At 45.1% G+C, this 57,671-nt stretch carries 53 protein-coding genes, 1 tRNA gene and 1 other RNA gene (2 of these 55 running past the window's edge); 40 read left to right on the top strand and 15 right to left on the bottom strand.

Features of this window, described 5'->3' with window-relative positions:
• From zapE to sspB, 8 genes are all read left to right on the top strand, one after another.
• A protein-coding gene (gene zapE / locus HC752_RS00560; protein WP_190333140.1) for a cell division protein ZapE crosses the window boundary here: on the top strand, positions 1 to 831 show its 3' portion. The gene continues 273 nt to the left of window position 1, outside the view; only the last 831 of its 1,104 coding nucleotides appear in the window; its start codon lies off the left edge, out of view; it ends in the stop codon at positions 829 to 831.
• 258 nt (positions 832 to 1,089) lie between these two features.
• Positions 1,090 to 1,518, top strand: a complete 429-nt coding sequence (gene rplM, locus HC752_RS00565) for a 50S ribosomal protein L13 (RefSeq protein ID WP_190333141.1) — start codon at positions 1,090 to 1,092, stop codon at positions 1,516 to 1,518.
• Between the two features lie 15 nt (positions 1,519 to 1,533).
• Positions 1,534 to 1,926, top strand: a complete 393-nt coding sequence (gene rpsI, locus HC752_RS00570) for a 30S ribosomal protein S9 (protein WP_101112439.1) — start codon at positions 1,534 to 1,536, stop codon at positions 1,924 to 1,926.
• A 334-nt stretch (positions 1,927 to 2,260) separates the two neighbouring features.
• Complete coding sequence (gene petA / locus HC752_RS00575; RefSeq protein WP_190333142.1) at positions 2,261 to 2,854, top strand: ubiquinol-cytochrome c reductase iron-sulfur subunit; 594 nt, start codon at positions 2,261 to 2,263, stop codon at positions 2,852 to 2,854.
• Positions 2,854 to 4,119 carry a cytochrome b gene (locus HC752_RS00580; protein WP_190333143.1) on the top strand — a complete coding sequence of 422 codons (1,266 nt, stop codon included), beginning with the start codon at positions 2,854 to 2,856 and terminating at the stop codon, positions 4,117 to 4,119. Before petA ends, HC752_RS00580 begins: the two co-directional genes overlap by 1 nt.
• Complete coding sequence (locus HC752_RS00585; protein ID WP_190333144.1) at positions 4,116 to 4,853, top strand: cytochrome c1; 738 nt, start codon at positions 4,116 to 4,118, stop codon at positions 4,851 to 4,853. The genes HC752_RS00580 and HC752_RS00585 overlap by 4 nt, the downstream gene beginning before the upstream one ends.
• A gap of 87 nt (positions 4,854 to 4,940) precedes the next feature.
• Positions 4,941 to 5,576 (top strand): stringent starvation protein SspA, encoded by a 636-nt coding sequence (gene sspA / locus HC752_RS00590; RefSeq protein ID WP_101112435.1) that lies wholly within the window; start codon positions 4,941 to 4,943, stop codon positions 5,574 to 5,576.
• On the top strand, positions 5,576 to 6,058 hold the full coding sequence (gene sspB / locus HC752_RS00595; RefSeq protein ID WP_190333145.1) for a ClpXP protease specificity-enhancing factor: 483 nt from the start codon (positions 5,576 to 5,578) through the stop codon (positions 6,056 to 6,058). Before sspA ends, sspB begins: the two co-directional genes overlap by 1 nt.
• Positions 6,059 to 6,170: 112 nt before the next feature.
• On the opposite strand, the gene HC752_RS00600 is transcribed toward sspB, so the two are convergent.
• Genes HC752_RS00600 through HC752_RS00615 form a run of 4 tightly spaced genes read right to left on the bottom strand, consistent with a single transcriptional unit; the run spans position 6,171 to position 9,522 of the window.
• The gene (locus tag HC752_RS00600) at positions 6,171 to 6,734 is read right to left on the bottom strand and encodes a BON domain-containing protein (RefSeq protein ID WP_190333146.1); all 564 of its coding nucleotides are present in this window, start codon (positions 6,732 to 6,734) and stop codon (positions 6,171 to 6,173) included.
• A 39-nt stretch (positions 6,735 to 6,773) separates the two neighbouring features.
• Positions 6,774 to 7,364 (bottom strand): phosphoheptose isomerase, encoded by a 591-nt coding sequence (locus HC752_RS00605; RefSeq protein WP_190333147.1) that lies wholly within the window; start codon positions 7,362 to 7,364, stop codon positions 6,774 to 6,776.
• 3 nt (positions 7,365 to 7,367) lie between these two features.
• A complete protein-coding gene (locus HC752_RS00610; RefSeq protein ID WP_190333148.1) occupies positions 7,368 to 7,736 on the bottom strand; it encodes a YraN family protein in 369 nt (122 codons plus the stop codon).
• Positions 7,723 to 9,522 carry a penicillin-binding protein activator gene (locus HC752_RS00615; RefSeq protein ID WP_190333149.1) on the bottom strand — a complete coding sequence of 600 codons (1,800 nt, stop codon included), beginning with the start codon at positions 9,520 to 9,522 and terminating at the stop codon, positions 7,723 to 7,725. The genes HC752_RS00610 and HC752_RS00615 overlap by 14 nt, the downstream gene beginning before the upstream one ends.
• A 62-nt stretch (positions 9,523 to 9,584) precedes the next feature.
• On the opposite strand from HC752_RS00615, the gene rsmI reads away from it, so the two are divergent.
• The 20 genes from rsmI (at position 9,585) to carB (ending at position 36,830) form a co-directional block, all read left to right on the top strand.
• Positions 9,585 to 10,448 (top strand): 16S rRNA (cytidine(1402)-2'-O)-methyltransferase, encoded by an 864-nt coding sequence (gene rsmI / locus HC752_RS00620; protein WP_190333150.1) that lies wholly within the window; start codon positions 9,585 to 9,587, stop codon positions 10,446 to 10,448.
• A 106-nt stretch (positions 10,449 to 10,554) separates the two neighbouring features.
• Positions 10,555 to 10,946: RNase P RNA component class A (rnpB, locus tag HC752_RS00625), an RNA gene on the top strand.
• Positions 10,947 to 11,143: 197 nt separating this feature from the next.
• Positions 11,144 to 12,094: a 16S rRNA (cytosine(1402)-N(4))-methyltransferase RsmH gene (gene rsmH, locus HC752_RS00630; RefSeq protein ID WP_190333151.1), complete on the top strand. Its 951-nt coding sequence runs from the start codon at positions 11,144 to 11,146 to the stop codon at positions 12,092 to 12,094.
• Positions 12,094 to 12,420 (top strand): cell division protein FtsL, encoded by a 327-nt coding sequence (ftsL, locus tag HC752_RS00635; RefSeq protein WP_190333152.1) that lies wholly within the window; start codon positions 12,094 to 12,096, stop codon positions 12,418 to 12,420. The genes rsmH and ftsL overlap by 1 nt, the downstream gene beginning before the upstream one ends.
• Positions 12,417 to 14,144: a penicillin-binding transpeptidase domain-containing protein gene (locus HC752_RS00640; protein ID WP_190333153.1), complete on the top strand. Its 1,728-nt coding sequence runs from the start codon at positions 12,417 to 12,419 to the stop codon at positions 14,142 to 14,144. Before ftsL ends, HC752_RS00640 begins: the two co-directional genes overlap by 4 nt.
• Before the next feature lie 34 nt (positions 14,145 to 14,178).
• Positions 14,179 to 15,657, top strand: coding sequence for a UDP-N-acetylmuramoyl-L-alanyl-D-glutamate--2,6-diaminopimelate ligase (gene murE / locus HC752_RS00645; RefSeq protein WP_190333154.1), 1,479 nt, complete (start codon positions 14,179 to 14,181; stop codon positions 15,655 to 15,657).
• On the top strand, positions 15,654 to 17,012 hold the full coding sequence (gene murF, locus HC752_RS00650; protein ID WP_190333155.1) for a UDP-N-acetylmuramoyl-tripeptide--D-alanyl-D-alanine ligase: 1,359 nt from the start codon (positions 15,654 to 15,656) through the stop codon (positions 17,010 to 17,012). Before murE ends, murF begins: the two co-directional genes overlap by 4 nt.
• A complete protein-coding gene (mraY, locus tag HC752_RS00655; RefSeq protein ID WP_190333156.1) occupies positions 17,012 to 18,094 on the top strand; it encodes a phospho-N-acetylmuramoyl-pentapeptide-transferase in 1,083 nt (360 codons plus the stop codon). The genes murF and mraY overlap by 1 nt, the downstream gene beginning before the upstream one ends.
• 3 nt (positions 18,095 to 18,097) lie before the next feature.
• Positions 18,098 to 19,441, top strand: a complete 1,344-nt coding sequence (gene murD / locus HC752_RS00660; RefSeq protein ID WP_190333157.1) for a UDP-N-acetylmuramoyl-L-alanine--D-glutamate ligase — start codon at positions 18,098 to 18,100, stop codon at positions 19,439 to 19,441.
• 27 nt (positions 19,442 to 19,468) lie between these two features.
• Positions 19,469 to 20,662, top strand: a complete 1,194-nt coding sequence (gene ftsW / locus HC752_RS00665; RefSeq protein WP_190333429.1) for a cell division protein FtsW — start codon at positions 19,469 to 19,471, stop codon at positions 20,660 to 20,662.
• The gene (gene murG / locus HC752_RS00670) at positions 20,649 to 21,722 is read left to right on the top strand and encodes an undecaprenyldiphospho-muramoylpentapeptide beta-N-acetylglucosaminyltransferase (RefSeq protein ID WP_190333158.1); all 1,074 of its coding nucleotides are present in this window, start codon (positions 20,649 to 20,651) and stop codon (positions 21,720 to 21,722) included. Before ftsW ends, murG begins: the two co-directional genes overlap by 14 nt.
• Before the next feature lie 15 nt (positions 21,723 to 21,737).
• The gene (gene murC / locus HC752_RS00675) at positions 21,738 to 23,201 is read left to right on the top strand and encodes a UDP-N-acetylmuramate--L-alanine ligase (protein WP_190333159.1); all 1,464 of its coding nucleotides are present in this window, start codon (positions 21,738 to 21,740) and stop codon (positions 23,199 to 23,201) included.
• Positions 23,202 to 23,393: 192 nt separating this feature from the next.
• Positions 23,394 to 24,179, top strand: coding sequence for a cell division protein FtsQ/DivIB (locus tag HC752_RS00680; RefSeq protein ID WP_190333160.1), 786 nt, complete (start codon positions 23,394 to 23,396; stop codon positions 24,177 to 24,179).
• Positions 24,172 to 25,437, top strand: coding sequence for a cell division protein FtsA (gene ftsA, locus HC752_RS00685; RefSeq protein ID WP_190333161.1), 1,266 nt, complete (start codon positions 24,172 to 24,174; stop codon positions 25,435 to 25,437). The genes HC752_RS00680 and ftsA overlap by 8 nt, the downstream gene beginning before the upstream one ends.
• Positions 25,438 to 25,467: 30 nt before the next feature.
• A complete protein-coding gene (gene ftsZ, locus HC752_RS00690; RefSeq protein ID WP_190333162.1) occupies positions 25,468 to 26,700 on the top strand; it encodes a cell division protein FtsZ in 1,233 nt (410 codons plus the stop codon).
• 96 nt (positions 26,701 to 26,796) lie between these two features.
• On the top strand, positions 26,797 to 27,714 hold the full coding sequence (lpxC, locus tag HC752_RS00695; RefSeq protein WP_190333163.1) for a UDP-3-O-acyl-N-acetylglucosamine deacetylase: 918 nt from the start codon (positions 26,797 to 26,799) through the stop codon (positions 27,712 to 27,714).
• Between the two features lie 554 nt (positions 27,715 to 28,268).
• Positions 28,269 to 30,995: a preprotein translocase subunit SecA gene (gene secA / locus HC752_RS00700; protein ID WP_190333164.1), complete on the top strand. Its 2,727-nt coding sequence runs from the start codon at positions 28,269 to 28,271 to the stop codon at positions 30,993 to 30,995.
• A gap of 153 nt (positions 30,996 to 31,148) precedes the next feature.
• Entirely contained in the window at positions 31,149 to 31,958 is an 810-nt protein-coding gene (gene dapB, locus HC752_RS00705) for a 4-hydroxy-tetrahydrodipicolinate reductase (protein WP_190333165.1), read from the top strand.
• Positions 31,959 to 32,439: 481 nt separating this feature from the next.
• Entirely contained in the window at positions 32,440 to 33,579 is a 1,140-nt protein-coding gene (gene carA, locus HC752_RS00710) for a glutamine-hydrolyzing carbamoyl-phosphate synthase small subunit (protein WP_190333166.1), read from the top strand.
• A 17-nt stretch (positions 33,580 to 33,596) separates the two neighbouring features.
• The gene (gene carB / locus HC752_RS00715) at positions 33,597 to 36,830 is read left to right on the top strand and encodes a carbamoyl-phosphate synthase large subunit (protein ID WP_190333167.1); all 3,234 of its coding nucleotides are present in this window, start codon (positions 33,597 to 33,599) and stop codon (positions 36,828 to 36,830) included.
• A gap of 635 nt (positions 36,831 to 37,465) precedes the next feature.
• Here carB and HC752_RS00720 read toward each other — a convergent pair.
• Positions 37,466 to 37,550, bottom strand: a tRNA-Leu gene (locus HC752_RS00720).
• Positions 37,551 to 37,743: 193 nt separating this feature from the next.
• Between HC752_RS00720 and HC752_RS00725 the strand changes: the two genes are divergently transcribed.
• Entirely contained in the window at positions 37,744 to 38,214 is a 471-nt protein-coding gene (locus HC752_RS00725; protein ID WP_190333168.1) for an RDD family protein, read from the top strand.
• A 76-nt stretch (positions 38,215 to 38,290) separates the two neighbouring features.
• Here HC752_RS00725 and lptG read toward each other — a convergent pair whose 3' ends face one another.
• On the bottom strand, positions 38,291 to 39,361 hold the full coding sequence (gene lptG, locus HC752_RS00730) for an LPS export ABC transporter permease LptG (RefSeq protein WP_190333169.1): 1,071 nt from the start codon (positions 39,359 to 39,361) through the stop codon (positions 38,291 to 38,293).
• A 3-nt stretch (positions 39,362 to 39,364) separates the two neighbouring features.
• Positions 39,365 to 40,462, bottom strand: coding sequence for an LPS export ABC transporter permease LptF (lptF, locus tag HC752_RS00735; RefSeq protein ID WP_190333170.1), 1,098 nt, complete (start codon positions 40,460 to 40,462; stop codon positions 39,365 to 39,367).
• A gap of 191 nt (positions 40,463 to 40,653) precedes the next feature.
• On the opposite strand from lptF, the gene pepA reads away from it, so the two are divergent.
• The 3 genes from pepA (at position 40,654) to HC752_RS00750 (ending at position 45,690) form a co-directional block, all read left to right on the top strand.
• Entirely contained in the window at positions 40,654 to 42,165 is a 1,512-nt protein-coding gene (gene pepA, locus HC752_RS00740) for a leucyl aminopeptidase (protein WP_190333171.1), read from the top strand.
• Positions 42,166 to 42,260: 95 nt separating this feature from the next.
• Positions 42,261 to 42,710, top strand: coding sequence for a DNA polymerase III subunit chi (locus HC752_RS00745; RefSeq protein WP_190333172.1), 450 nt, complete (start codon positions 42,261 to 42,263; stop codon positions 42,708 to 42,710).
• A 106-nt stretch (positions 42,711 to 42,816) separates the two neighbouring features.
• The gene (locus HC752_RS00750; protein ID WP_190333173.1) at positions 42,817 to 45,690 is read left to right on the top strand and encodes a valine--tRNA ligase; all 2,874 of its coding nucleotides are present in this window, start codon (positions 42,817 to 42,819) and stop codon (positions 45,688 to 45,690) included.
• A gap of 131 nt (positions 45,691 to 45,821) precedes the next feature.
• On the opposite strand, the gene HC752_RS00755 is transcribed toward HC752_RS00750, so the two are convergent.
• From HC752_RS00755 to mlaF, 8 genes are all read right to left on the bottom strand, one after another.
• A complete protein-coding gene (locus HC752_RS00755) occupies positions 45,822 to 46,553 on the bottom strand; it encodes a 1-acylglycerol-3-phosphate O-acyltransferase (RefSeq protein ID WP_190333174.1) in 732 nt (243 codons plus the stop codon).
• Positions 46,554 to 46,703: 150 nt separating this feature from the next.
• Complete coding sequence (gene murA / locus HC752_RS00760) at positions 46,704 to 47,966, bottom strand: UDP-N-acetylglucosamine 1-carboxyvinyltransferase (RefSeq protein WP_190333175.1); 1,263 nt, start codon at positions 47,964 to 47,966, stop codon at positions 46,704 to 46,706.
• A 9-nt stretch (positions 47,967 to 47,975) separates the two neighbouring features.
• The gene (ibaG, locus tag HC752_RS00765; RefSeq protein ID WP_101113377.1) at positions 47,976 to 48,230 is read right to left on the bottom strand and encodes a BolA family iron metabolism protein IbaG; all 255 of its coding nucleotides are present in this window, start codon (positions 48,228 to 48,230) and stop codon (positions 47,976 to 47,978) included.
• Positions 48,231 to 48,242: 12 nt separating this feature from the next.
• Positions 48,243 to 48,602 carry an STAS domain-containing protein gene (locus tag HC752_RS00770; RefSeq protein WP_190333176.1) on the bottom strand — a complete coding sequence of 120 codons (360 nt, stop codon included), beginning with the start codon at positions 48,600 to 48,602 and terminating at the stop codon, positions 48,243 to 48,245.
• Positions 48,602 to 49,261: a phospholipid-binding protein MlaC gene (gene mlaC, locus HC752_RS00775; RefSeq protein WP_190333177.1), complete on the bottom strand. Its 660-nt coding sequence runs from the start codon at positions 49,259 to 49,261 to the stop codon at positions 48,602 to 48,604. The genes HC752_RS00770 and mlaC overlap by 1 nt, the downstream gene beginning before the upstream one ends.
• Positions 49,261 to 49,752: an outer membrane lipid asymmetry maintenance protein MlaD gene (gene mlaD / locus HC752_RS00780; protein ID WP_190333178.1), complete on the bottom strand. Its 492-nt coding sequence runs from the start codon at positions 49,750 to 49,752 to the stop codon at positions 49,261 to 49,263. Before mlaD ends, mlaC begins: the two co-directional genes overlap by 1 nt.
• A gap of 2 nt (positions 49,753 to 49,754) precedes the next feature.
• Entirely contained in the window at positions 49,755 to 50,543 is a 789-nt protein-coding gene (gene mlaE, locus HC752_RS00785) for a lipid asymmetry maintenance ABC transporter permease subunit MlaE (RefSeq protein WP_190333179.1), read from the bottom strand.
• Positions 50,540 to 51,355: a phospholipid ABC transporter ATP-binding protein MlaF gene (gene mlaF / locus HC752_RS00790; protein WP_190333180.1), complete on the bottom strand. Its 816-nt coding sequence runs from the start codon at positions 51,353 to 51,355 to the stop codon at positions 50,540 to 50,542. The genes mlaE and mlaF overlap by 4 nt, the downstream gene beginning before the upstream one ends.
• Before the next feature lie 256 nt (positions 51,356 to 51,611).
• Here mlaF and HC752_RS00795 point away from each other — a divergent pair, with 256 nt between their 5' ends.
• From HC752_RS00795 to hpf, 8 genes are all read left to right on the top strand, one after another.
• Positions 51,612 to 52,577, top strand: coding sequence for a calcium/sodium antiporter (locus HC752_RS00795; protein ID WP_190333181.1), 966 nt, complete (start codon positions 51,612 to 51,614; stop codon positions 52,575 to 52,577).
• 23 nt (positions 52,578 to 52,600) lie between these two features.
• A complete protein-coding gene (kdsD, locus tag HC752_RS00800) occupies positions 52,601 to 53,572 on the top strand; it encodes an arabinose-5-phosphate isomerase KdsD (protein WP_190333182.1) in 972 nt (323 codons plus the stop codon).
• 8 nt (positions 53,573 to 53,580) lie between these two features.
• Complete coding sequence (gene kdsC / locus HC752_RS00805; protein ID WP_194717258.1) at positions 53,581 to 54,129, top strand: 3-deoxy-manno-octulosonate-8-phosphatase KdsC; 549 nt, start codon at positions 53,581 to 53,583, stop codon at positions 54,127 to 54,129.
• Positions 54,126 to 54,689: an LPS export ABC transporter periplasmic protein LptC gene (lptC, locus tag HC752_RS00810; RefSeq protein ID WP_190333184.1), complete on the top strand. Its 564-nt coding sequence runs from the start codon at positions 54,126 to 54,128 to the stop codon at positions 54,687 to 54,689. The genes kdsC and lptC overlap by 4 nt, the downstream gene beginning before the upstream one ends.
• Positions 54,670 to 55,167, top strand: coding sequence for a lipopolysaccharide transport periplasmic protein LptA (gene lptA / locus HC752_RS00815; protein ID WP_190333185.1), 498 nt, complete (start codon positions 54,670 to 54,672; stop codon positions 55,165 to 55,167). The genes lptC and lptA overlap by 20 nt, the downstream gene beginning before the upstream one ends.
• 6 nt (positions 55,168 to 55,173) lie before the next feature.
• On the top strand, positions 55,174 to 55,899 hold the full coding sequence (gene lptB / locus HC752_RS00820) for an LPS export ABC transporter ATP-binding protein (RefSeq protein ID WP_190333186.1): 726 nt from the start codon (positions 55,174 to 55,176) through the stop codon (positions 55,897 to 55,899).
• Between the two features lie 62 nt (positions 55,900 to 55,961).
• The gene (locus HC752_RS00825) at positions 55,962 to 57,434 is read left to right on the top strand and encodes an RNA polymerase factor sigma-54 (RefSeq protein WP_190333187.1); all 1,473 of its coding nucleotides are present in this window, start codon (positions 55,962 to 55,964) and stop codon (positions 57,432 to 57,434) included.
• A gap of 24 nt (positions 57,435 to 57,458) precedes the next feature.
• Positions 57,459 to 57,671: the 5' portion of a ribosome hibernation promoting factor gene (hpf, locus tag HC752_RS00830; protein WP_190333188.1), read on the top strand. Its footprint extends 75 nt past the window's final position; the window shows 213 of its 288 coding nt (coding positions 1-213); its start codon is at positions 57,459 to 57,461; its stop codon lies off the right edge, out of view.

The raw sequence follows: 57,671 nt of genomic DNA on the forward strand, positions 1-57,671 counted from the left end.
AAGAAATTGAGGGTTCATTTTCACCGCTTTATGTATCGAGTTCACTTTGAGCTAAAAGCATTAAATGACGTCGCCGATCCTCTAGAGAAGGTTGCTGATGTGCTCAAGTCTGAAGCTGACATCATTTGTTTTGATGAATTTTTTGTATCGGATATTACCGATGCGATGATTCTAGGCACATTGATGCAGGCGTTGTTTGCGAGAAATGTCGTTCTTGTCGCCACGTCTAACATTCCACCACAAGAGCTGTATCGAAATGGCTTGCAAAGGGCTCGCTTTTTACCCGCTATCGCGTTAATTGAAAAGCACTGCGATGTACTTAATGTCGACAGTGGTATTGATTATCGGCTTCGAACCCTTGAGCAAGCAGAAATTTTCCATTTTCCGTTAGATGATGATGCCACAATTAATTTGAATCGATATTATCGGCAGTTGGTTGGTGAGGGGCATCAAAGCGTCACTCAAATAGAAGTGAATCACAGAAAAATTGACGTCATTAATGTTCATGATGATGTGCTGATGGCAACGTTCGAGCAGCTGTGTGAATCGATGAGAAGTCAAAATGATTACATTGAAATGTCTCGAGAATATCACACCGTATTATTGAGTGGCGTGAAGCAAATGGGCAAAAATAATGACGATGCTGCGAGACGGTTTATAGCGTTAGTCGACGAGTTTTATGAAAGGAATGTAAAACTCATTATTTCTTCGGAAGTGGCATTGGAGGAACTCTATACAGAAGGGCATTTGAACTTCGAATTTAAACGTTGTCAGTCGCGTCTAATTGAGATGCAAAGTCATGATTATTTGGCTAAAGAACACTTACCTTAGTATCAGAAAAATAGGTAATTTGCCGATTCCCTTCCCAAAGAGGAAAAAAATGATCTTTTTAGAGAAAAAAAGGTGATTTTTTCCTCACTCTTCTCTATAATCCTGCGACCTACCGTTACTGCGAGCCTCTAGCTACACATAATAAGTAGCTATGCCGAGAGTTTCCAACACTCGAAGGGGTGATGCATGGAGCTTTCAGACAGTGGGAGCAAGTAATTGTTCCTTAAGTGTAAATTTTTTTAATAGGTAATTATTAGCATGAAAACTTTCGTTGCTAAACCAGAAACTGTAAAACGCGACTGGTATGTTGTCGATGCAGAAGGTAAAACTCTGGGTCGTCTTGCAAGTGAAATTGCATCTCGTCTACGCGGCAAGCATAAGGCAGAATACACTCCTCACGTAGACACTGGTGATTACATCATCGTTGTTAACGCTGAGAAAGTTGCTGTTACTGGTAACAAAGCTAAAGGTAAAGTGTACTACCGTCACTCTGAGTTCCCAGGTGGTCTAAAATCTATCACTTTTGAAAAGTTGATCGATCGTAAACCTGAAATGGCTATTGAACTTGCGGTTAAAGGCATGTTACCACGTGGTCCTCTTGGCCGTGCTATGTACCGTAAGCTGAAAGTTTACGCTGGCGCTGAGCACAACCATGCTGCTCAACAACCACAAGTACTAGACATCTAATCGGGGATTATGAAAATGGCAGAGAATCAATACTACGGCACTGGTCGTCGCAAAAGCTCAGCAGCTCGTGTTTTCATCAAACCAGGCAGCGGTGAAATTGTAATCAACAAGCGTAGCCTTGATGTTTACTTCGGTCGTGAAACTTCTCGCATGGTTGTTCGTCAACCACTTGAGCTAGTTGAATTGACTGAGAAGCTAGACCTATACATCACTGTTTCTGGTGGTGGTATTTCTGGTCAAGCTGGCGCTATCCGTCACGGCATTACTCGTGCTCTTATGGAGTACGATGAGTCTTTACGTCCTGCGCTACGTGCAGCTGGTTACGTTACTCGCGACGCTCGTTGCGTTGAGCGTAAGAAAGTTGGTCTACGTAAAGCACGTCGTCGTCCACAATTCTCTAAGCGTTAATCTTTCTCTAATCAGAAAGTTACCGCTCCAGTTTTACTGGATTGTGGGCACCAAAAGCTCGGTATTTATACCGGGCTTTTTGTTTATTTATTTCCTGAAAATTTCTTGTAACTCTTTCTTCTTACGCTACATTTTTTTAATATCCTTATCTTTTGTGATGTAATCGCCACTTTCACTCACATTTGTTACAAAAAAGTAGTATTACCTTGTCAAAAAGTAGGGTTTTATTTATCATTTATTAGGCAAATAAGTATAAAAAACGCGTAATTTTAAGCCATGCTCTTTTGGAAGTCGGAAAATAATAAGGCACTGGGAGCAAATGGGAGAATGTTGGATGAGCAATGCGCCTATAAATAACGGACGCCGGCGTTTCCTAACAGCCACAACTGCAGTTGTGGGTGCTGTTGGGAGTATCGCTGTCGCCGTTCCTTTTATTAAATCTTGGAATCCTAGCGCCAAAGCTAAGGCCGCTGGAGCTCCTGTTGAAGTTGAAATTGGGAAGCTGGAAGAAGGTCAAATGGTTCGTGTTGAATGGCGAGGCAAGCCTGTTTGGGTGGTTCGTCGTTCAAGTTCTGTTGTTGAAGAACTTAAGGCGTTGGACGGGCAGCTTCGAGATCCGGATTCATCGGAGGAGCAGCAACCTTCTTATGCGCAAAATGCGTATCGGTCTATCAAGCCAGAGTATTTTGTCGCAGTAGGGATATGTACTCATTTAGGTTGTTCTCCAACTTACCTGCCAGAGAGTTTTAGCGAGCAGGTGCAAGGAGTTAAATCTGGGTTCTTTTGTCCATGCCATGGTTCAAAGTTTGATATGGCGGGACGAGTATTTCAAGGAGTACCAGCTCCATTGAACTTGGTTGTTCCCAAACACACATACTTGACCGACTCTAAGATTATTATCGGGGTTGATGAAGGAGGGGAAGCCTAATGCAAGCGATACTTGATTGGGTAGAAAAACGCCTACCAGCAATGAATGCTTATAAAAAGCACCTTTCTGAATACCCCATGCCAAAGAACTTCAATTTCTGGTATCTTTTCGGTTCTTTAGCAATGTTGGTTTTGGTTAATCAGATCTTAACGGGTATCTGGTTGACAATGAACTACGTGCCGTCTGGTGATGGTGCGTTTGCTTCTGTTGAATACATCATGCGAGATGTTGAGTATGGCTGGCTTCTTCGCTACATGCACTCAACTGGTGCGTCTGCATTTTTTGTTGTGGTTTACCTCCACATGTTCCGTGGTCTCATTTACGGTTCTTATCAGAAGCCTCGTGAGTTACTGTGGATCTTCGGTATGTTGATCTTCCTCGTGCTTATGGCTGAAGCCTTTATGGGGTATTTACTTCCTTGGGGACAGATGTCGTATTGGGGAGCACAGGTAATTATTTCGTTGTTTGGTGCAATCCCTGTTATCGGGGATGATTTAACGCTTTGGATTCGTGGTGACTACGTTATTTCTGGTGCGACGCTCAATCGTTTCTTTGCGCTTCACGTGATTGCATTACCTATTGTATTGCTGCTTTTAGTTGTATTGCATATTTTAGCGCTGCATGAAGTGGGATCGAATAACCCTGATGGTATCGAAACCAAACTGCCGAAAGGCAGCATGGGTGAGGATTACAAGACGCAGTTCAAATTCCATGACTATTATAGTAATAAATACGACATTATTGATTCGGTACCTTTTCATCCGTATGGAACAGTAAAAGATTTAGTAGGCGTTGCAGGGTTCTTATTCCTGTTCTGCTACGTATTGTTCTTTAATCCGGAAATGGGAGGTTATTTCCTTGAGCCACCTAACTTCGAAGCAGCAAATCCGTTGAAAACACCAGAACTGATTGCGCCAGTTTGGTACTTCACACCTTTCTACGCCATATTACGTGCTGTACCTGATAAGTTATTAGGTGTGGTTGCGATGGGGGCATCGATTGTCGTCTTGTTCCTGCTTCCATGGCTTGATCGTTGTAAAGTGCGTTCTTACCGTTATCGTAGTAAGTTCCATTTATTCAATATTATACAGTTCACTATCTGTTTTATCGTATTGGGTGTACTAGGTGCTTTACCAGCTACGCCTACTTACACACTAATGGCACAGATCTTTAGCTTGGGTTATTTCATGTTCTTTGTGTTGCTGTACTTCTACAGTAAAAATGAAGCCACGAAACCATTACCAGAGAGGGTGACGTTCAAATGAAAAAGTGGATTGTAATGCTTTTTGCTTTGATGCCGTCTTTAGTGATGGCTGCAGGTAGTAATGTACCAGTAGACAAAGCGAACAACGATTTAAGTGATAAAGCTTCTCTGCAAAATGGTGCGAAGCTGTTTATGAACTATTGCGCGGGCTGTCATTCAACTCAGTATCAGCGCTATGAGCGAGTAGCCACAGATCTTGATATCCCTCTCGATCTTATGAAGGAATATTTGATTTTCGATCCGGAAGTTAAAATCGGTTCTTTAATGGAAAACGCGATTCCAGATAAGCAAGCTGGTAATTGGTTTGGTGCGCCACCACCTGATTTGACCTTAGTTGCACGAGTTCGTGGAGCGGATTGGCTATACACCTATCTTCGTTCTTTCTACGCTGATCCATCACGTCCTTTTGGAGTGAACAATGTTGTGTTTCCAAGCGTAGGCATGCCTCATGTACTTGAAGAATTGCAGGGGGTTCCAACAGCAGTGTATGAAACACGCACTGTCGATGGTCAAGAAAAGCAGGTGATTGCCCGAATCGAAACTGACGGTCGCGGAGAGCTTAGTCCAACGGAGTATGACGATGCTGTTAGGGATTTAGTGAACTTCTTGGAGTATTCTGGTGATCCAGTCAAACTTGAGCGTCATGCCATGGGGTGGTGGGCTTTGGCATTCCTTGTCCTTCTGACAATAGTGGTAGTTTTCCTCAAGAAAGAGTATTGGCGTGATGTTCACTAATCATGCTATAATCTATCGCTAATTTTTCTACAATGGAGACAGTTGGTCTCCATTGTTTTTTTATTTTTAAGTGTGCTGGAGGGCTCAATGGCTGTAGCTGCCAATAAACGTTCCGTGATGACTCTATTTTCTAGTGCTTCTGATATGTACAGCCACCAGGTTCGTATTGTTCTGGCTGAGAAAGGGGTGAGTTTCGAAGTTGAACTGGTTGATGAAGCAAACTTACCAAGTGAGCTTATCGAACTAAACCCTTATAAGACAGTGCCAACCTTGGTTGACCGTGAACTAGCACTATATAACTCCAAGATTATCATGGAGTATCTGGACGAGCGTTTCCCGCACCCGCCATTGATGCCTGTCTACCCTGTTGCCCGTGGGAACAGCCGTTTGATGATGTTCCGTATTGAGAACAACTGGTATTCTTTGGCAGAAAAGGTACAGAAAGGGAACGCTGAAGAAGCCGAATCTGCTCGCACTAAATTGCGTAATGATCTACTTACTCTTGCTCCAATTTTTGCAGAATACGAATACTTCATGAGTGAAGAGTTCAGCTTAATCGATTGCTACTTGGCTCCGCTTCTATGGCGTTTACCTACTTTAGGCATTGATTTGATTGGACCTGGTTCGAAAGAACTTAAGATTTACATGAATCGCGTATTTGAGCGTGATTCATTCTTAGCTTCTTTAACAGAAGCTGAACGTGAAATGCGTTTGGTTCGTTAATGGATATAGATAGAATGACGCCTCGTCGCCCTTATTTGGTACGTGCATTTTATGAGTGGTTGGTTGATAACGACTTAACCCCACACTTAGTTGTTGATGCTACGTTGCCTGGTGTTCGAGTTCCTGAAGAGTTTATTCAAGATGGTCAAATCATTTTGAATATTGCTCCACGTGCGGTAGGTAACTTGGAAATGGGCAATGATGCAATTACTTTTAATGCCCGTTTTGGCGGTAAACCTCATTCTGTCATCGCACCTCTTTACGCAGTGCATGCGATATATGCTCGTGAGAACGGTGCAGGAACTATGTTTGAACCTGAAGAAGGCTACATAGATGCAGAGGAAGGTATTGTTGAGGAAAACTCTGAAGATATTGGATTTGATGTTGTTGACAGCACTGCAAAATCCGAGCATGAAGAGTCCCCAGATACTCCGTCACCTGCAAGACCGAAAGGTCGCCCTAGCTTAAGAGTCGTCAAATAGTTACTCCGTTTCTATTCTCTAACGAATACAAAAAAGCAGCGAACTTTCGCTGCTTTTTATTTGAGATAAAAAGATCAATTCATTTGGGTTCAGCCATTACCCAGAACCAAAGTTATTCAGTTATTTCAAAAGCTCGAATAACTTGCTTTACACCGGATATATTACGAGCGATGTCGGTCGCAATATCGGCTTGCTCTGGTGTAACATACCCAAGTAAGAAAACTTCCCCATTTTCAGTGATGACTTTGATTTTTACCGTTGTCAGGTTCTTGTTAGCAATCAAACTGGCTTTCACTTTGGTGGTAATCCAGCTGTCGTGTGTAATGGTTTGTAAATCGAGTAGTGGACGAACGCGCAACTGATTAGATACGCTTACTACTCCCTCAGTATTGGACACTCTAGCACCAAACTGATCTTTATAATCTTGACTAACAGCCTGCCCGATGAGAATCAATTTACCGCGAAAAGCGGTGGCTGTCGCTTTTACGTTTCCAGTATAAGGGGCTTTATTCCCAATGCCCGCTACCTCAAATTCCAATTGACTATCTTGCCATTGCTCTTGAGTGGTACGCGTATCTGAAACGATATTAGCGGTGGTTGCTGCGCCTGCAACCAGCAATCCAGCGCAGCCAGTAAGGCAAAAACTGCACGCTGCGGTTAAAATCCATTTTTTCATTTCTGTTCCTCTAGTCAAAATGAATGGCAGGTTATCTAGCTATTCATCATGCGATGGAAAGAGTACTTGATCGATAAGGTCGCATAAACAATGCAGGGTTACCATGTGAACTTCATGGATACGTGCCGTACGGTGGGAAGGAATACGAATTTCAACATCCGACTCACCTAATAGCCCTGCCATCTCACCGCCATCTTTACCAGTGAACGCGATAATAGTCATATCTCGAGTTACAGCTGCTTCCATTGCTTTGATGACGTTTTTGCTATTTCCGCTTGTCGATATAGCGAGAAGAATATCCCCTGCTTGACCAAATGCACGTACTTGTTTGGAAAAAATTTCTTGATAGTGATAATCGTTGGCGACAGCGGTTAGAGTCGTATTGTCTGCCGTAAGTGCCATTGCTGGTAGGCTCGGCCGTTCAGTTTCAAAACGATTGAGAAGACAAGAAACAAATTGTTGAGCATTTGAGGCTGAGCCACCATTACCACAACAAAGGATTTTATTGCCATTAAGTAATGTTGTCACCATTGCCTGTGTGGCATGCATAATGTGATCAGGCAGTGCTTCTGCTGCTGCAATTTGAATTTGAATACTTTCTGTAAAGCTTTCTTTAATGCTGTCTAGCATTGATTATCCTTGAGTTATCGCGTTCTTTATCCACTCAACTTGGCGTCCCTCATCATGAATGGCGATGACGTCAAACCGGAAATCGGTATCGTAAGGAGATAAGTTGTTCTTGCTTAGCCATATCATAGCGGCTTTGACCAGCTTTCGTTGTTTTGCTGGTGTGACCATTTCCGCTGCGTGCCCATAGTGGCTTTGCTTACGATACTTTACCTCAACAAACACGAACGTGTTGCGTTCTTTCATGATCAAATCTAATTCACCCACTTTGGTGTTAAAGTTAGATTCGATTGGTTTTAACCCTTTACCAGTAAGATAGCTACTGGCAAAGGATTCGTATCGTTCACCTAACGCCCTACGATTAAATAGACTCATGCTCAGCCCAGCTAACTTCGCGCTGAACCACACACTCGTTATTAATGGTTAGAGTGCCAGTTTGCCCCTTAACGGAGTATTCTGGCATAACTTTCATTTGTGGCAACTCTAAGATGAGTTTATAGGCGTCCATTCCAAGCGCATGCAAGCGTTTTTCTACATTACCACTTTTTGGCCAGTTTTCTTCGAGTTGTGCTTTTAAAGTTGAGTTTTGCTCAATGAGCATAGGAATATCGCTGTATACGACACCGCCTAAATCCTCATACTGGCGCTTTTTCCCACTATTGCTACGCGAATTTGAAAACAGCTTAGGAGGCGTTGTGTCTGGATTGATGGCCACTTCGATAAAAGGTTTAATGAGCGCAAGTTCGGAACTTTTAGCCACAACATATACCGCATCAACATCTCGACGGCTACGTGGCTGAGACTCAGTTTGAAGATTAATTAGGCGGTTAAGCTGCGCAATACGAGCTTGGCTGTCTGCCAGACCAAAGATGGAATTGATGTTCTTTTGAAGCTGAGATTTGTTACCAAAATAGCTGAATGCGGCTGGGTTGTTACTGTACTTTTCCCATTCAGATTTGAATGCTTGGGTGACTCGTTCACCAAAACTCCCTGTGGGAGCAAGGATCAGTGGGTACTGGAATCCATTTGCAAATAGGTGTTTGGCTGCCTGAGCGACTTCTTGTTCTGGAGAGAGGGTGAAATAACAGACACGAGTCTCGGGTAACTTTTCGTCTGGTATATTTAGCGCAAGCATCGGCAGTTGTGTGGATTGCTGAAGCACTTCCACTTGATCTTTTACCAGTGGACCAACAACAAAATCTACATAACGTCTTTCAAGCTCTTGCAGTATTTCATCGGTTGAAAGTGCCGCGGAATCTAGAACCGTCAGCGTTGCCGTATCTTCACGATTAAAATCATCCATCATCGCATGAATGAACCCGTCACGTATCAACTGACCTTGCTTTCCATATTTGCCGCTGAGAGGCAATACTAGCCCAGTATTCTTGGGCTTGATGATCTCTAAGGCGAGAATGGCTTGGATGTCATCAGGTGTATAAACGTTAGCTGGATGTTCTGGATTTGCCTCAAACCAAGCTGCTAACGTATTTTTGAGTTGAGCTGGGTTACCCGAGATGGTTTTCATATAAACAGCAAGTTGAAGCCAGCCTTGTAATTCAGCTTCCCCTTCTTCTGCTTTTAAAGACGTAATATCGTACTCAGAGTAAGTGTTCAGATTGAGCCAAATATTCTTATGGTTTTGAGTCTGTGCATCTTGAGGCAAATACAGATTTGCTGCGATGTACTCGCGACTCGCATTTAAATGATCCGATAGCAATTCAAATAATTGTGCTCGAAATTCATGGTACTCGACCCACTGAGCATTGCTTAACTCCCACCAAGGCTGATAATTCAGGTTCTGTAGAGCGGATTGAACGTTGCCAGTGCGAAAGAGCCATTGCGCTTGGGATATTTGCCATTCAGCCATCTGAACAGGTGATAAAGCTTGCTTAGAGAGACGTTTTACTAAATGATCGGCTCTGACCAGATCATTTTCCTGCAACGCTGCTTTTAATGCCATGATCAGTAGATCATTTTGAATGCCACCTTTCGCTATATCGGCTTGCATGACATAGGCTTGTGCACTTTGCGTAGGATCTTGCGTAACGTCAATATTCACCGGTGTTTGTGAAGTTGTCGAACACGCTGCTAAAGTCACTGCCAAGGCGATAGGGGTCAGAAGGCGTGGTACACTAAATTTATTCGGGTGCTTCATAGCCATGAGTTCTTGTTAAACAAATACAAAATTGTCTCTATATTAATCGTTGAAGTGATGGTAAACAAATGACAGACAACAATTCTTCCCCGTCTGAGGTCTCAACTCTCTATATTGTTCCCACCCCAATCGGAAATTTGGGCGATATTACGCAGCGAGCAATAGAAGTATTATCCAGCGTGGATCTTATCGCGGCTGAAGATACTCGCCATACAGGCAGGTTACTTTCCCACTTTAATATATCGACGAAAACATTCGCTCTGCATGATCACAATGAACAGCAAAAAGCGCAAGTATTGGTTGATAGACTGCAACAAGGGCTTTCTATTGCTCTGGTTTCCGATGCAGGAACGCCATTAATCAGTGATCCAGGGTATCACCTAGTGAATCAATGTCGTCAGGCGGGGGTCAAAGTTGTGCCATTACCTGGTGCGTGTGCTGTGGTGACCGCATTGAGCGCAGCGGGGCTGCCATCCGATAGATTCAGCTTTGAAGGTTTTCTTCCGCCAAAAAGCAAAGGTCGAAAAGATAAATTTCTTGAAATTGCTAAGGTTGAGCGTACCTGTATTTTTTATGAGTCTCCACACCGCATCATGGATTCTCTCAAAGATATGCTGGAGATCCTTGGGGCTGATAGAGAAGTGGTTCTTGCTCGGGAGCTGACCAAAACGTATGAGACGATTCAAGGGATGCCACTGGGGGATCTCATTTCTTGGATTGAAGAGGATGACAACCGTAAAAAAGGTGAAATGGTGCTGCTTATCCACGGTTATCGAGAGCAAGTCACGGAAGCGATCCCAGAAGAGGTGACTCGCACGTTGAGTATTTTAACCAAAGAATTACCACTTAAAAAAGCGGCAGCGATGACAGCGGAAATATACAATCTCAAAAAAAATGCATTGTATAAATGGGGACTAGAGCATTTAGATTGAGGACAACGAAGCATTTGAGTGAGTTTTATACGATTTACATGAAAAATATCGTTAAGGCTAGTGAGCCCCTAGACAGTAGGCGTCTATCTCTATACAATCCGCGGTCGGAGTTGACTGGGTAGTCGCTGCTTCGTTGATGTCCTTCGGGAGACTGACGGAGGGGAGGAAAGTCCGGGCTCCATAGAGCAGGGTGCCAGGTAACGCCTGGGGGGCGCAAGCCTACGACAAGTGCAGCAGAGAGAAAACCGCCGATGACCTATTTCCTTCGGGAAGGGCACAGGTAAGGGTGAAAGGGTGCGGTAAGAGCGCACCGTGCGGCTGGCAACAGTTCGTAGCAAGGTAAACTCCACCCGGAGCAAGACCAAATAGGCTTCCACATTGCGTTGCTCGCGTAAGGAAGCGGGTAGGTTGCTTGAGCCAGTGAGCGATTGCTGGCCTAGACGAATGGCTACTGCCGCGCAAGCGGAACAGAACCCGGCTTATATGTCGACTCCACCTATTCAGAACCCATCATTACTTTACTAAGTAATGATGGGTTTTTTGCTATTTATTGACGTATTTCTGGTGAGAGTGGCTAAACTCGTCGAGACTGAGATACAAAAGCTAACAAAATAAGATTAAGTACTGGCAGCCTAGGTCTAAATCAGTACACTAAACCCTTGCTTTATTTTCGCCATTCGGCACAAGAGAAAACCATGACAGAGACATTTCAGCACATTTCCGTTTTACTAAATGAATCCATTGATGGCTTGGCGATTAAACCCGACGGTATTTATATAGACGGCACATTTGGTCGTGGTGGTCATAGCCGAACCATTCTTTCTAAGTTAGGGGAAAAGGGTCGCCTGTATAGTATTGATCGCGATCCGACGGCGATTGCTGAAGCTGAAAAAATTAACGATCCTCGCTTTACCATTGTTCATGGTCCATTTTCAGGCATTGCAGAATATGCCGAGCGCTATGAACTGGTTGGTAAAGTGGATGGTGTCCTTCTCGATTTGGGTGTGTCTTCACCACAATTGGATGACGCAGAGCGTGGTTTTAGTTTCATGAAAGACGGACCATTGGATATGAGAATGGATCCAACATCAGGTATTCCTGTCTCAGAGTGGCTAAAAGATGCGGATTTAGATGACATTACGTGGGTCATTCGCGAGTTTGGTGAAGATAAGCACGCTAGGCGAATTGCTAAAGCTATTGTTGCCTATCGTGAAAATGACGAAAATGAACCAATGACTCGTACTGGTCAGTTAGCCAAGCTGATTGCCGATGCGGCACCGAAAAACTTCAAAGAGAAAAAGCATCCAGCGACTCGCAGTTTCCAAGCTTTTCGCATTTACATCAATAGTGAACTGGAAGAAATAGAGACCGCATTGAAAGGGGCGGCTGAGATTCTAGCGGCACAAGGGCGCCTTTCTGTCATCAGCTTCCATTCTTTGGAAGATCGCATGGTGAAGCGTTTTATGAGAAAAGAGAGCAAGGGACCTGAAGTTCCACATGGTATTCCGATGACTGAAGATCAAATCAAGGCGTTGGGCAGTGCACGAATGAAAACAGTCAGCAAGGCCATTAAGCCTTCCAAGCAAGAAGTGGATGAAAACAACCGATCGCGCAGCTCAGTATTAAGGATCGCGGAAAAACTTTAATGCCAAGCACCAAGGATGTTTCCCCTAATCTCGCCAAACTCATTTTGATCGACATTGTTACCGTCGGACGAGTTCCTGCGACACTTCTATTGCTGGCGTTTGCTTCTGCAATGTGGGTCGTGCATACCACTCATGATACAAGAGCGGCTATTAACCAGCGTGATAGTGAACTGGTTGAAAGGGATCGCTTAGATAACGAATGGCGAAACTTGATACTGGAAGAAAATGCGTTGGCAGAGCACAGCCGAGTACAAGAAGTGGCTCAGAAAGAGTTAGACATGAAGCGTCCTGATGCCGACAAAGAGGTGATAGTTTCTTTCCAATGAGTCAGTCCAAATCCACGTCGAACACAAGAAAGCAACCAAAAAAGGAAACGCCAGTTCTTATCCGTTGGCGTTTTGTTGTTGTGCTTGGATTGGTTGTTTGTGTCATGGGCGCATTGTTGGTGAGACTCGCTTACATTCAGGTTATCGAGCCAGACAACCTCATTAAACAAGGTGATTTACGCTCTGTTCGTGTTAAGGCGTTACCGTCCGCTCGGGGGATTATTTCCGATCGGAATGGGGAACAACTTGCCGTCTCTGTTCCAGTGGAAGCCGTTTGGGCGGATCCTGTTACCATATTCAAAGAATCCGGTCTTGAACCGAAAGAGCGTTGGTATGCATTAGCCGATGTGCTTGGAATGGATCGTCAAAAGCTTATAGATCGGATCAACAAGAATAAGTCTCGCCGTTTTATCTATCTTCAACGCCAAGTCAGCCCTGCGATGGCAAATTACATTCGAGAATTAAAATTGTTGGGTGTAGGGCTAAAGCAAGAATCTAGGCGCTACTACCCTTCTGGTGAAGTCAGTGCTCACCTAATTGGAGTAACAGGCATTGATGACCATGGACTCGAAGGTATAGAACGATCGTACGACAAATGGCTCATGGGAGAGGCTGGAAAACGCACTATTCGAAAAGATCGCTTTGGGCGCGTGGTTGAACATATTTCTCTTGAAGAAAGAGAAGAAGGACAGCCTCTTCAGCTTACTATTGATCAAAGATTGCAATCCATTGCTTACCGAGCAATGAAACAAGCGGTTGCCGATCACAATGCAACGTCGGCTTCAGCGGTGCTTCTCGATGTCAAAACGGGAGAGGTGCTGGCGATGGTCAATGCACCATCTTATAACCCAAACAACCGTTCTCAACGACAAAGTTTTCGAATGAGAAATCGAACCATTACAGATGCGTTCGAGCCGGGTTCGACAGTGAAGCCTTTTGTTGTGTTGGCGGCTCTGGAAAATGGTGTCGCTGATGAAAACACAGAAATTGATACGGGCAATGGCATTCTACAAATTGGTGGAAGCCGAGTCAGGGATGTGTCGAAGGTTGGAAAAGCCGATCTCACCACGATATTGAAAAAATCGAGTAATATCGGTGTCGCTAAGTTAGCACTCGCAATGCCAGTTGAGGCATTGCTGGGCATGTACAGCTCCGTGGGGTTTGGTGAAGTCAGTGGTTTAAACCTTGTCGGTGAAACCACTGGGATATTCCCGTCGCGACGTCGCTGGTCTCAGTTTGAAATTGCCACACTGTCGTTCGGTTATGGGGTATCGGTTTCCCCTATTCAATTGGCGCATGCTTACGCGACGTTGGGCAACTATGGTATGTATCGACCTTTACATATCGTGAAAAACAACAAGCATGATGTTTTCAAACAAGTGATCGATGAGCGCAACGTCAGATTGGTGTTGAATATGATGGAAAAGGTCACCCAAAAAGGAGGCAGTGCCACACGTGCTGCTGTTCCGGGGTATCGGATTGCTGCCAAGACGGGGACGTCCCGTAAAGCAACGGCAGGTGGTTACAGTGACGAATATTTCGCTTATACAGCCGGCATTGCACCAGTAAGCGATCCTCGGTTGGCATTGGTTGTCGTTGTCAATGAGCCGCAAGGTGACCAATATTATGGTGGCACAGTTGCTGCGCCTGTATTTTCTGAAATCATGAAAGGTGCACTACAAATTCTCAATGTTGCACCAGATGAAAACCCGTTTTCGGAATAATAGAATCTCTAAAGAATAGATAAGGGGAAATGGCGTGCATAATTTAGCTTCTCTGATTCGTCCATGGACAGATGCAAATATTCCCGAAGCATTGAATGTTCGTATTGCAAAGCTAGTATTGGATAGTCGGAAAGTGCAGCCTGGTGACGTTTTTATCGCACTTTCAGGTCACGCTATTAATGGGCATGACTTTATTCCCTCCGCCATTAATGGCGGCGCTGCTGCGGTGCTTGCTCAAGCTACTGAGGCGCATCCACATGGCAGTTATGAAGTCCAAAACGGTGTGTTGATTTTTTATCTCAGTGATTTGCCTATGATCCTATCGGCGCTTTCTTTGCGAGCGTATGGGGAGATCGATGTAAAACTCATCGGGGTCACCGGTACCAATGGAAAAACCACCATTACGCAAATCATCGCTCAATGGATCGAATTGGTTGGAAAAAAAGCCGCAGTAATGGGGACGGCAGGTAATGGTTTTCTCCACGCTATCAAGCCTGCGGTGAATACCACGGGAAGTGCCATTGAGGTGGTCGAAACTTTATCCAGCCTAAGACAGCAAGGCGCAGAACACGCTGCCATTGAAGTGTCTTCTCATGGTTTGATTCAAGGGAGAGTCAAGGCACTGACTTTTGCGGTGGGGGTGTTTACCAACTTGAGCCGTGATCATCTCGACTATCATGAAACCATGAAGTCTTATGCTGATGCGAAATTCACTTTATTTCGAGACCATGATTGTCGTAAAGCCGTGATCAACGTTGATGATTCCGTTGGGGCACAATGGATTCAACGTTTAGACTCGCCTTTAGCTGTTTCTTTAGAGTCAAATCCAAAGACAGAAAAGTCTCTTTATGCCACTGACGTGAAATACGGTGCCCAGGGTATTGAACTCTCATTCGATGGTCATTGGGGCATCGGTAAACTTTCCGTTCCTCTGATTGGTGCGTTTAACGCGAGCAATATACTGCTTGCGTTTGGTTCTTTGTTGGAAATGGGCTTTGAAAAAAAAGCGTTGATAGAATCGGCGCCTAGGCTTTCGCCTGTTATTGGGCGCATGGAGATCTTTCAAAGAAGTGGGAAAGCCAAAGTTGTTGTGGATTACGCCCATACACCCGATGCATTAGAAAAAGCATTATCGGCATTGCGTGTCCATTGCGAAGGGAAACTTTGGGTTATCTTTGGGTGTGGTGGTGACCGAGACACTGGTAAGCGCCCGATGATGGCGGAAATAGCAGAAAGGCTAGCCGATCATACGATCCTGACAGACGATAACCCAAGAAGTGAATCGCCTGAGTTAATCATTAAACATATCCTTGAAGGCATTAAACAGCCAGATAAGGTGGTTATCAAACATGATCGATTTGATGCCTGTTCGTACGCTCTGCGTAATGCATCTGAGCATGACATCATCTTATTGGCAGGCAAAGGGCATGAAGACTACCAGGTTTTGGCTGATAAAACCGTGTACTACTCCGATAGAGAAACCGCAGAGCAATTATTAGGAATTATGGGATGATCAGTTTTTCTCTTTCTCAAGCGACTCACATTCTTGAAGGGACATTAAAGGGGGACGATGTTCAGATACAGTCCGTCTCAACCGATACGCGCACCATTGAAGAATCTGCACTGTTTATTGCCATTGTGGGTGAGCGTTTTGATGCCCATGATTTTTGCCAGCAGGCGGTAGATAAGGGCGCGAAAGCGCTTTTAGTCGAACGCGAGCTTCCCATTGCTGTCCCACAAATCATTGTAGAAAATACAACAAAAGCACTTGGCGCTCTCGGTTCTTGGGTGCATAAGCAAAGCGAAAGCTTGACCATTGCTCTGACTGGGAGCTGTGGAAAGACAACCGTTAAAGAGATGGTCAGTGCCGTGTTGCGACAAAAAGGTCGTGTGTTGGCGACGCTTGGCAACTTCAATAATGAGTTTGGTGTGCCTTTAACATTGCTTCGATCCGAAAAGAAACATGATTATGCCGTCATTGAGTTGGGTGCGAATCATGTCGGAGAAATCGCTTACACCACTTGCTTAGTAAAACCGGAAATCGCGTTAGTGAATAATGTCGCGGCTGCACACCTTGAAGGTTTTGGCTCTATGGATGGGGTTAAGCAAGCGAAAGGTGAAATTTTTCAAGGGCTATCCGAGAAGGGGATCGCAGTTGTCAATAATGACAGTAATGGTTTGGCATTTTGGACGAACACATTAAGCGATAAGCAAGTCGTTACGTTTTCTGCCACCGATTCCAGTGCTGATTTTTTCGCACAAGATATCAAGGTATCGGAAGAAGGGTTTCCCTCTTTTACCCTGTGTACGCCGCTTGGAAGCATACCTGTGAGCTTGACTTTAGTGGGTGAACATAATGTTGCCAATGCCGTCGCGGCAGCAGCGCTTGGGCAAAACGCTGGCGCTACGTTGACAGAAATACAATCTGGGCTGGCTAACATGACAAATGTCTCGGGTCGAGTGGAGGTGATCAAGCTCAATGAACATGTTCGCCTTATCGATGATAGCTACAACGCCAGTGTTCCAGCCATGAAAGCAGCCGCAGATTTGCTGAATCATTATGATGGCGTGCGCTGGTTAATTTTGGGCTTTATGGCGGAATTAGGGGACGAAAGCCTTGAACTTCACCGTGAAGTCGGACAACATTCGGCACCATTTAATTTTGAATATGTGTTGACCTACGGGAACGACACAAAAGTGATCAGCGAAGAATGTGGCGGTCAACATTTTGATTCCCACGATGCCATGATCCAATTTATTAAGCAGCAACTAGAAACACAACAAAATCAAATGCACACACTATTGGTCAAAGGGGCAAACAGCGCCGGAATGAGCAAAGTAGTCGCTGCTTTGAAGGAGATTCAATAATGATTATTTGGCTTGCAGAGTTACTTCAGCCATATTTTTCTTTTTTTCGATTGTTCGAATACCTGTCTTTTCGTGCCATCCTCAGTGTATTGACCGCTCTGGGTCTTTCATTATGGATGGGACCTCGATTGATTGAGCGTTTGCAAATGCTGCAAATCGGTCAAGTGGTTCGCAATGACGGTCCAGAATCTCACTTTAGTAAGCGTGGTACTCCCACCATGGGAGGGCTGATGATTCTATCCTCTATTGCGATCACGGTGTTTCTTTGGGCTGATTTATCGAACCCCTATGTCTGGGCAGTCATGGCCGTTTTATTGGGATATGGCGCTGTAGGGTTTGTTGATGACTACCGTAAAGTTGTGCGCAAAAATACCGATGGCCTCATTGCTCGCTGGAAATATTTCTGGCAATCCAGTATTGCGCTTGTTGTCGCGTTTGCGCTTTATGTGCATGGTAAGGACACGGCTGCGACTCAATTGGTGGTGCCATTCTTTAAAGATGTCATGCCTCAACTGGGGTTGTTGTACATTGTCTTCACGTATTTTGTGATTGTCGGCACCAGTAATGCAGTGAACTTAACGGATGGGCTAGATGGTCTTGCGATTATGCCAACGGTTATGGTGGCCGCTGGTTTTGCTGTTATTGCGTGGGCAACGGGGAACGTGAATTTTGCCGCCTACCTGCATATCCCTCATATCCCTTACACCAGCGAACTGGTGGTTGTGTGTACCGCGATTGTTGGTGCTGGTATGGGCTTTTTGTGGTTCAACACTTACCCAGCTCAAGTTTTCATGGGTGATGTGGGTTCCCTTGCATTGGGGGGAGCGCTAGGCACCATCGCGGTATTAGTGCGCCAAGAGTTGCTGTTGGTGATCATGGGGGGGGTATTCGTCATGGAAACCGTGTCCGTTATCCTTCAAGTGGGCTCATACAAACTTCGCGGTCAACGTATATTTCGTATGGCACCGATTCATCACCATTATGAATTAAAAGGTTGGCCTGAGCCTCGTGTGATTGTGCGCTTCTGGATCATCTCTATTATTTTGGTTCTTATTGGTCTGGCGACTCTGAAGGTACGTTAATCCATGAATGGAAACCTAAACGAGCATCGTTGGAAAAACGTTCGAGACGTCGTTGTTGTCGGGCTGGGTATGACTGGTCTCTCTGTCGTCAATCATTTGCTGCGCCAGAAGCCACCTTTGAATGTGAAAGTCATTGATACTCGAGCCAATCCTCCGGGCTTGGATAAGTTGAATGAGAATATTGCCGTTCACACAGGAAGTTGGAATGAAAGCTGGCTTCAAAATGCCGATCTCATTGTAGCGAGCCCTGGTATCGCGTTAGCCACGCCGGAGCTACAGAGAGCAATTAAGCAAGGTGTGCCTATTGTGGGTGACATTGAATTGTTTGGTTGGGCTGTAACGAAACCCGTTATTGCCATTACTGGGTCAAATGGCAAAAGCACGGTCACCGATTTAACGGGTGTGATGGCGAATGCGGCAGGCTGTAAAACAAGAGTGGGTGGCAATATTGGGGTGCCCGCATTGGATTTGCTTGAAGACGATGCCGATCTTTATGTGCTTGAGTTGTCGAGTTTTCAGCTGGAAACGACATCAAATCTGCCATTGGTTGCCGCCGCTTTTTTGAATCTGACGGAAGACCACATGGATCGGTACGAAGATTTTGCCGCCTATGGCGCAGCTAAACAGCGAATTTTCCTCAATGCCGAAAAAGCCATTGTGAACAAGCTAGACTCGGCAACCTTCCCAACACTCGATTTTCTTGGTGACATCGTGACGTTTGCCCCCTCCAATGCTGACTATCATTTGAAAACCGTGAATGATGATGCTTTTCTTGCAAAAGGCGAGGCACGCTTCGTTTCTGTTTCTTCGTTAAGTCTTGTTGGTCAACATAATAGTATGAATGCCTTAGTGGCCATGGCTCTACTTGATGCTGTAGGTGTCGACTATCACCAATCTGCCTATGCTCTTCAAGGTTACACAGGGTTAACGTATCGCTGTCAGGTTGTTGCGCAGTCTCAGGGTATTACATGGATAAATGACTCTAAAGCCACCAATGTCGCCAGCACTCTGGCTGCGCTGTCTGGGCTGCAATGTGAAGGAACTCTTCACTTGTTGGTTGGCGGTGATGGGAAAGGGGCTGATTTTTCTGAACTTGCCCCCGTACTCGCGTCTTTGCCTGTGGTATTACACTGCTATGGCGAAGATGGTGGCGAATTTTTACCCTTACACCCGTCTGCAGTCCGCTGGGAGACGATGGATGAAGCACTAGCCTGTATTTCGTCCAAATTAGGTGCTGGTGATATTGTTATGTTATCGCCTGCGTGTGCCAGTTTTGATCAATATCCAAACTTTATGGCACGAGGTGATGCATTTACTCAGCTCGCACAGCGCTACGCGTCTTTGTAAAGGTTAGAGGGAAGGTTGTTGGGACGCTTGATTGAGACATTCTCCGACTGCAAACGCTGGTTGTTTGAACCAGCACCCCAAGTGTTGTTTGATAGACAGCTACTTTGGCTGTCGTTTGGGCTAATGCTCATCGGTTTGGTTATGGTGACATCCGCCTCTTTCCCCGTGAGCAGCCGTCTTACTGATACCCCCTTTTATTTTATGTATAAACAGCTTGCGTTCTGCATAGTTGGGCTTGCTGCGGCTTCTGTCGTGGTTCAAATTCCGATGGATCGTTGGTTTCGATACAGCCACATATTATTGGGGATTTGCTTTGTTCTATTGATTTTCGTACTGGTGGCCGGTAAATCCGTGAATGGTGCGTCTCGTTGGATCCCGCTGGGAGTTTTTAACTTACAACCAGCAGAGTTGACCAAATTGGCTCTTTTCATGTTTATGGCGGGCTATTTGGTTCGTAAGCAGGATGAAGTCAGGAAAACGTTCTTTGGTGGTTTTATGAAACCCATCATCGTTTTCGGCCTTGTCGCATTGTTACTGTTGGGGCAGCCTGATTTGGGCACCGTAATCGTCATGCTGGTCACCATGTTTGGCTTGTTGTTCATTGCAGGTGCCAAATTATGGCAGTTTTTAGCACTGATGATGGTTGGGATTGCTGGTGTTGTTGTACTTATATTGGTTGAACCTTATCGAGTACGACGCGTAACGTCTTTTCTAGACCCATGGAATGATCCTTTCGGTAGTGGCTATCAGCTGACTCAATCCTTAATGGCTTTTGGTCGAGGTGGTTGGTTTGGTCAGGGATTAGGCAACTCCATCCAAAAATTAGAATACCTACCAGAAGCGCATACCGACTTTGTTTTCGCGGTCATCGCAGAAGAACTAGGGTTTGTTGGCGTTAGTATTGTACTGATGCTGATTTTTGCATTAGTCCTGAAAGCGATATTCATTGGAAAAAAAGCGTTTGAAGCCAAGCAAATGTTTGGTGGGTATTTGGCATTTGGTATAGGGATATGGTTTGCTTTTCAAACTCTAGTTAACGTCGGTGCCGCTGCTGGTATGGTTCCGACGAAAGGTTTGACTCTGCCGCTTATTAGTTATGGTGGCTCCAGCTTAATAGTGATGTGTGTCGCGGTGGCGATATTGATGCGGATAGATCACGAGCGGCGACTGTCGCAACAAATGAAAATTTCTGAACATAAGAACTCAAATGAAACAAAATAAACGTTTATTGGTGATGGCTGGTGGTACTGGAGGGCATGTTTTTCCTGGCTTGGCTGTCGCTAAATGCTTGCAAGAACAAGGGTGGGAAATTCGCTGGTTGGGTACGGCAGACCGTATGGAAGCTGACCTTGTGCCAAAGCATGGTATTGACATCGATTTTATTCAAGTGAAAGGGCTTCGAGGACAAGGGGCGTTAAAATTAATGAAAGCGCCTTTTCAAATTCTCAATGCTATTTTCCAAGCCAAGAAACACATCAAAGCTTGGCAGCCGGATGTTGTGCTAGGAATGGGCGGATACGTCAGCGGTCCTGGCGGTGTTGCGGCGTGGTTGTCGGGTATTCCTTTGGTTCTTCATGAGCAAAATGCGGTAGCAGGCTTGACGAATCAGTGGCTATCAAAAATAGCAACTAGGGTCTTTCAGGCATTTCCTGGTGCTTTTAAACATGTTCCTGTTGTCGGGAATCCTGTCAGGCAGGATGTCATTGCTCTTGGGTCAGCAGAATCCCGAGTAGCATCTCGTGAAGGTGATATTCGAATCCTAGTGATGGGGGGGAGTCAAGGAGCGAGAATCCTAAATACCACGTTACCTGAAACAGCACCTTTGCTTGGAAAAGGTTATATTATTCGCCATCAAGCGGGCAAAGGAAATCAAGAGTCAGTCCAATTAGCTTACGAAAGCGCCGATCTTCAAGTCGAGGTCACAGAGTTTATTGATGACATGTCAGCAGCTTATGAATGGGCTGATCTCGTCGTTTGCCGTTCCGGTGCATTAACCGTATCCGAGATTTCTGCCGCTGGTGTGGGAGCGATCTTTGTGCCTTTCATGCATAAAGATCGCCAGCAAGCGCTGAACGCCGATCATCTTGTCGATGCTAATGCGGCGATTATGATCGAGCAACCGGATCTTACCGCAGAAAAACTGTCAGAAACCATAAAGCGGCTGAACAGAGCAAGCTTGGTTCAGATGGCCATCAATGCTCAAAAATCGGCAAAGCCAAATGCTGATCAAGACGTAGCAAACGCGATTATAGAATTAACTCAACAGCCTGTTGACCGATAGAATGAGAAACCCAAAATGACAATAGAACACAACCAAGATATCTCTCAACTCCGTGCAATGGTGCCAGAAATGAGAAGGGTGAAGTCCATTCATTTTGTTGGAATTGGTGGTGCAGGAATGAGTGGTATCGCTGAAGTGCTGCTCAACGAGGGGTATCACATATCAGGCTCAGATCTAGCTGAGAACCCAGTAACAAAAAGGTTGAGCGACAAAGGGGCAACCATTTATTTGGGTCATGATGAAAATAATATTGAAAAGGCCAGTGTGGTGGTGGTCTCAACAGCCATTAAGAAAGATAACCCTGAATTGGTTGCAGCAAAAGAAAAGCGCATCCCTGTCGTGCGTCGTGCTGAAATGTTGGCGGAATTAATGAGATTTCGACATGGTATCGCTGTGGCTGGAACCCATGGTAAAACAACGACAACGGCACTTGTCACACAGATCTATTCGGAAGCGGGGCTTGATCCAACCTTTGTAAATGGTGGATTGGTGAAAAGTGTAGGTACAAATGCTCGCTTGGGTTCTAGCCGAATTCTTATCGCAGAAGCTGATGAAAGTGACGCGTCATTCTTACACTTGCAGCCGATGGTCAGTATTGTTACCAACATTGAAGCTGATCATATGGATACCTATGGCGGTGATTTCGAAACCTTAAAACAAACCTTCATTGATTTCCTCCATAATTTGCCATTTTATGGGCAGGCTATCATGTGTATCGATGATCCAGTTGTTCGGGAATTGATACCCGGAGTGAGTCGGCAGGTAATTACGTACGGATTTTCAGAAGATGCAGACGTAAGAATTGAAAATTATCGTCAAGAGGGGCAGCAAGGAAAGTTCACGGTTGTCCGGAAAGGCAAAGCTAACTTAAATATTAAATTAAACATTCCAGGCAAGCACAACGCGCTAAACGCGTCGGCGGCCATTGCTGTCGCAACAGAAGATGATGTTGCAGATGATGCCATATTAAAAGCGATGGCGGGCACTCAAGGGACTGGGCGTCGCTTTGATCATTTGGGCGAGTTCGAAACAGGTCGTGGTAAGGCAATGCTAGTGGACGATTATGGCCATCATCCTAGTGAAGTGGATGTCACCATTGATGCAGCAAGGGCTGGATGGAAAGACAAGCGATTGGTCATGGTATTTCAGCCACACCGGTATAGCCGAACGAGGGATTTGTATGATGATTTTGCAAATGTACTCGAAAAAGTAGATGTGCTGATTATGTTAGACGTTTATTCAGCCGGAGAAGCACCCATTGCAGGTGCTGATGGTCGCGCCCTATGCAGGACGATCCGTAGCCGAGGAAAACTTGACCCAATTTTTGTTTCAGAGACACAGAATTTACCAAGTGTACTTGCGAACATTCTCCAAGATGGTGACCTAGTATTAACACAAGGCGCTGGTGATGTTGGTAAAGTCGCCAAAGTGTTGGCTGGTTTAGAGTTAAACGTAGAACGCATGCGTCAGGAGCAGTAGCCAAGCCTTTATTTTGTCTGTTTTTTGTCCGATGTGTCACACTAGACCATATTTATTCTAGTGGTTGATGGACTATAGGATGATGGTCAGTATAATTGCCAGTTTGAGTAAATCAGTCGAATTATCTTTAGTTTTAGGATGTTCTGCTCCAAACTGGTTCAAGAATATCGTTAAAGAATTGATAGCATTGGTATGCACTCAGTGAGCTATGAAAGCGAAATAGAAACATACGAAGCGTTACCCAAGCCACACAATACATTCTTGGGGATAGGTTTTCTAATCGTTATCGTTTTGTTTATTGGTTGGTTGATGTTTTCTACATTAAATTGGATGTGGGATGAGCAACGATTACCATTATCGAAATTAGTATTGCAAGGCGAACTGACCCATGTGCAGCCAAAAGAGGTGCAACGTGCCTTTGCTTCTTTCGAGCATATTGGCACCTTCATGTCTCAAGACGTCAATGAGCTTCAGGATGCCTTACTCGCTTTGCCGTGGGTCGCGAGAGTATCGATACGTAAACAATGGCCGGACACAATTAAAGTATACTTAGTTGAGCACAAAGCACAGGCTATATGGAATGGTGTTTCCTTGATCAACATGGAAGGAAATGTATTTGATGCCGATATTGCCGAGTTGACGAGCGAAAAGATTAAACTCTATGGTCCTGAAGGAAGTCATCAGCAAGTCTTGCAAGCTTGGCAAAAGATTCAAGAGTTACTGGCTCCGGTTGATCTTACCGTTTCTTCCGTACTTCTCAACGACAGACGTGCATGGCAAGTTATTTTGACGAGCGGAATACGTTTGGAACTTGGAAAAGAAGCACTTCTTGAACGAATAGCACGTTTTGTCGCACTTTATCAAAAGCTTGGCTCAAAATCGCAACAGATTAGTCATATCGACTTACGGTATGATACAGGAGCGGCGATAGGTTGGTTTCCAAATCAGGATTTAGTACAAGAGAGCACAAATGACTAAAACCACAGATGACAACATCATTGTTGGTCTTGATATTGGTACTGCGACCGTTTCCGCTTTGGTAGGCGAGTGCCTACCAGATGGGCAGATTAATATCATTGGTGCCGGCACAAGTCCTTCGAGAGGAATGGACAAGGGTGGCGTGAATGATCTTGAATCTGTGGTCAAATCAGTACAAAGGGCTGTGGATCAAGCCGAATTAATGGCTGAATGCCAAATCAGCAAAGTATTTATTTCGCTCTCAGGGCGTCATATTGCGAGTCGGATTGAAAAAGGAATGGGAACCATTTCAGATGAAGAGGTCTCTCAGGACGATATGGATCGTGCGATCCACACAGCAAAGTCAATAAAAATTGGTGAAGAGCAGCGGATTTTACATGTTATTCCTCAGGAATTTACTATTGATTATCAAGAGGGGATCAAGAACCCACTTGGTTTATCCGGTGTCAGGATGGAAGTCAGCGTTCATCTGATTACTTGCCATAACGATATGGCGAGAAATATTATTAAAGCAGTAGAGCGTTGCGGGCTGAAAGTTGAACAACTGGTTTTTTCTGGGTTGGCTTCAAGCAATGCAGTCATCACTGAAGATGAGCGAGAGCTTGGTGTTTGTGTGGTTGATATTGGCGCTGGGACAATGGATGTATCCATTTGGACTGGCGGTGCATTAAGGCATACGGAAGTCTTTTCCTACGCAGGCAATGCAGTAACAAGTGACATTGCATTTGCATTTGGTACGCCTGTTAGCGATGCTGAAGAGATAAAAGTAAAGTACGGTTGTGCACTTAGTGAGCTTGTCAGTAAAGACGATACCGTCAATGTTCCGAGTGTTGGTGGTCGTCCGTCTCGAAGTTTGCAACGACAAACACTATCGGAAGTGATAGAGCCCAGATATACTGAACTTATGGGATTAGTCAATCAGACGATCGATCTTGTTCAAGACAAACTGCGTGCCGAGGGGATTAAGCACCATCTCGCAGCAGGGATTGTATTAACGGGTGGAGCGGCACAGATTGAAGGCGTTGTGGAATGTGCCGAAAGGGTTTTTCGCAACCAGGTTAGAGTCGGTAAGCCGTTGGAAATCAGTGGTTTAACTGATTATGTTAAAGAGCCGTATGATTCTACGGCGGTTGGATTACTTCACTACGCAAAAGACAGCCAATTCTCCGAAGATGGTGATTACAACGAACCTAAGCGACAATCTAATGTTTCTGGGTTGTTTCAAAAAATGCGTAATTGGATACAGAAAGAGTTTTAACCTGAAATACAGGAAAAACGGAGATAACAAATGTTTGAACCGATGATGGAAATGTCTGACGATGCGGTAATTAAAGTCGTTGGAGTTGGTGGTGGCGGTGGTAATGCCGTAGAGCACATGGTGCGTGAATCTATTGAAGGCGTGGAATTCATCAGTGTCAACACAGATGCTCAAGCACTTCGTAAAACGAGCGTAAACAGTGTCATTCAAATTGGTGGTGATATCACCAAAGGTCTTGGAGCTGGCGCAAACCCGCAGGTGGGTCGTGAAGCGGCTCTTGAAGACAGAGATCGACTTAAAGAAATCCTAACCGGTGCCGATATGGTATTTATAGCAGCGGGTATGGGTGGTGGCACAGGTACAGGTGCCGCTCCAGTCATCGCCGAAGTAGCGAAAGAATTGGGTATTCTAACGGTCGCTGTAGTGACGAAGCCATTTGGATTTGAAGGCAAGAAACGTCTTGCTTTCGCAGAACAAGGCATCGAAGAATTATCAAAGCATGTTGATTCTTTGATTACTATCCCAAATGAAAAGCTGCTTAAGGTATTAGGACGTGGTGTCACTTTACTTGAAGCTTTTGCAAGTGCGAATGATGTGCTTAAGAACGCAGTACAAGGTATTGCGGAATTGATTACTCGCCCAGGCATGATTAACGTTGACTTTGCAGATGTGCGCACTGTGATGTCGGAAATGGGTCATGCAATGATGGGAAGCGGTGTTTCTAAAGGAGAAGACCGTGCAGAGGAAGCGGCAGAGACGGCAATTTCTAGCCCTCTTCTGGAGGATATTGATTTAGCTGGCGCAAGAGGTGTTCTTGTGAACATCACTGCAGGTTTGGATATGCGCTTAGACGAATTCGAAACTGTCGGTAATACTGTAAAAGCATTTGCATCGGATAATGCGACGGTGGTTATTGGTACATCTCTGGATCCAGACATGACCGATGAAATCCGCGTTACGGTTGTTGCAACTGGGATTGGCAATGAGAAGAAGCCTGAAATTACTCTAGTAACAGGCGCTTCTAAGCCACAAAATACCATGTCAGCTCAACAGACAGTAGCACCATCAGCCAAAATTGAAGAAAAAACGGCACAACCTTTGCAAGTGAATAACTTGTCGAAAGGTGAAGAGATGAAGAGTCAGCCAGCTGCACCAGCTAGCCCTTCAACTCCTGCTCAAGGTGGTGCAAACGCTGCACCAAAGCAGGAAAAAGAGAATGGTTACTTGGACATCCCAGCGTTCTTAAGGCGTCAAGCTGACTGATGAGTGTAAGAGATAATTGATATTCGTCAGAAACGTGGTAGCATGTGCGGTCGAATTTACGGTCTCACGGCTGGTATACGTAGTAGGGGTAGGTAAATGATCAGACAAAGAACTCTGAAAGAGATGGTGAAGACAACCGGAGTGGGTTTACACTCGGGCAGAAAAGTCACGCTTACTCTTCGTCCCGCCGCGGCAAATACAGGTGTTATTTATCGCAGAACGGATATGAATCCGCCGGTTGATTTCCCTGCGGATCCTGCCTCAGTTCGTGACACCATGCTGTGTACAGCACTGGTGAATGACGACGGCATCAGAATCTCAACGGTTGAACATCTCAATGCTGCATTGGCTGGTATGGGAATTGACAACGTTATTGTTGAAGTAGATGCGCCGGAAATCCCTATCATGGATGGCAGTGCGAGTCCATTTGTCTATTTGTTGCAGTCAGCTGGTATTGAAACGCTCAAAGCCCCTAAACGTTTTTTACGTATTAAGAAAAAAGTTCGCGTTGAAGATGGTGACAAATGGGCGGAGTTAGTTCCCCATAATGGCTTCCGTATGGATTTTGCTATTGAGTTTGATCATCCTGCAATTGAATCTGACGAACAGCGCCTACTTTTTGACTTTTCTTCTCAAGCGTTTGTTAAAGATATCTCAAGAGCACGCACTTTTGGGTTTATGAAGGATATTGAATACCTTCAATCTCAGAATTTGTGTCTCGGTGGTAGCTTTGATTGTGCTATCGTTCTGGATGAATACCGGATTCTTAACGAAGAAGGCTTACGTTTTCATAATGAATTTGTCGTGCACAAAGTACTTGATGCAATTGGCGACTTGTACATGTGTGGTCATAGTATTGTGGGTGAACTTCGCGCTTATAAGTCAGGTCATGCAATGAACAACAAAGTACTAAGAGCAGTACTAGCGGATCAAGAAGCGTGGGAGTGGGCTACTTTCGAAGAAGAAGTGGGTTCTCCAGTTGCGTTTGGTGAGCCTAATATGGTTTTTGCGTAATAGTGAATACAAAGAATTATAAAAACCAGGCATTTGTCTGGTTTTTTTGTGTTTGAAAATAGGCTTTTACTACTGAATTCTCCTATCTTGAGAATTTGGCTATTTTTTATCTCTCACCAAATTGACGATATTTACTGATTTGCTGGGATTCAAGAAGATCATTTCGCAGTGTCGGTCTGCGATAGCGCATAACCATTTTCCACTCATCGACTCCGAGGCTTCTGTATTCCTAGTGTGCAGAGCTGTGGTCTTTGAATACCAGCCTTTGGGTAAGATCTTGCCTCTGCATCTAAAAATCCTGAAGGATTATTGTCCGAACATCGAAAAATTCTAAACCTGTTTCAAACAATTGGTAATAGCCATGGTTGTCAATTTGATTATCACTTAATATACGGGGCAAATTTGATAATTAAGATCAGCGCTTGAAATTGAAAGGTGCCGCCTCAATATTCTTACAAACATGATGTATCTCAGTATTCTTAGTTCGAAACTGGTAGAGACTGAAAGTTACAAGGATAGATCGAGCACGATCTAAACAGAGAGATTCACTGAAAATGATAACTAAGCTACTGACAAAAGTAATTGGCAGCCGCAACGATCGAACCCTGCGTCGTCTGCGAAAAATAGTCAAAGAAATTAATAGTTACGAACCAGAATTTGAAACATTATCTGATGAAGAACTGAAAGCGAAGACCGTCGAGTTTCGCGAGCGCCTAGAAAAAGGTGATTCTCTAGATAGTTTGCTTCCGGAAGCATTTGCAACGGTTCGAGAGGCGTCTAAACGCGTTTTTGGTATGCGGCATTTCGACGTTCAGCTTATTGGCGGCATGGTACTTAATAACGGTCAGATTGCTGAAATGCGCACAGGTGAAGGTAAAACTTTAACTGCAACGCTTCCTGCTTACCTTAATGCCCTTCCAAGTAAAGGGGTGCACATTGTAACGGTGAATGACTACTTAGCGTCTCGAGATGCAGAAACAAACCGTCCACTTTTCGAATTCCTAGGGATGACGGTTGGCGTTAACGTACCGAACATGCCTCCTTTAGCGAAAAAAGAAGCCTATCAAGCGGATATTCTTTACGGAACAAACAATGAGTTTGGTTTCGACTATTTACGTGACAACATGGCTTTTAGGGATGAAGACCGTGTCCAGCGAGAGCGTTTTTTTGCTGTTGTCGATGAGGTGGATTCCATTCTTATCGATGAAGCGCGTACGCCATTAATCATCTCGGGTCCTGCTGAAGACAGTTCGGATCTTTATACTCGAATTAACACCCTGATTCCTAGCCTTGTTCGCCAAGATAAGGAAGACACGGAAGAATACCGTGGTGATGGGCACTACACTCTGGATGAAAAGTCCAAACAGGTTCACTTGACGGAGAACGGTCAAGAATTTGTTGAAGAGTTGATGATAAAAAATGGATTGATGGAAGAGGGCGATACGCTTTATTCCCCTGCCAATATTAGCTTGCTTCACCACGTTAATGCCGCGCTGCGTGCTCACGTATTGTTTGAGCGCAATGTGGACTACATCGTTAATGAAGATGATGAGGTCGTCATTGTTGATGAGCATACTGGTCGTACAATGCCTGGGCGTCGCTGGTCTGAAGGTTTGCACCAAGCGGTAGAAGCGAAAGAAGGGGTGAAAATTCAGAATGAAAACCAGACGCTTGCGTCTATTACATTCCAGAATTTCTTCCGCTTATATGAAAAACTGTCGGGCATGACAGGTACTGCAGATACAGAAGCGTTTGAATTTCAATCGATTTATGGTTTGGAAACCGTGGTTATTCCAACCAACAAACCGATGATCCGTAATGATATGCCTGATGTGGTGTATCGCACGGAAGCAGAGAAGTTCAATGCCATCATTGAAGACATCAAAGAGCGCGCCGCAAAAGGTCAGCCGTCTTTGGTTGGTACCGTCTCTATTGAGAAGTCAGAGTTGCTTTCAAATGCGTTGAAGAATGCAAAAGTTAAGCACAATGTACTGAATGCGAAATTCCACGAAAAAGAAGCGGAAATTGTTGCTCAAGCTGGTATGCCAGGTGCGGTTACCATTGCCACTAACATGGCGGGGCGTGGTACCGATATCGTATTAGGGGGGAGCTGGCAAGCGAAGTTGGAACAACTCGATAATCCTTCCCAAGAGCAGATCGAACAAGTGAAAGCCGATTGGAAAGAAGTGCATGACCAAGTACTTGAGGCCGGTGGTTTACATATTATCGGTACTGAACGTCATGAGTCTCGTCGTATCGATAACCAGCTGCGTGGTCGTTCTGGTCGTCAAGGTGATGTGGGTTCATCACGTTTCTACTTATCAATGGAAGACTCATTGCTTCGAATCTTTACTTCTGATCGTATGGCAAGCCTTATCCAAAGTGGAATGGAAGAAGGTGAAGCGATTGAAAGTAAAATGTTGTCACGTTCAATTGAGAAAGCGCAGCGTAAAGTCGAAGGTCGTAACTTCGATATTCGTAAGCAGCTTCTTGAATTTGATGATGTTGCTAACGATCAGCGAAAAGTTGTATACGAGTTGCGTGACGAACTCATGAGTGCCGACGACATCAGTGACATGATTGAACAAAATCGTACGGATGTGTTCGATAACGTCATTAGTGAATACATTCCACCTCAGTCTCTAGAAGATATGTGGGATGTGAAAGGTCTTGAAGACCGTTTAAAAGCGGACTTTGACTTAGCAATGCCTATCCAAACTTGGCTTGATGACGATGACAAGTTATACGAAGAAGCTCTTCGCGAAAAAATTCTAGGTATGGCCGTTGAAGCATACAAAGAGAAAGAAAAAGTAGTCGGTGAACATATTCTACGTAACTTTGAAAAATCGGTGATGCTGCAGACGCTTGATACTCTATGGAAAGAGCACCTTGCAGCGATGGATCATCTTCGCCAAGGCATTCATTTACGTGGCTATGCGCAGAAGAACCCGAAACAGGAATACAAGCGTGAGTCGTTTGAACTGTTTGAAGGCTTGCTGGATTCACTCAAAATGGATGTGATTACGGTACTGAGTAAAGTTCGAGTTCAGCAGGAAGAAGAAGTAGAACGTATGGAAGCGCAACGCCGTGCTCAGGCAGAAGAAGCCGCACGACGTCAGCAGTTCCAGCATCAGCAAGCTGAAAACCCGTTGTCGGATGGTGAACAGGAAGAGGCTGGTCAACAACATCCGACTCAGCGTGAAGAGCGCAAAGTAGGGCGCAATGAACCTTGCCCATGTGGTAGTGGTAAGAAGTATAAACAGTGCCACGGTAAGATTTAATTTTCTCTCTTCCTTAAAAGAGCCGCCGTTGCGGCTCTTTTTGTACTTGTCCACTTTGCCATCTTGTACAAAGAATAAACCTTGTTTAACTGTGGTAACTTTCGAGCCTTTACGTTACATTGATCACATCGTAACAAATGGAGAACTTACGCAATGGTAAAAATTGCGATTGCAGGAGCAGCGGGTCGTATGGGCCGCAATTTGGTAAAAGCCACCCACCTGAATTCTGATGCGCAGCTTGGCGCAGCCTCTGAAAGACCAGAATCTTCTCTTATCGGCGTCGATGCTGGCGAATTGTGCGGTGAAGGTCATTTTGATATCGCTTTGGTTGACGATTTTGCGAAAGCGGTTGAAGAATTTGATGTCATTATTGACTTTACTGCCCCAGTGAGCACTTTAGCTAATATTGAACTTTGTAAGCAACATGGGAAGCATATCGTTATAGGTACGACGGGGTTCTCAGATGACGAGCGAGCACAGATCGATGAAGCGGCAAAAAGCATCCCTATCGTCATGGCACCAAACTACAGTGTAGGTGTCAACTTAGTCTTTAAATTGCTAGAGAAAGCAGCAAAAGTAATGGGCGATTACTGCGATGTTGAGATAGTTGAAGCGCATCACCGCCATAAAGTGGATGCCCCTTCAGGTACCGCCATTGGTATGGGAGAGGCGATTGCCGGAGCGATGGGTAACCAGCTGAGTGATGTCGCGGTTTATGCTCGTGAAGGCATTACGGGTGAACGCACTAAAAATGAAATTGGTTTTGCGACTATCCGTGCTGGTGATATTGTCGGTGAACATACCGCTATGTTTGCAGATATTGGTGAGCGTGTAGAAATCACCCATAAAGCGACTGACCGCATGACATTTGCTAATGGTGCGGTAAAAGCTGCTGTTTGGTTAGTATCAAAACCCGCTGGCTTCTACACAATGACTGATGTTCTCGGTCTGAATGAGCTTTAATTAAATAATTATGCGCTAGAACCCTCTAGCGCATAACTTCACTTCTTCTATCTTTTGCAAAATAAAGACGCAATATCCGCCATTTTCTCTAATGTTAATCTTCTTATTTAGGCGTCTTAAGCTCAATTTGTACGCAAACGACTTAAAATGAACATTAACTTGTAACGAATTATCGTTTGCTTTTTCCATATAATCAATTTTCTTATGTTTTTTACTAAATAATGGTATTTTTCATGAACAATATGCATTTGACACGTTGTTGTAGGAAGATAAGTTAGATTTATATGGCTTTTGCACCAATTAATGTGTTTTAGCAGACAAATGATAAATTTCTTTTACTGAGAATGTTGACACAAATCACAGTGATCACTAGAATACCGCCAATTTGTCTAAATTCCCCAAAAGCGCGTTTTTATAACGAATTTAGGGCTGAGTTTGCAATTAAATACACTTTTAATGCATTTTTATTCTGGAGGTTGCCTTGAGTAAGTCAGCACTGTTAGTCCTAGAAGATGGGACTGTGTTCCATGGACAATCCATTGGAGCAGATGGCTCAGCTGTTGGTGAAGTCGTTTTTAACACCTCGATGACGGGGTACCAAGAAATCCTCACTGATCCTTCCTATTCTCAACAAATTGTTACTCTTACTTACCCTCACATTGGCAATACCGGAACCAATTCCGAAGACGAAGAATCTTCTTCCATTCATGCACAAGGCCTTGTGATTCGCGATCTCCCTCTTATCGCTTCAAACTTCCGTAACGAACAATCTCTTTCTGATTACCTTAAATCGCAAAATATTGTTGGCATTGCTGACATTGATACGCGCAAGCTAACCCGTATTCTACGTGAGAAAGGTGCTCAAAATGGTTGTGTGGTAGCAGGCAATAACCTTGACGAAGCTTTGGCTCTTGCTAAAGCAAAAGAATTCCCTGGTTTGAAAGGTATGGATCTTGCGAAAGAAGTTACAACAAAAGAAACGTATCAATGGAAACAAGGTTCGTGGACGCTCGAGGGTGGTCTTCCGGAAGCAAAAGACGATGCTGAGCTGCCATACCACGTTGTTGCCTACGACTTCGGTGCAAAACGTAACATTTTGCGTATGCTTGTCGACCGCGGTTGCCGCCTAACGGTTGTTCCTGCCGAAACGTCAGCAGAAGACGTGTTGGCTCTCAATCCAGACGGTGTGTTCTTGTCTAATGGACCGGGTGACCCAGAGCCTTGCACTTACGCTATTGAAGCCACAAAAGTTTTCCTTGAAAAAGGTCTTCCCATTTTTGGTATCTGTCTTGGTCACCAAATCTTGGCACTGGCGTCTGGTGCTCAAACGGTGAAAATGAAGTTTGGTCATCATGGTGCAAACCACCCAGTAAAAGATTTGGATCGCAATGTTGTCATGATTACCTCTCAAAACCACGGTTTTGCAGCGGATGAAGAAACGTTGCCAGAAAACCTTCGCGCGACGCATAAGTCACTGTTCGATGGCTCTTTACAAGGTATTCATCGCACAGATAAGCCGGCATTTAGTTTCCAAGGGCATCCAGAAGCAAGCCCAGGCCCACACGATGCTGCGCCACTATTTGATCACTTTATCGAACTAATTAAACAGCACTCAGCGTAATTTGGAGTAGAGAGAAAATGCCAAAACGTACTGACATACAAAGTATTCTTATTCTGGGCGCTGGTCCGATCGTTATCGGTCAGGCATGTGAGTTTGACTACTCTGGTGCTCAAGCATGTAAAGCACTTCGTGAAGAAGGCTATCGAGTTATTTTGGTTAACTCGAACCCTGCAACCATCATGACAGACCCAGAAATGGCAGATGCAACCTACATCGAGCCAATTCAATGGGAAGTTGTTCGTAATATCATTGCTAAAGAAAGACCTGATGCGGTTCTACCTACCATGGGCGGTCAAACGGCATTGAACTGTGCGTTAGATTTAGAAAAGCACGGCGTTCTTGAAGAGTTTGGCGTCGAGATGATTGGTGCCACGGCGGATGCGATTGATAAAGCAGAGGACCGTTCACGTTTCGATAAGGCGATGAAAGCCATTGGTCTTGAGTGCCCTACTGCTGATACGGCAAAAAGCATGGAAGAAGCTTACAAAGTTTTAGACATGGTTGGCTTCCCTTGCATCATTCGTCCATCGTTCACTATGGGTGGCACTGGCGGTGGTATCGCATACAACAAGGAAGAGTTTGAAGAGATTTGCCGCCGTGGTCTGGATCTGTCTCCAACCAATGAGCTTCTTATCGACGAATCTCTAATTGGTTGGAAAGAATACGAAATGGAAGTTGTTCGCGACAAAGCTGACAACTGCATCATCGTATGTGCAATCGAAAACTTCGATCCAATGGGGATTCACACGGGTGACTCAATCACCGTGGCTCCAGCTCAAACGCTAACAGACAAAGAATACCAACTCATGCGTAACGCTTCACTCGCCGTACTGCGTGAAATTGGTGTCGAAACAGGCGGTTCGAACGTACAGTTTGGTATCAACCCGAAAGATGGTCGTATGGTTATCATCGAGATGAACCCTCGTGTATCTCGCTCTTCTGCTCTTGCGTCTAAAGCAACAGGTTTCCCTATTGCGAAGATTGCCGCGAAGCTTGCGGTAGGCTTTACGCTTGACGAGCTAATGAATGATATTACAGGTGGTACCACTCCCGCTTCATTCGAGCCAACCATTGACTACGTTGTTACTAAAATTCCTCGTTTCAACTTTGAAAAATTTGCAGGAGCAAATGACCGTCTGACAACTCAAATGAAATCAGTCGGTGAAGTTATGGCGATTGGTCGTAACCAGCAAGAATCTCTACAAAAAGCACTGCGTGGCTTAGAAGTCGGAGCAAATGGTTTCGATGAAATGGTTGATTTAGACGCTCCCGATGCATTGTCTAAAATCCGTCATGAGCTGAAAGAAGCGGGCGCAGAGCGAATCTGGTACATTGCCGATGCATTCCGTGCAGGGTTGTCAGTTGATGGTGTATTTAATCTCACTCAAATCGATCGCTGGTTCTTGGTTCAAATTGAAGAACTTGTGAAACTCGAGAACGAAGTGAAAGTGGGCGGCTTTGCTGGTCTTACTCAAGAAGTGCTAAGCAAAATGAAGCGCAAAGGTTTCTCTGATGCGCGTCTATCGAGCTTGCTGGGCGTCTCTGAAAGCGAGATTCGTCGTCTACGTGACCAGTATGACATTCACCCTGTGTACAAACGTGTTGATACGTGTGCAGCTGAGTTCTCTTCAGATACGGCTTACATGTACTCATCTTACGATGACGAGTGTGAAGCGAACCCAACAGATAAAGACAAAATCATGATCTTGGGTGGCGGTCCCAACCGTATTGGTCAAGGTATTGAGTTCGATTACTGTTGTGTTCACGCCTCACTAGCGCTACGTGAAGATGGCTACGAAACTATCATGGTGAACTGTAACCCTGAGACGGTTTCGACAGATTACGATACTTCTGATCGTCTGTACTTTGAACCAGTAACACTGGAAGACGTACTCTCAATCGTTCGTGTTGAAAAGCCCAAAGGTGTGATTGTTCAGTATGGTGGTCAAACGCCGCTGAAATTGGCTCGTGCTTTAGAAGCGGCGGGTGTACCGATCATAGGGACAAGCCCAGATGCAATCGATCGAGCTGAAGACCGTGAGCGTTTCCAAGTTGCGGTTGACCGTCTTGGTCTTTTGCAGCCACAGAATGCAACCGTAACAACAATGGAGCAAGCGGTAGAGAAATCTCGTGAAATTGGCTTCCCATTAGTTGTGCGCCCCTCTTACGTACTGGGCGGTCGTGCGATGGAAATCGTATACGACGAGCAAGACTTACGTCGCTACTTCAACGAGGCAGTCAGCGTATCAAACGAATCTCCAGTGCTGCTTGATAGCTTCCTAGATGACGCGGTCGAAGTGGATATTGATGCGATCTGTGATGGAGAGCGCGTTGTTATCGGTGGTATCATGGAGCACATTGAACAAGCAGGCGTTCACTCAGGTGATTCAGCATGTTCTCTTCCTGCATACACGCTAAGCCAAGAAATCCAAGACGTGATGCGTGAGCAAGTTGAAAAGCTCGCGTTTGAACTGGGTGTTCGTGGTCTAATGAACACGCAGTTTGCGGTTAAGAATAATGAAGTGTACCTCATCGAGGTTAACCCTCGTGCAGCACGTACAGTTCCATTCGTATCGAAAGCCACTGGTGCGCCAATCGCTAAGATTGCTGCTCGTGTCATGGCGGGACAATCTTTAGAATCTCAAGGTTTTACCAAAGAAATCATCCCACCATACTACTCAGTGAAAGAGGTCGTTCTTCCATTCAATAAATTCCCAGGCGTAGACCCATTATTAGGTCCAGAAATGCGCTCTACTGGTGAAGTGATGGGGGTAGGCGCAACGTTTGCAGAAGCATACTCGAAAGCGGAATTGGGTTGTGGCAATATTTACCCAGAAGGTGGTCGCGCACTTCTTTCTGTTCGAGAAGGTGACAAGGAGCGTGTCGTTGATTTAGCCTCCAAGCTTTCTAAGCTTGGCTACCAGTTAGATGCGACGCACGGTACAGCGGTTATCCTTGGTGAAGCGGGCATCAATCCTCGCTTAGTCAACAAGGTACACGAAGGTCGTCCTCACATTCTTGATCGTATCAAGAACAACGAGTACACCTACATCGTGAATACCGCTGCAGGCCGTCAGGCGATTGAGGATTCGAAAGTACTGCGTCGCGGTGCTCTTGCAGAGAAAGTAAACTACACAACCACGTTAAACGCTGCGTTTGCTACTTGTATGGCGCATACAGCCAACGCGAAAACAAGCGTCACGTCTGTTCAGGAGCTGCATGCGAAAGTGAGAGAAAGTTTAAAGGCATAGCATAATTATCAGTTTCTAATAAACAAATCTGACCCGCTCACTGAGCGGGTTTTTTTGTACATTTACTTTTATATGTCATTGCGAATGAGTGGGGGACTAGAAACAAAAACAATCGTAAGTGATAAGATAGCATCGTCAAACATAATCAGTCACAACCTGGCGTTTTCATGCCAAAGAAGGCGCGCTCATCTCCATTTTTGGAGAGGTTTCCTGAATCCGTTCATGAGAGTCAATGAGGGGGGCTAGAAAGAGACGATGATGTTCGCTACGCCAGTTGAAACCAGACAAATAAAATGCGTTGATTGTGGAGTTGGAATCGAAGCGAACTCTTGGGTTGGGATCTACGCATTCATCACTTAAAAGCTTATGTTGAAAAGTATCCGCCTCTGCTGCCCATCAAGTATATATCAGATCTGACAGAGAACCGTTTTGCTAGAAAGCTACAACCCTACCTTCATCTTTTGTCGCTGGTTCGTTCTATGGTCATAGGAATGCGAGTAATAGGCAGCTTTTGTTTGTTGAGCGACCGAATGCTGCCGATGGATTGATTGGACTAATTTCTTTTAGGTTATGTCGAATTTGTTGAGATCCCAATACGACGAAAGGTCGCTATAAATAGCGACCTTTCTAAATAATGGTACCGGTGGGCGGACTTGAACCGCCACGCCCGAAGGCAACGGATTTTGAATCCGTCGTGTATACCAATTTCACCACACCGGCATCTTTGGGCTATTGCCCTTTCGATGATTGGCATTATACGGATGACTTAAGCAGGTGCAAGAGTTAAATCTTTAAAAACCATTCGTTTGGTGATTATTTCATCATAAGTACTCGTGCTGTGCGCTAAGTCACTTCCAAATTCTGGTACTAGTTTATATTCTGTCGCTTTCCAACGATTACCCATGTGAGAGTTATGTCTTTACAAACGAACCCTGCAGGATTGCTTCGAAGGCTAGGCGCATTGATGTATGACGCCCTTATTATACTTGCCATAGAAATGATGGCTGGGGGATTAGTGATTGCGATTCTGTTTGCTTTCAACGCGGCAGGTTTAATGGATTACGGAAGCTACGTTGATGCAAGCGACTTGTTAACCAATCATCCAGTTTGGAGTGTCCTGTATACGGGGTATCTCGCGGCAGTGTGGGTTGGGTTTATTGTTTTCTTTTGGACGAGAGCGGGGCAAACCTTAGGAATGCGGGCGTGGAAGTTACGTGTGCAAAATGAGGATGGCTCCTCTATTACTGTGACTCAAGCATTAATCCGAGTTGCAACATCCGGTTTTGGCTTGGCTAATCTGACCGTACCATTTGATCCCAAGAAACGTGCTTTTCATGATATTTGGGCGAAAACCCAAGTGGTTGTGTTGCCTAAAGCGAATTAACCAAAATCAAACTAACCAAAACAACAGAAAAGGAGGTAGCCCCTCCTTTTTTGTTGTTTATTATTTTGGCTGATGCTTACACTTTTCGCCGCATCAATAAGATGGCGATACTCATGAATACCACACTAGGCATAAGCGCGCCCACAGGGGCTGGGAGATTGTAGAGCAAGCTGGCGTTACTGAAGGTTTCTGCGAATATGTAGAAACCAAACCCTGCAATAACACCGGAAAGGATTCTCGCTCCCATGGTTACGCTGCGAAGTGGTCCAAAAACAAAAGACATGGCGACAAACATCATGACGCCGACAGAGATTGGCTGAGTTGCTTTACGCCAAAAGGCCAAATCGTAGCGGCTTGCATCTTGCTCCGAATCTTTTAGGTAGGTTACGTAGCTCCAAAGCTCGGTGAGCGGTAACTCTTCCGGCTGAACCGTTACGACTGCTAGCTTGTCTGGGGTTAAGGTGGTTGTCCATTCCTGAATGTCGATTTTTTGCTTGGATATTTCAACGTCATTTTTAAATTCGGTTTTAACGACATTTTTTACTTGCCATGTTCTTTCCGACACGTAGTCCGCTTCTTCCGCAAACATGCTATAGGCGAGCTTCTTATCTTCATCAAAGAACCAAATGTTTACACCTTGCAATCTCTCCCCATTTACACGACCCACATAAATGAAGTTGCTGCCATCTTTCGCCCAGACACCGCTTCGGACAGACACAATGTTGCCTCCGGATACTGCAAATGTACGGAGTTCTCGTGCCATTTTTTGAGTAGCGGGTGCGCCCCATTCGCCAAGCATCATAACGATAATCATGATAGGAATGGCCGTTTTCAATACTGAAAAGCCAATGTCTAGCTTGGAGTAACCAGACGCTTGCATCACTACTAGCTCGGAACTTGCCGCTAACATCCCAAGCCCAATTAATGCGCCGAGCAATACGGCCATTGGGAAAAACAATTCCACATCGCGCGGTAGAGCCAGCATGACATAGTAAAAAGCGAGTAATGCATCGTAGCTGCCTTCGCCAACCGCTCTCAGCTGTTCAACATATTTGATGATGGCGGATAGACCGACCAACGTCGTCAGAGTTAAAGCGGTCGTCGAGATTATTGTTCGACCAATGTACCAATCGAGGATCTTAAACACGCTTTACGCCACCTTTCTTTTGAAATTGTCTTTTAACTGCCGCAAGAAGGTGCTGTCCATACTATTGAGCAAGATACCCAAAAGAAGAGCGACACCATTGATGAACCATAACCCAATGGAAGCGGGTAAACTGCCTTCTTCAATTGCGGATTTGCCGGAACTCAGTAGCAAGAAGTAGGTGAGATAGATAAGTACCGCCGGTGCCATTTTCGCAAAGCGACCCTGGCGGGGGTTCACTGCGGAAAGTGGGATAACAATCATCGTGAGTAGTGGAATACAAACGATAAGAGAAATTCGCCATTGGAGCTCAGCTTGGTCACGTTTGTCGTCTGAGTTGATGAGATCGAGTGTTGGCGTCGCCATTAAGCTCAATGAACGTTGTGTCGCTGCTCGTTGCCCTATTAGAGCTTCATACTCTTTGTAATCGGTAATCATGTAATCGAGGCGAGTTGGGATACCTTCGTATCTTTTGCCATCATACAGGGTAAGAACTTGACGACCATCAGACAATTCTTGCATCTTTCCTGTGTCCGCAAACATGACACTAGGTCGGATAGAACCTCTTGGTAGTACCTGTGCAATAAAAACATTCTTTAATTCTTTCTTTTCAATCTCATCGACAAAAACGACAGCGGATCCGTCAGGAGAAGCTTGAAATTGCCCTTTTTGCAGTAAATCTATGCTGTTGTCCGATTCAATTTCAGAGAATATTTGGGTGATTTTCTGTTGACTCCAAGAAGATAACCACAATGAATTAAACGCCGCTAAAGCCCCTGTAATGATCGCCAAGCTCAGTGCTGCCTGAATCAAGAATTTGTTCCCGATTCCGGTTGCATTCATTACGGTAATTTCACTTTCAGCGTACAACCGCCCGAAAGTGAGCAATATGCCAAGATATAAACTTAAAGGGAGCATAAACATACCCATCGTGGGCATGTTTAAGCCGACCAGTGTTAAGATCAAACGTGCAGGCACATCGCCATCAGAGGCGTTAGACAGTACTCGAATGAATTCTTGGCTAAGAAAGATCAAAAACAGGACTAAAAATACCGCAAATTGAGTCTTGATTGTCTCGCGGATCAAATATCTAACAATAATCACGCTGAAATCACCTATAGAAAACTTGTTTTTTTAATTGAATCACTATAATTTCTCGTTGAATCTTTTATTTTTAAATCTTTGGCTAATTGTTAGTCAACATAATGGGCTTAGCATTCCAACGTGAATATTTTATTCTAAGTGTGCATTATCTAACATTTAGTTCAGTTTGTCTTCAGGATGTAGGAGTACGCATGGAGTTCAGTGTAAAAAGTGGCAGCCCTGAGAAGCAGCGCAGCGCATGTATCGTTGTCGGTGTTTTTGAGCCTCGCCGTCTTTCTCCAGTAGCGGAGCAGCTCGATAAAATTAGTGATGGCTACATCAGTTCACTATTACGACGTGGTGACTTGGAAGGTAAACCAGGGCAGATGCTACTTCTGCACCAAGTACCTGGTGTTCTATCTGAGCGCGTTCTACTTGTAGGCTGTGGTAAAGAGCGTGAGCTTGGCGAGCGCCAATACAAAGAAATTATTCAGAAAACCATCAGCACACTTAATGAGACAGGCTCAATGGAAGCCGTCTGCTTCCTAACAGAATTGCACGTTAAAGGACGAGATACTTATTGGAAAGTTCGTCAAGCAGTCGAGTCAACAAAAGATGGTTTGTACACGTTTGATCAATTCAAAAGCACGAAACCAGAAACTCGTCGCCCTTTGCGTAAGCTTGTATTCAATGTGCCAACTCGTCGTGAGTTGAACATAGGGGAGAAGGCTATCTGTCATGGTTTAGCCGTTGCTTCCGGCGTAAAAGCGTCGAAAGATTTAGGCAATATGCCTCCTAATGTTGCGAATCCTGCTTATCTTGCTTCTCAAGCTCGTCGATTAGCCGACGAGCACGAAACGGTATCGACCAAGATCATTGGCGAGCAAGAGATGGAAAAGTTGGGTATGACATCTTACTTGGCGGTTGGTCGTGGTTCTCACAACGAATCTCTCATGTCCATCATGGAATACAAAGGTGCACCAGATTCTGAAACCAAGCCCATTGTATTAATAGGTAAGGGGTTGACGTTTGATTCCGGTGGTATTTCGTTGAAGCCGGGAGCGGGCATGGATGAAATGAAGTACGACATGTGTGGTGCAGCATCGGTATTCGGTACGATGAAGGCTCTGGCTAAATTGAATCTTCCAATTAATGTAGTGGGGATTCTAGCGGGCTGTGAGAACATGCCAGGCAGTAATGCTTATCGTCCTGGTGACATCTTAACAACGATGTCAGGCCAAACGGTTGAAGTATTAAACACGGATGCCGAAGGTCGCTTAGTTCTTTGTGATGTATTAACTTATGTAGAACGTTTTGAGCCTGAGTGTGTTATTGACGTAGCGACATTAACTGGTGCATGTGTTGTCGCATTGGGTCACCACATCAGCGGTGTGATTTCGAACCATAACCCACTTTCTCATGAACTGATTAATGCATCTGAGCAAGCGGGCGATCGCGCATGGCGTTTGCCAATGGGTGAAGAGTACCAAGAGCAAATTGCGAGTCCGTTTGCTGATATGGCTAATATTGGTGGTAAATCAGCAGGTACAATTACAGCGGGTTGTTTCTTATCGCGCTTTACTAAGAAATACAATTGGGCGCACCTAGATATCGCAGGTACGGCTTGGAAATCGGGTGGGAAAGATAAAGGCTCTACAGGTCGCCCTGTCTCAATGCTGGTCCAATTCCTTCTTAACCGAAGTGGCCAGGATACTGAAGAGTAAATCTTCACATTTTTGAAAGGGCCGACAGGCTCTTTCTTTTTAACTGGCTTTTCTTTTTAACGAATTTTGGCTTTGTAACTGAGTTGTAATACCTGATGGCAACGGCAACATTTTATCTGATCAAAGAAAACAGCCCTCAGTCTGAAGAACTGGGCTTTCATGCGTATGTTGTTTTTCTTGCCCACCATTTTGCCAAGCAGGGTGCGAAAGTGTACGTTAACGCTGAAAGTCAAAAGTGTGCAGAAGCGGTCGCGGAACTGTTTTGGCAAGCGGAGCCTGACACATTTGTTGCCCATAACTTGGTGGGGGAAGGTCCCAAATCAGGAACGGGTATCGAAATTGGCTACTCCAATGTGAAGCCAGCATGGAACAGACAGATCGTTATAAATATGGCGAATGATGAGACAACTTTTGCTCCAACCTTTGGTCAAGTGGTAGACTTCGTTCCCTGCGAAGAAAAAGCTAAGCAACAAGCTCGAGAAAGGTATAAAATTTACCGCCAAGCTGGATATCAGCTGGAAACTATCGAGATTCAACATCCTTAGTCAAACCTTATAGTTAAGAAATTTCGCAAGTACAAATCGTACTGAGAGTTTTCAATTATAGAGTTTGACCAAGATTAACCCGTAAACGTATCCATTTAAGAGCACTATGGAAAAGACATATAACCCAACATCTATTGAACAGGCTTTGTATCAAGCTTGGGAAGAGAAAGGCTACTTCAAGCCACACGGTGACACGACCAAAGAATCATACAGCATCATGATCCCACCGCCGAATGTCACGGGTAGCCTGCATATGGGCCACGCATTCCAAGATACCATTATGGATACTTTGATTCGTGCAGAGCGTATGAAGGGCAAAAACACCCTTTGGCAGGTCGGTACTGATCACGCGGGTATCGCAACCCAAATGGTCGTTGAGCGCAAGATCGCCGCTGAAGAAGGCAAAACTAAGCACGACTACGGACGCGATGCGTTTATTGACAAGATCTGGGAATGGAAAAATGAATCGGGTGGCACGATCACCCAGCAACTTCGTCGACTTGGTGCATCGGTCGACTGGGAGCGTGAGCGCTTCACGATGGATGACGGCTTATCTGCCGCGACTCAAGAAGTATTCGTTCGCCTGTATGAAGAAGACCTAATCTACCGTGGTAAGCGCCTAGTAAACTGGGATCCAAAACTGCACACGGCAATCTCTGATCTTGAAGTTGAAAACAAAGACAAAAAAGGTTTCATGTGGCACTTCCGCTACCCGCTAGCGAACGGTGTTAAAACGGCTGATGGCAAAGATTACATCGTCGTTGCGACCACTCGTCCAGAAACCATGCTTGGCGATACTGGTGTTGCGGTGAACCCAGAAGATCCGCGCTACAAAGATCTTATCGGTAAAGAAATCTTACTTCCAATCGTCAATCGCTTGATCCCTATTGTTGGTGATGAGCACGCAGACATGGAAAAAGGGACAGGTTGTGTAAAGATCACACCTGCTCATGACTTTAATGACTACGAAGTGGGTAAACGCCACGCGCTTCCAATGATCAACATGCTGACCTTCAACGGAGACATTCGTGAGGCGGCAGAAGTGTTTACCACGAATGGTGAAGCAAGTGATGTGTACTCTTCAGAGCTTCCTGAGAAATACCATGGCATGGAGCGCTTTGCTGCGCGTAAAGCGATTGTGGCTGAATTTGAAGAGCTAGGTCTACTCGACGAAATTAAAGACCATGACCTAACCGTACCTTACGGCGATCGTGGTGGTGTCGTGATTGAACCTATGTTGACTGACCAATGGTACGTGCGCACAGCACCGCTTGCAGAACCAGCCGTTAAAGCCGTTGAAGATGGTCAGATTCAATTCGTGCCTAAGCAATACGAAAATATGTATTTCGCGTGGATGCGTGATGTGCAAGATTGGTGTATCTCTCGTCAACTTTGGTGGGGGCATCGTATCCCAGCATGGTACGACAACGACGGCAAAGTTTACGTAGGTCGCACTGAAGAGGAAGTGCGTGAAAAGAACAACCTAGCGCCCGTTGTTGTACTTAAGCAAGACGACGACGTTTTGGATACGTGGTTCTCATCTGCACTGTGGACGTTTGGTACGCAAGGCTGGCCTGAAGACACTGAGGCTCTGAAAACGTTCCACCCATCTGAAGTACTGGTATCAGGTTTTGATATCATCTTCTTCTGGGTTGCACGTATGATCATGATGACCATGCACTTCGTAAAAGACGAAGAAGGCAAACCTCAAGTACCTTTCAAAACCGTTTACATGACGGGGCTTATCCGTGATGAAAACGGCGACAAGATGTCTAAATCGAAGGGCAACGCACTTGACCCAATCGATATGATTGATGGTATCGACTTAGAGTCTTTGGTTGAGAAGCGCTGCGGTAACATGATGCAGCCTAAGCTTGCCGCTAAAATCGAGAAAAACACGCGCAAGACATTTGAAAACGGCATCGAACCCTACGGTACAGATGCATTGCGTTTCACTCTTGCGGCGATGGCGTCGACAGGGCGTGACATCAACTGGGATATGAAGCGCCTTGAGGGTTACCGTAACTTCTGTAACAAGCTATGGAACGCAAGCCGTTACGTACTCATGAACACAGAAGATCATGATTGTGGTATGTCTTTGTCCGTTGAAGACCGTGCAAACATGGAATTCTCATTGGCTGATAAGTGGATTGAATCTCAATTTGAAGTCGCCGCGAAAGAGTTTAATGCTCATCTGAATAACTACCGTCTGGACATGGCAGCAAACACACTGTACGAGTTTATCTGGAACCAATTCTGTGATTGGTACTTAGAGCTGACTAAGCCTGTGCTTTGGAAAGGAACGGAAGCTCAACAGCAAGCGACGCGTTACACGCTGATCACGGTTCTAGAGAAGACATTGCGTCTAGCTCACCCTGTTCTTCCTTACATCACGGAATCTATCTGGCAGAGCGTGAAGCCGTTAGTCGATGGTGTTGAAGGAGAGACCATCATGACTCAAGCCCTTCCTCAGTTTAATGAAGCTAATTTTAATGCTGAGATCGTCGGAGACATTGAATGGGTGAAAACGTTCATTACTGCTATTCGTAACTTGCGTGCGGAATACGACATTGCACCAAGCAAAGGCTTATCAGTAATGGTTAAAGTGGCTGATGAAAAAGACGCGGCTCGTATCGAAGCGAATCAGATCGTACTGAATTCTCTAGCGAAACTAGATGACATTAAAGTATTAGCTGACGGTGAAGTAACTCCAGCTTGTGCGACTAAATTGGTTGGTAAATCCGAGCTGATGATCCCAATGGCAGGTCTGATAGACAAAGATGCAGAGCTGGCTCGTATTGAGAAAGAAGTGGCGAAAACGCACGGTGAAATCAAGCGCATTGAAGGCAAACTGGGTAATGAAGGGTTCGTTGCAAAAGCACCGGAAGCCGTTATTGCTAAAGAGCGTGAGAAGCTAGAAGGTTACCAAGACACTTTGGTGAAGCTTGAAGAGCAAAAAGCGACGATTGCTGCGCTTTAACGTGCAATGCCTTCACCTGCTTGGGTGAGAGACATGGAAACCCAAAATCCGGTTATCTTTGATAACCGGATTTTTCATTCAAATAGCGGTTTATCGCCTCTGTGTATTACAGAACAACTCGGCTTAATCGATCATTTCTGGTTGTTTAGCTGCTCTACTTCTGCATCTAGCTCTTCCAGTTTTTGCTTCATTTGTTCACGGCATAGATTAGCCAATTCACGGACATTTTCTTTGCCATAACCTTCAATGCTCACTGGAGGTAGCATTTCAACAATAACATGGCCATTATTCCAGCGATTAAGCTTAAATTTACCTTCTGTTGTGCTACAAACGATTGGAATGATTGGCACTTGAGCCCCAACTGCGGCATGAAAAGCGCCTGTTTTGAACGGAAGCAAACCTCTGCCACGAGAGCGCGTCCCTTCAGGGAACATCCATACCGAAATATCACGTCCTTTGATTTTCTCAACCACTTGCTCAATCGTACCCATGGCTTTGCTGCGGTTAGCGCGATCAATTAGGATATTGCCAGTGATCCAGTAAAGCTGTCCGAATAAGGGCATGTAAGCAAGGCTTTTCTTTCCAACCGTCACCACATTTGGCGTCACAGCGGATGAGACGGTAAACATATCCCAGTTGTTTTGATGATTGGCAATATAAATATGTTGACCACGCTTGTAGGCGTCTTCTGGGATCCTAAGATCCAATTTAATGCCGAATACTCTGGACATGCGCCCGAAGTAACGACCAAAGGTAAAAACGTGTTTTGGGTTTCTTGGGCTTAATAGGCAATAGCCACACCCAAAGACAAACATTAAGACGGCGAATATGGTCACCGCAATGAGACGCAATAAAGCGATCATAGAACTCTCTTTGATAGTTATTCAATTAATAATTATTTGGCTTACATTTGACCGATGCGATCAGAAAACAAACGAAAGCGGGGTGAAACGCAACAAAAAAGCCGAAACCTGAGATAGACAGCTTCCGGCTTTCGGATTCAGGGGTAGAGTTTAACCAGACTCTCTGAAACGCTCAATGTTTGCACCGAGCGCAGAGAGTTTACTTTCGATTTTTTCATACCCACGATCAATGTGGTAAATGCGATCGACGATGGTTTCACCTTCGGCGATACACCCAGCAATCACAAGGCTGGCAGAGGCTCTTAGATCGGTCGCCATGACTTGAGCACCGCTTAACCCATCCGTATCTCCGCAAATAACCGTATTGCCTTCAATCTCGGCTTTTGCTCCCATGCGCATCAATTCTGGTACGTGCATAAACCGATTTTCAAAAATGGTTTCAGTAATGACCCCACTTCCTTTTGCCATCATGTTTAACAACGTAAATTGAGCTTGCATATCGGTTGGGAAGCCTGGGTGAGGAGCTGTTCTAATAGATACGGCTTTGAGATCACGCCCCGTCATATCTAAACGGATCCAGTCTTCCCCTGTTTCCACTAAAGCACCGGCTTCTTCTAGCTTAGCAAGAGCAGCTTCAAGCAGTGACGCATTGGTGTTTTTACATAGGATCTTACCACCAGATACCGCAGCAGCGACTAAGAATGTCCCTGTTTCAATGCGATCAGGGACCACTGAGTGTTTCCCTCCCCCTAAGCGTTCAACGCCTTCGATGGTAATGGTGTCTGTGCCTGCACCTGAGATCTTAGCGCCTAATGTATTTAAGAACGCCGCCGTGTCGACAATTTCCGGTTCCCGCGCTGCGTTATCTAAAACGGTTTTCCCTTCCGCCAGTGTGGCAGCACACATCACAGTAATGGTTGCGCCAACACTGACTTTATCCATTACAACGTGAGCTCCTTTTAGGCGTCCATCGACTTCGGCTTTGACATACCCTTCTTCAAGAGTAATAGTGGCTCCAAGTTGTTCAAGACCATAAATATGGAGATCAACAGGGCGTGCACCAATCGCGCAACCGCCAGGAAGCGAAACCTGACCTTGACCAAATCGAGCAACCAAAGGACCCAATGCCCAAATGGATGCGCGCATGGTTTTCACCAAATCATAAGGTGCGCAGTATTGGTCTATTGAGCGGCTATCTACGTGTACCGACCCATTACGTTCCACTTGAGCACCTAAGCGCTTCAGTAATTCCATTGTTGTATCAATGTCACGTAGCTTAGGTACGTTGCTTACTTCAACAGGTTCTTCAGCAAGAATGGAAGCAAATAAAATCGGTAAAGCGGCGTTTTTAGCGCCGGAGATTGAGACCTCACCACTTAGCGGGCCCGAACGTTTAACTCGAAACTTTTCCATCAATTAACCTTAAAGAGACATCAGTTTCTTATCGCGTTCCCATTCTTCTGGCGTGTAAGCCTTAATTGAAACTGCATGAATATCGTTTCTTTGAATGTATTCCATCAGCGGAGCGTAGATGAGCTGCTGTTTCTTTACACGGTTCATTCCATCAAAACTTGGGTCTACAGCAATCACTTCGTAGTGGCTGCCTTCCCCTTTTACGTGTAACTCTTCTAGGTTAAGAGCTTGATCTAAAATGTTTTTTACTTCAACGCTGTCCACGGTAGATCCTATTTAAACTTCAATGTGATTGCGTTCGCCCGATGATTCAAACTGAGACTTTGGTTCGGTTTCAGTTTCGGGGAAGAGCATTGCTTCGACATTACTCAGTTGACACAAAGTGCGCAGCTGGTCAGGCACGAAACTGAGCATTATATGACAGTTTTGTTTTTTTGCATGCTCTATTAAGTGAATCAGCATCACCATACCAGCGGAATCGACGCGTTTCACTTTGCTCATGTCAATGTTGAGTTGAGTCGTGTCAGTTTTTCGTTTCTTCAGAAATTGCCATAAACTGGGGACGCTTTCACGATCCAAGTCTCCAGAAAGTTGGCTTTGAGTCGGGGCGACTTGCAACCACTGCGGATGACTCATTATTTGGGATCCTTGAACTGAATGGGTTGTGCGGCCAATTCTTGCAAATCTTTGCTGACCGCTAAGAGCCCATCTTTTCGGATTTTACTGGTCCATTCTGACTGCTTACTAGAGAGCAAGCTAATACCTTCAGCAACCATATCAAAGGCTGCCCATTCGCCGCTATTTTTATCCTTTCTCAATTTAAAATCGAGCTTAATGTTTGGATTTGGGTTATCGATGATTTCTACCCGAATAGAGAGAATGCGGCTTTGAGGATCGAGTGGTCGTTCAGGAGCGAACTCGATGGACTGATCGGTGTATTGTGTCAAAACTTGCGCGTAAGACGTCACAAGGTAAGCGCGGAAGGCGTCAACAAAGACTTTCACTTCTTCTTTCTTGGATGTCTTTAAGTGCGGACCAAGCAGTTTCAATGCAGCGTAGCGGCTGTTTACAAAGGGCATCAGCTCTTCTTCAACCACGACTTTTAGTGTGTCTGGGTTGGATTTGATCAGACTCTGCTCGTTCTTCAGACGAGAAAAGGTCTTCTCAGCAACTTGTCGCATCATGTCGTAAGGCTTCGTGGCATCAATGGTTTGTGCCGCATTAGTCTGCGCAATACTGGCAAAAGAAAGTGTGCTGAGTGCTGTTGCTATTGCCCATTTTTTTAACCATTTCATTAAGGTTCCTCCGAATTTGCTGAGTCACCACCGACACGATACAAAACCTGTCCAATCAGATCTTCAAGTACCAGTGCTGACTTCGTATCCTCTATATAGTCGCCATCCTGCAACATGTCGATGCCTTCATCAACAAAACCGGGTACTAACCCGATATATTGTTCACCAATTAAGCCTGATGTTAGGATTTGCGCGCTGGATGTTTCTGGGAATTTGCCATATTGCTTATCAATGGTGAGCGTAATGACGGGTAAGTAGTTCTCGATGTTTAAAGTAATGTCTGAAACACGTCCAACTACCACGCCCCCAATTTTGACCGGTGAGCGGAGTTTTAAACTGCCTATATTATCGAACTGGGCTTTCAGCTGATACGTTTCGCCCGAGCCAAAACTTTTTACATCGGCGACTTTCAGAATCATGACAAGAATGGCAATCATACTCGCGATGACAAAGCTTCCTACTAACAATTCTAGTTTACGAGTTTGTTGCATCTTTAGTTCCCAAACATAAGTGCTGTTAGGACGAAATCGAGCCCCAGAACAGCCAGTGATGAGTGCACCACTGTTTTAGTTGTAGCACGACTGATTCCTTCAGATGTAGGAATCGCATCGTATCCGTTAAAAAGTGCTATCCAAGTAACCGTTAAAGCAAAAACGGCACTTTTAATGAAGCTGTTACCAATATCTTGCCCTAGTTCTACGGAGGACTGCATCGAAGACCAAAAGCTTCCGTGATCGATGCCTTTCCAGTCGACACCGATAAGTTGACCACCCCAAATACCGACAGCCATGAAAATCATCGCAAGAAGAGGCATCGAAATGACACCAGCCCAAAAACGAGGAGCGACGACTCTTCTTAATGGATCAACGGCCATCATTTCCATGCTTGATAATTGCTCGGTGGCTTTCATTAAACCAATTTCAGCCGTGAGAGCAGAGCCCGCTCGACCCGCAAACAGCAGCGCGGTCACTACGGGACCGAGTTCGCGCAGAAGTGAAAGCGCCACCATCTGACCTAATGCCCCTTCCGCACCGAAATCAACAAGAACGACGTAACCTTGTAGGCTGATGACCATGCCGATGAATAACCCAGAAAGCACGATGATAACCATAGACTGCACACCAACACTGTAAAGTTGCTTAATCAGCAATGGAAAGTGTTTGATTGGCTGGGGTTTGGCAATCAGAGCACCAAAAAGCATTAATGTCGCCCGTCCCCATGCGCGGCAAATAGAAAGTGTACTGTGACCAATACTGGAGAGGATATTCAGCAAGATAGTCATTGAGCGTATCCTGAAGTATTAAAAAGGTCTTGAGTCAGTTCGCTTGCTGGGTATTGAAACGGAACGGGACCGTCAGCCATACCCGTTAAGAATTGCTGCACATTTGGGTCAGGATTCGCCATCAATTCCTCGGGGGTTCCATTGGCAATGATTTTGCCATTGGCAAGAATATAAGCATGGTCTGCGATGCTCATGACTTCCGGTACATCGTGTGACACGACGATGGAAGTAAGGTTCAGTGCTTGGTTTAAGTTTCGAATGAGTTTCACCAACACACCCATGGTGATCGGATCCTGTCCGACAAAAGGTTCGTCGTACATAATGAGTTCAGGGTCGAGGGCGATAGCTCTGGCTAAGGCCGCTCTGCGAGCCATGCCACCCGAAAGCTCATTGGGCATTAATTTTGCTGCGCCCCGTAATCCTACTGCTTCAAGTTTGAGTAAAACGATGCTACGAATGATCTCCTCAGTCAGCTCAGTATGTTCTCTTAGAGGATACGCAACATTGTCAAAGACATTCATATCGGTAAACAGTGCACCGGATTGAAAAAGCATGCTCATTTTTTTTCGGGCTTCATACAAAGCATGACGAGAGAGGCGGGGAATGTTTTCGCCATCAAATAGGACATCACCACTATTTGGGTGAATTTGCCCCCCAATTAACCTGAGTAAGGTCGTTTTACCGATACCAGAAGGCCCCATGATGGCAGTGATTTTCCCTTTGGGAACGGATAGGGTGACATCATCAAAGATTTTTCTGGTTCCACGATAAAAAGTCAGGTTTTGTATGGTGACTAAATCCGCTGTCGACATAAAGTTCTTCTAATAGGCTGCTAGTTGCGCTGAGGTGAATGGGCAATCATAAGCACTAAACGCCCTGAATTCAAAGTAAAGCTATCGAATATGACCTTAATTTAACTCAAAACTCAAATTGAGTATCCTTTCTTAATACTGTTCGTCTATCGCGAATCCTCGTTTCTTTTTACTATTATGACTTCCATTTTGAGTCATGAACCGTCAAAATTGGCGGCTACTTGTCTTTCTACTCAGTTAATTTAAAGGGAACATCATGCTTGAAGCCGTTGCGTTGCTTGTCGTAGGCTTAACTTTACTCGTCTGGAGTGCAGATAAATTGGTCTTAGGGGCCGCAGCGCTTGCCCGTAATTTCGGTATTTCACCATTGGTAATCGGCATGACCATTTTAGCGATGGGGTCTTCAGCGCCAGAGATGATGGTTTCCGCGACAGCCGCTCTAGATGGAAAGACAGACACAGCGGTGGGGAATGTATTGGGTTCTAACATTGCCAACATAGCGCTCATTCTGGGTATTACTGCGCTAATTAAACCTCTGTCCATCAGTTCTGTCGTTGTTCGACGTGAACTTCCTCTTATGATCATCGTCACAGTAGTGGCTGGCGCATTGATGTTCGATAACTTCCTTGGTTTCTACGAAGGTATCTTGTTGTTTGCTCTTTTCGCGGCTTTCATTCTTGCAATGCTACGTATCAGTCAAAAAGAAAAACAAAATGGCGATGCGTTCGTTGAGGAGCAGGAATCTGAAATTCCCGAGGGCATTCCAAACTCCAAAGCCGTCATGTGGGCAGTTATTGGTCTTATACTGTTGCCATTATCAGCGGATATTTTAGTCGATAATGCGGTTATCATCGCAAAATACTTTGGTATGAGTGATTTGGTCATTGGTTTGACCATTATTGCTATAGGAACCAGCCTACCTGAGCTAGCCGCTTCTTTGGCTGGTGTCATGAAGGGTGAAGACGACATGGCGGTGGGAAATATCATTGGCTCAAACGTGTTCAATATTCTTGCAGTCATGGGGATTCCAGGCATCCTAAACCCATCTATTCTTAATGAGCATGCCATGGGTCGCGACTTTTGGGTCATGCTTGCCGTTTCGCTATTGCTCGTTGCGATGGCTCTTGGCAAGTCTCGAAGCGTGAATCGCATTGAGGGAGGCATTCTGTTTACCATTTTTGCGGTGTATCAAGGTTATCTTTTTTATAATGTAGCTGCTTAGTCTTATTCTTCTGGAGTCTATTCATGTCGGAAAGGTTCGATTTCTGTAGTGCGGCGAGAAAAGTCTTGGATATTGAAATTCAGGGGCTCTCTCAGCTAGAACAGTACTTTGATTCTTCGTTTGAGCAGGCTTGTGAGACCATTCTTACTGCCAAAGGAAAAATCGTGGTGATGGGCATGGGGAAGTCCGGTCACATTGGCAAAAAGATAGCTGCGACATTGGCAAGTACGGGGACTTCCGCCTTTTTTGTTCACCCTGGAGAAGCCAGCCATGGTGATTTAGGCATGGTGGAAAAGGGTGATATCGTGCTTGCCATCTCGAACTCTGGTGAGTCTTCAGAAATCTTAGCGCTTTACCCCGTTTTAAAACGCAGAGGCATCGGTATTATCAGCATGACAGGCAAGCCGTCTTCTAATATGGCGATACAGGCTGATATCCATTTGTGTATTCACGTACCTGAAGAAGCATGCAGTTTAGGGCTGGCTCCGACCACAAGCACGACTGCAACGTTAGTGATGGGAGATGCACTCGCTGTGTCACTTCTTCAAGCACGAGGTTTCACGGCGGATGACTTTGCACTTTCTCACCCTGGTGGAGCATTGGGGCGTAAACTTCTCTTAAAGCTGGTCGATATCATGCAGGTAGGCGATGCCCTTCCCAAGGTTTCCCCAAATGCGTCTGTGAAAGAGGCTCTATTAGAGATATCTAAAAAAGGTTTGGGGATGACGGCTGTGGTAGATTCCAGTGATCAGGTTCTTGGTATTTTTACCGATGGTGATCTGCGTCGTCTTCTGGATAAGAAAGTCGATATTCATACCGCGTCTATAGGTTCTGTTATGACAGAGAATCCTATGATGGCTTCACCGGACATGCTAGCGGTGGAAGCGGTAAATATGATGCAAGCACGGAGCATAACCAGTTTGTTGTTGTCTGAGAATAATACGCTTGTTGGTGCCCTCAATATTCATCATCTCTTGAAAGCCGGAGTTATGTAGTGAGTCAGATGATTTCAACGATTTATGGCGATGTTAACCGTGATGTGTTTAACATAGCAAAGAACCTAAAATTACTGATTTGCGACGTAGATGGTGTGTTTTCTGATGGACTTGTGTACATGGGCAATCAGGGAGAAGAGCTGAAAACGTTCCACACCAGAGACGGGTACGGTATCAAAGCCTTGATGAGTGCTGGTATTGAAATTGCGATCATTACAGGCAGGCAATCCAAGATAGTCGAGAACCGGATGACCGCTTTAGGCATTTCCTTGATCTATCAAGGGCAGGATGACAAGTTAAAAGCTTATGCAGATATTTGTGAAAAACTCAATATTGCACCGGAACAGACAGGGTATATCGGCGATGATCTGATTGACTGGCCGGTGATGGAAAAAGTGGCGTTAAAAGTGTGTGTAGCCGATGGTCACCCACTGTTAGTGAAAAGAGCCAATTACGTCACTCGCATTAAAGGTGGTCATGGGGCGGTGCGCGAAGTCTGTGACCTGGTGTTGGAAGCGCGTGGTGAACTGGATAGTCACAAGGGTTTGAGTATATGACGCTTCCTCGTCCTATATACCTTGTTCTTATTTTTATCTCTCTCTGGTGTGTGTATTATCTATACGGTAAAGGCGAACCGGAAATACTTCAGGTGAAGCCAAATACCGAGCTCCCTGCATTTTCAGGGAAAGGTTTGCTTAACACCAGTTACACCGAAGGTGGCGTAAGAAATTTTGATATTCGCTCTCGCAATTTGGATCACTTTGCCAAAAGCGGCGATACCATTTTTGATAAGTTAGAGCTGAGTGTTTTTCGTGAGGGAAACACCAAAGAGTGGGCGGTGACTGCCGACAAAGGCGTTTTGGATGAAGACAATGTGCTTACCCTAACGGGGAACGTACTTGCAAAGAATCTCAACCCGGAATCGGGCTTTGATTCAATGACAACCGAAAAGCTCATCATTAAACTGATCAGTAAAGATTTTAATACCAACGAGCCTGTAGCGCTGGTTGGTCCGACATTTATTTCAAATGGGAATGCGATGGTGGGCAACTTTGGCGACAACACCGTAACCCTATTAAGACAAGTGCAAAGTAAATATGAGACGAAGACTCCTTAGCTTAATTTCTTGCTTAGTTTTATCTGTTCCTGTTTGGGGATTAAGCACCGATTCAGAGCAGCCAATCTATATAGACTCTGACAGCCAAGCGCTGGATATGGTCAGCAGCAAAGTGACTTTTGTCGGTGATGTGGTTTTGAAGCAAGGCAGCATCAAAATCACAGCAGACAAAGTGATTGTAATTCGAAATTCCGAAGATGAGAGTATCGAGCAAATAGAAGCATTTGGTAAGACAGCGGTCTTTACGCAGCTGACGGATGATGGCAAAACGTTGCATGGTGAAGCCAATGTTTTACTCTATCAAGTCCGTAAAGACTTGTTGACGATGACAGAGAATGCTGTGCTTTCTCAAGATGACAGTGTGATCAAAGGACCACTTATTAAATACATGATTACACCTCAAAAGCTGATTGCTGATGGTAAAAAAGGCGAACGCGTATCGACGGTTCTACAACCCACTCAGATAAAGAAACAGTAATTTTAAATGGCAATCTTAAAAGCAGAAAATCTGGCGAAGAGCTATAAAAAACGAAAAGTAGTCACCGATGTCAGCTTAGAGGTGAAATCAGGGCAAATTGTGGGGCTATTGGGGCCTAATGGAGCCGGAAAAACCACCTCGTTTTACATGATTGTCGGATTGGTTGGCCGTGATGAAGGTCGTATCTCTATTGATGATCAGGATATCAGTATATTGCCTATGCATTCACGTTCGCGACTGGGTATCGGATATTTGCCGCAAGAAGCGTCTATTTTCCGAAAGCTGTCGGTGGAAGACAACATTATGGCCGTACTCGAGACTCGTAAGGAGCTCACACGGGAGCAGCGGCAAGATCGGCTTGAAGACTTGTTGGATGAATTCCATATTCAACATATTCGCAAAAGCAATGGTATGGCGCTTTCTGGTGGTGAAAGACGTCGTGTCGAGATCGCTCGAGCGCTCGCTGCGAATCCAAAATTCATTTTGCTTGATGAGCCATTTGCTGGCGTTGATCCCATTTCAGTTATTGATATCAAAAAAATCATCGAACATTTGCGAGACAGAGGATTGGGTGTATTGATTACCGACCACAATGTTCGGGAAACCCTCGACGTGTGTGAGCGCGCATATATTGTAAGCCAAGGGCATTTGATCGCAGAAGGAACACCGGAACAGGTTCTCAATAATGAACAAGTAAAACGGGTTTATCTGGGTGAGCAATTCCGTCTATGATTAAATAGGGGATGCCGTTTGGCGTATCCTTCCCCGAATTAGAAAGATAAGAAAAGGACTACATGAAACCCTCATTACAATTAAAGCTAGGTCAACAACTGGCGATGACGCCTCAGTTACAACAAGCGATTCGTTTGTTGCAACTGTCAACGTTGGACTTGCAGCAGGAGATTCAAGAAGCCTTGGAATCGAATCCACTTTTGGATGTGGATGAAGGTAATGAAGAAAGCTCAGCCAATGAAGACGCCGCAAAAGAAGCCAGCGCAAATGAGAAAGAGTCCAACGAAGACGTTACCGCAGAGCCAGAATTAAGTGACAGTTCGGATTTGATTGAAAAATCCGAAATCAGCAACGATTTAGAAATCGATACCACATGGGAAGATGTGTACAGCGCCAATACAGGTAATACGGGTATTGCACTGGACGATGACCTTCCTGTCTATCAAGGTGAAACCACTCAAAGCCTCCAAGACTACCTCACTTGGCAACTTGATCTCACACCATTCACGGAGACTGACCGAACCATAGCAATGGCGATTATCGATGCCGTCGATGATGATGGTTACCTCACCACGGATGCTCAAGATATCCTAGACAGTATGGGGAATGAAGAGGTCGAGCTAGACGAAGTTGAAGCGGTTCTTAAGCGTATCCAACAGTTTGATCCGCTTGGTGTTGCATCTCGAAACCTGCAAGAGTGCCTCTTACTGCAACTTGCTACGTTTCCAGAAGACACGCCGTGGTTAGCTCAGGCTAAATCTTTGCTTGAAAATCACATCGATCATTTGGGCAACCGCGATTACAAATTAATCATCAAAGAAACGAAGCTAAAAGAATCCGACTTACGTGATATTTTATCATTGATTCAACAGTTGGATCCCCGTCCAGGCAGCAGCGTCACACCGGATGAAACGGAATACGTTATTCCCGATGTCTCTGTATTCAAAGAGCACGGTCAGTGGAGAGTGTCCATCAACCCAGACAGCGTGCCAAAGCTTAAAGTGAACCAGCAATACGCCGCTCTGGGCAAGGGAAACAGCCCTGACAGTCAGTTTATAAAAACCAACTTACAAGAAGCAAAATGGCTGATTAAGAGCTTAGAAAGCAGAAACGAAACACTGCTGAAAGTTGCCCGTTGCATTGTAGAGCATCAACATGATTTCTTTGAGTATGGTGAAGAGGCGATGAAACCCATGGTGCTGAACGACATAGCACTGGCGGTGGATATGCACGAATCGACCATTTCAAGGGTCACCACTCAAAAGTATATGCACACTCCGCGAGGTATTTTTGAACTGAAATATTTCTTTTCTAGTCACGTCAGTACCGATAACGGTGGGGAGTGCTCGTCAACGGCAATTCGCGCATTAATTAAAAAGCTGGTGGCTGCGGAAAATATCGCTAAGCCACTCAGTGATAGCAAGATTGCCGCTTTGTTAGCTGACCAAGGGATACAAGTTGCGAGGCGAACGATCGCAAAATACAGAGAGTCCCTCGGCATTGCGCCATCCAGTCAGCGTAAACGCCTACTCTAGGCCTAATAGCAAGAAGGAAAGTCTATGCAAATCAATATCCAAGGGCACCACGTTGATCTTACCGATTCAATGCAAGACTACGTTCAATCCAAGTTCCAAAAGCTAGAGCGATTCTTCGATCACATCAATCAAGTTCAAGTAGTACTGCGCGTTGAAAAGGTGAATCAAATCGCAGAAGCGACACTTCATGTCAATCAGGGAGACATTCATGCGACTTCGACAGACGAAAGCATGTAT

The sequence above is a fragment of the Vibrio sp. S9_S30 genome, assembly GCF_014694455.1.
Lineage (GTDB): Bacteria > Pseudomonadota > Gammaproteobacteria > Enterobacterales > Vibrionaceae > Vibrio.

What these genes read in the sequence shown, in the direction of transcription:
- mlaE (WP_190333179.1), bottom strand. Translation starts at nt 50,543, where the DNA reads ATGACTATCTTGCTGAATATCCTCTCCAGTATTGGTCACAGTACACTT.
- kdsD (WP_190333182.1), top strand. Translation starts at nt 52,601, where the DNA reads ATGTCGGAAAGGTTCGATTTCTGTAGTGCGGCGAGAAAAGTCTTGGAT.
- ftsZ (WP_190333162.1), top strand. Translation starts at nt 25,468, where the DNA reads ATGTTTGAACCGATGATGGAAATGTCTGACGATGCGGTAATTAAAGTC.
- HC752_RS00600 (WP_190333146.1), bottom strand. Translation starts at nt 6,734, where the DNA reads ATGAAAAAATGGATTTTAACCGCAGCGTGCAGTTTTTGCCTTACTGGC.
- lptB (WP_190333186.1), top strand. Translation starts at nt 55,174, where the DNA reads ATGGCAATCTTAAAAGCAGAAAATCTGGCGAAGAGCTATAAAAAACGA.
- HC752_RS00795 (WP_190333181.1), top strand. Translation starts at nt 51,612, where the DNA reads ATGCTTGAAGCCGTTGCGTTGCTTGTCGTAGGCTTAACTTTACTCGTC.
- lptC (WP_190333184.1), top strand. Translation starts at nt 54,126, where the DNA reads ATGACGCTTCCTCGTCCTATATACCTTGTTCTTATTTTTATCTCTCTC.
- lpxC (WP_190333163.1), top strand. Translation starts at nt 26,797, where the DNA reads ATGATCAGACAAAGAACTCTGAAAGAGATGGTGAAGACAACCGGAGTG.
- secA (WP_190333164.1), top strand. Translation starts at nt 28,269, where the DNA reads ATGATAACTAAGCTACTGACAAAAGTAATTGGCAGCCGCAACGATCGA.
- HC752_RS00725 (WP_190333168.1), top strand. Translation starts at nt 37,744, where the DNA reads ATGTCTTTACAAACGAACCCTGCAGGATTGCTTCGAAGGCTAGGCGCA.
- mlaD (WP_190333178.1), bottom strand. Translation starts at nt 49,752, where the DNA reads ATGCAACAAACTCGTAAACTAGAATTGTTAGTAGGAAGCTTTGTCATC.
- rsmH (WP_190333151.1), top strand. Translation starts at nt 11,144, where the DNA reads ATGACAGAGACATTTCAGCACATTTCCGTTTTACTAAATGAATCCATT.
- dapB (WP_190333165.1), top strand. Translation starts at nt 31,149, where the DNA reads ATGGTAAAAATTGCGATTGCAGGAGCAGCGGGTCGTATGGGCCGCAAT.
- carB (WP_190333167.1), top strand. Translation starts at nt 33,597, where the DNA reads ATGCCAAAACGTACTGACATACAAAGTATTCTTATTCTGGGCGCTGGT.
- HC752_RS00615 (WP_190333149.1), bottom strand. Translation starts at nt 9,522, where the DNA reads ATGGCTATGAAGCACCCGAATAAATTTAGTGTACCACGCCTTCTGACC.
- HC752_RS00580 (WP_190333143.1), top strand. Translation starts at nt 2,854, where the DNA reads ATGCAAGCGATACTTGATTGGGTAGAAAAACGCCTACCAGCAATGAAT.
- HC752_RS00605 (WP_190333147.1), bottom strand. Translation starts at nt 7,364, where the DNA reads ATGCTAGACAGCATTAAAGAAAGCTTTACAGAAAGTATTCAAATTCAA.
- murA (WP_190333175.1), bottom strand. Translation starts at nt 47,966, where the DNA reads ATGGAAAAGTTTCGAGTTAAACGTTCGGGCCCGCTAAGTGGTGAGGTC.
- murD (WP_190333157.1), top strand. Translation starts at nt 18,098, where the DNA reads ATGAATGGAAACCTAAACGAGCATCGTTGGAAAAACGTTCGAGACGTC.
- kdsC (WP_194717258.1), top strand. Translation starts at nt 53,581, where the DNA reads ATGATTTCAACGATTTATGGCGATGTTAACCGTGATGTGTTTAACATA.
- petA (WP_190333142.1), top strand. Translation starts at nt 2,261, where the DNA reads ATGAGCAATGCGCCTATAAATAACGGACGCCGGCGTTTCCTAACAGCC.
- sspA (WP_101112435.1), top strand. Translation starts at nt 4,941, where the DNA reads ATGGCTGTAGCTGCCAATAAACGTTCCGTGATGACTCTATTTTCTAGT.
- HC752_RS00750 (WP_190333173.1), top strand. Translation starts at nt 42,817, where the DNA reads ATGGAAAAGACATATAACCCAACATCTATTGAACAGGCTTTGTATCAA.
- ftsL (WP_190333152.1), top strand. Translation starts at nt 12,094, where the DNA reads ATGCCAAGCACCAAGGATGTTTCCCCTAATCTCGCCAAACTCATTTTG.
- rplM (WP_190333141.1), top strand. Translation starts at nt 1,090, where the DNA reads ATGAAAACTTTCGTTGCTAAACCAGAAACTGTAAAACGCGACTGGTAT.
- HC752_RS00585 (WP_190333144.1), top strand. Translation starts at nt 4,116, where the DNA reads ATGAAAAAGTGGATTGTAATGCTTTTTGCTTTGATGCCGTCTTTAGTG.
- HC752_RS00755 (WP_190333174.1), bottom strand. Translation starts at nt 46,553, where the DNA reads ATGATCGCTTTATTGCGTCTCATTGCGGTGACCATATTCGCCGTCTTA.
- HC752_RS00770 (WP_190333176.1), bottom strand. Translation starts at nt 48,602, where the DNA reads ATGAGTCATCCGCAGTGGTTGCAAGTCGCCCCGACTCAAAGCCAACTT.
- HC752_RS00825 (WP_190333187.1), top strand. Translation starts at nt 55,962, where the DNA reads ATGAAACCCTCATTACAATTAAAGCTAGGTCAACAACTGGCGATGACG.
- mraY (WP_190333156.1), top strand. Translation starts at nt 17,012, where the DNA reads ATGATTATTTGGCTTGCAGAGTTACTTCAGCCATATTTTTCTTTTTTT.
- murG (WP_190333158.1), top strand. Translation starts at nt 20,649, where the DNA reads ATGAAACAAAATAAACGTTTATTGGTGATGGCTGGTGGTACTGGAGGG.
- mlaC (WP_190333177.1), bottom strand. Translation starts at nt 49,261, where the DNA reads ATGAAATGGTTAAAAAAATGGGCAATAGCAACAGCACTCAGCACACTT.
- murC (WP_190333159.1), top strand. Translation starts at nt 21,738, where the DNA reads ATGACAATAGAACACAACCAAGATATCTCTCAACTCCGTGCAATGGTG.
- murF (WP_190333155.1), top strand. Translation starts at nt 15,654, where the DNA reads ATGATCAGTTTTTCTCTTTCTCAAGCGACTCACATTCTTGAAGGGACA.
- mlaF (WP_190333180.1), bottom strand. Translation starts at nt 51,355, where the DNA reads ATGTCGACAGCGGATTTAGTCACCATACAAAACCTGACTTTTTATCGT.
- rsmI (WP_190333150.1), top strand. Translation starts at nt 9,585, where the DNA reads ATGACAGACAACAATTCTTCCCCGTCTGAGGTCTCAACTCTCTATATT.
- lptA (WP_190333185.1), top strand. Translation starts at nt 54,670, where the DNA reads ATGAGACGAAGACTCCTTAGCTTAATTTCTTGCTTAGTTTTATCTGTT.
- HC752_RS00640 (WP_190333153.1), top strand. Translation starts at nt 12,417, where the DNA reads ATGAGTCAGTCCAAATCCACGTCGAACACAAGAAAGCAACCAAAAAAG.
- ftsA (WP_190333161.1), top strand. Translation starts at nt 24,172, where the DNA reads ATGACTAAAACCACAGATGACAACATCATTGTTGGTCTTGATATTGGT.
- rpsI (WP_101112439.1), top strand. Translation starts at nt 1,534, where the DNA reads ATGGCAGAGAATCAATACTACGGCACTGGTCGTCGCAAAAGCTCAGCA.
- HC752_RS00680 (WP_190333160.1), top strand. Translation starts at nt 23,394, where the DNA reads ATGCACTCAGTGAGCTATGAAAGCGAAATAGAAACATACGAAGCGTTA.
- HC752_RS00745 (WP_190333172.1), top strand. Translation starts at nt 42,261, where the DNA reads ATGGCAACGGCAACATTTTATCTGATCAAAGAAAACAGCCCTCAGTCT.
- HC752_RS00610 (WP_190333148.1), bottom strand. Translation starts at nt 7,736, where the DNA reads ATGAGTCTATTTAATCGTAGGGCGTTAGGTGAACGATACGAATCCTTT.
- sspB (WP_190333145.1), top strand. Translation starts at nt 5,576, where the DNA reads ATGGATATAGATAGAATGACGCCTCGTCGCCCTTATTTGGTACGTGCA.
- pepA (WP_190333171.1), top strand. Translation starts at nt 40,654, where the DNA reads ATGGAGTTCAGTGTAAAAAGTGGCAGCCCTGAGAAGCAGCGCAGCGCA.